Genomic DNA, 57,671 nt, shown 5'->3' on the forward strand with positions numbered 1-57,671 from the left:
ATTAATGATTAATCAAATAGTGATTGAATCCTTTAATGAAAAAATCTTTGTTCAAAGAATTTTAGGCAGTGTAGAAGGTGTAAAACAAACTCCTACTGTGATTGCAATTGGCGGGATTCATGGTAATGAACGAGCCGGATTAAATGCACTATTAAAAGTCTTTCAAACAATAGAAGAAGAAAATATTTGCTTGAATGGAAATTTTTATGGAATTGCAGGAAACATAAACGCTATTTCGGAAAATATTCGTTTTAAAAATGTAGATTTAAATAGAATTTGGACAAAAGAAGAAATTTTAAAATTATATTTAAAAGATGAGTTAGAAATTGAATCAGAAGAACAAAATGAAATATATTTTATTATAAAAGATATTCTAAATAAAGAAAAAGGACCTTTTTATTTTTTAGACCTGCATACTACATCTTCAGATACACAACCTTTTATTACTATTAGTGACTCTTTAAATAATAGAAGATATTCTTCAAATTTTTCTATTCCAACTATTTTAGGAATCGAAGAATATTTAAACGGGCCATTGTTAACCTTTATTAATGAGTTTGGTCATATTGCTGTAGGTTTTGAGGCAGGTCAGCATGATAAAGAGGTATCTGTAGATAATTGTGTAGCATTTCTATGGTTAGCTTTAGTGGCCGCAAAATGCATACATAAGAAAGAAGTAAAAAAGTATTCCTATTTTAAACATTCATTATCCCTTTTTAAAGAAGATCAAGATTTTTATAAAATTGACTATAAATACACGATTAAACCTTTTGAGAATTTCAAAATGATTGAAGGTTATAGAAATTTTGAAGAGATTACAAAAAATGAATTGCTAGCATATAGTAATCAAAGGGAAATCCACTCTAATATTAAAGGTAAAATTTTTATGCCGTTATATCAAGAAAAAGGAAATGATGGTTTTTTTATCATATCAAAAATTTCTAAATTTTGGTTAAAAGTTTCCTTAGTCGCCAGAAAACTTCATTTTCACCAATTACTAAGACTTTTACCTGGGGTAAAATTAGATAGAAGAAACGCCTACACTTTAATTGTAAACCCGAGAACAGCCAAGTTTTTGGCTATTGAAATTTTCCATTTATTTGGCTACAGAAAAAAAATGGTTAAAGGAGATAATTTTTATTTTATTAAAAGAGATAGAAAAATTAGTGAATTTATTTAATCGTCTTGACTTGCTCTTTCAATAATATTTTCTGGAATTGATTTTTTAGCTTTTGCACCCATTTTCTTCAATTTCTCTATACTAGTAATTAAATTCCCTCTACCATCTACTAATTTATTCATTGCATTAGAATATTCCTTTTTACTATCATCAATTCGTTTTCCAATGGTAATCAAATCACTTAAAAGACCCTGAAACTTGTCATATAGAGCGCCTGCTTGTCTTGCAATTTCTATCGCATTTTTTTGCTGCTTTTCGTTATTCCACATAGAATCTATAGTTCTTAATGTTGCCAATAATGTAGAAGGGGTAACGATAACAATATTTTTCTCAAAAGCTTTATTATATAAATGATTGTCAGAATTAATAGCTACAGCAAAAGCTGGCTCAATAGGGATAAATAACAAAACAAAATCTGGAGATTCTATTTGATAAATATCTTCATATTTTTTTTCTGATAATTGCTCTATATGTCGCTTTAAAGAGGCTATATGTTCTTTTAGAAATTGTGCTTTTGAAGTATCATCATCTTCATTTACAAATTGCTCATACGCAGTAAGTGACACTTTAGAATCGACAATCATTTTCTTATTATCTGGAAGATGAATTACTACATCAGGTAACACTCTTTTTCCATCATCATTCGTAAAGCTTTGCTGCACAAAATACTCTCTATCTTTCTCTAATCCAGACTTTTCTAAAACACGTTCTAAAACTAATTCCCCCCAGTTTCCTTGCATTTTATTGTCTCCTTTTAACGCTTTTGTTAAGTTTAGAGTTTCTTTACTCATTTGTTGGTTTAATTCTTTTAAACCTAAAATTTGCTGACGTAAAGCTGCATGATAATCAATACTTTCTTTGTGAGTTTTATCTACTTTATCTTCGAAGATTTTAATTTTTTCTTGTAATGGATTTAAAATTATTTTTAAGTTCTCTTTATTTTGTGCTGTAAATTTATTCGATTTTTCTTCTAAAATTTTATTTGCTAAATTTTCGAATTCTTTAGTAAATTTTTCTTGTAATTCTTCAACTTCGGTTTTATGCTCATCTAACTTTAGTTGTAAATTTATGTTTTCTGAATCTTGTCTCGTATTTATAGAAATTAAATGTTCTTTTTCTTGCTGATTATTCTTAAGCTCTTTTTGAAGTTCGATATAGTTATTTTCTACCATATCCTTTGATTGTTGTAGTAATGAAGCCCGTTCTTCCAAAGTAGATTTCTCTTTTTCTATTAAAGTTTTCTCTTTTTCAAAATTTAATTTGGATAAAAGTTTCCCAATAAAAAAGCTTATAATGCTAAAAATCAGTGCAATTAAGAAGTATGTAATCAATTCGTTCATCATATCAAATTAAGTCCTTAAATTTATCACTTTTAAAAGACACAATGAAAGGATTTGCAAGATTTATCTTATTTAGTATTTTGGGTTGGAAGTTAGAAGGAGATTTTTCTAAAGAAATAAAAAAATATGTAGTTATAGCAGCGCCACATACTAGTTGGATTGATTTTCCTATTGCCATCTTAGCTAGGATGGCTTCTGGTACTATGATTCATTTTATTGGTAAAAATTCTCTTTTTAATGGTCCCTTCGGGTTTTTCTTTAGAGCATTAGGAGGTACCCCCGTAGATAGAAGTAAAAGTAATAATTTAGTAGATGCTATTGTGCAAATATTTAATAGCAAGAGTAAGTTTATTCTTGGGTTATCGCCGGAGGGAACAAGAAAAAAAGTGGAAAAGTGGAAAACAGGCTTCTATTTCATAGCAAAAGGAGCAAAGGTTCCTATAGTTATGGCAACTTTGGATTTTGAAAATAAGAAGATTAAAATATCGGAACCTTATTATCCGACTGATGATCAAGAAAAAGACTTTAAATTCTTTTATTCTTTTTACGAAAACGTAAAAGGTAAAAAACCTGAATTGTCATAAATAATTTTCATATTTCATCTAAAATTAGTTTTATGCCGAAGAAAACCATTCTGTTTATTTTTAAAGAAGGAATTTAATTATAAAAAAGTTGGATTGAAATATTAACTTTAGATATTTAGTTTTATTTAAATTTTTCAGAAACTTTTTGAGCTATACCAATGATTACTTCGGTTGCCTTGATCATAGATTCTGCCGGAACATACTCGAATCGTCCATGAAAATTATGTCCTCCAGCAAAAATATTAGGACAAGGCAAACCTTTATAAGAAAGCTGAGAACCATCTGTACCACCTCTAATAGGTTTTATCAAGGGAGTAATATCAATATCCTTCATTACTTCTTCAACAATATCAACAATATGCATAACTGGGGTTATTTTCTCTTTCATATTAAAATATTGATTTTTGATTTCAACTTTAACCAAATCTTGGTGTAAACGTTTGTTGAAATCGGAGGCAATTTTTTGAAGTAACTCTTTTCTTTTTTCAAACAATGAAAAATCATGATCCCTAACTATATACTCTAAAACAGTTTTTTCTACATTTCCATTTAAATCATGTAAATGGAAAAAACCTTCATATCCCGCAGTTTTTTCTGGGACTTCATTTTCTGGAACTGCAGCAATATATTCATTAGCAATCAAAATTGAATTGATCATTTTTCCCTTTGCATAACCTGGATGTACAATTTTTCCTGTAATGGTAACTTTTGCGCTTGCAGCATTAAAATTTTCATATTCTAATTCTCCTATTTGACTGCCATCCATGGTATATGCCCATTTTGCACCAAATTTTTCTACATCAAATAAATGGGCTCCTTTACCAACTTCTTCATCAGGTGTAAAACAAATTCTAATTTTACCGTGTTTAATTTCTGGATGGTTAATTAAATATTCCATAGCTGTTACAATTTCTGTAACTCCGCCTTTATCATCTGCTCCGAGAAGAGTGGTTCCATCAGTGGTAATTATGGTTTGACCTTTGTATTGCAATAAATCCTCGAAATAATCTGGAGATAAAATAATGTTCTTTTCTTTGTTTAAAGTGATGTCTTTTCCATTATAATTTTCGATAATTTGGGGTTTTACATTTGCGCCTGTAAAATCTGGACTTGTATCTATATGTGCTACGAAACCGATTGTTGGCACTTTATAATTTAAGTTACTTGGCAAAGTTGCCATGATGTAACAATTTTTATCCAACTCAACTTCTTGCATACCAATTTGGTTGAGTTCTTTTTCTAAAACTTTTGCTAAATTCCATTGGTTTTCTGTACTAGGAAATTCAGGGTTATTAGGATCTGACTCTGTATCGATAGTTACGTATTTTATGAAGCGATCTATGATATGTTGTTTATCAATCATTTTTATTGATGTATTTTAAGGTTTTCGATTAATGAGAAAGCGTTGCAAAATCTTTGATTTACAATAGAATCTCCATAAACTTCTATTTTTGCAAAGATGAAATTTTGTTCATTTATTTTGATGAAAACATGACAAGTTTGATAATTAAATTGCCCTTTATTTCCTTTATAAATAATATAAATAGATGGTTTTTCTAAAAGTGTAATTTTTTTTGATTTTGTTTTCACCAAGCTTCTTGCTAAGTTGTCTTGTTCTTGTTGAAGCATAAAAGCGTCATCAAAATTTACATTATTATTGATATAAGTTATATCTAATAAAACAGTTTCTGTAAGCTGTTTAGTTGTATCTGCTGCAAAAATTGATGATTGTATTTCATCTTGATATAAATTGATTTTCCAATTTTCAGGAAGTTTTACAGAAAACATGTTTTTAAGACCTTCAACTTCTTCCAAATTTTTAAAGGTTGATGAATTACAATTAAAAGCTTCATCAACTTCTGATTGTTTCTTGCAAGAAAAATAGAGGAGTATAGTAAAAAGTATTAAAATTGATGTTCTCATTTATTTTAAAATCAGTTTTCCAATTTTTTGAGAACCACTTAACCAAGCAGTATCTTTATCTACAAATTTAATGGTATAATAAGATTCTTTAGAAACTTCTGTCCAAGTATTTCCTGAATCATTGGAAAACGAAATGCCTGTTTTACCAACAGCGAAAACTTCTTTTCCATTTGTGTTAGGCACATATTGCACACAACTTTTATAATTCGGGTTTTGATTATTGGCAACTAAAGTCCAAGTTTTTCCACCATCTTTTGTAATTGCTTTATTGCCCTTGTTTTCTTCGGGTTTAGAATAATCCCCACCAATTACAATTCCATTTTTTTCATCAGTAAAATCAATTGAATAGATTCCTTGAGGTCCATTTCCTTGAATAATTGGTGTTTCAAAAATGTCCCAAGTAACGCCATAATCTTCAGATTTTAAAACACGTGCTTTTGTTCCGCCAGAAGCAACCCAAACTGTACTTCCCATTGTTTTAATGTTCGTATTACTTGCTGCAAAAAAAGCTTCTCCTTCTGCAAATTTTGGCAAATTTGCACATGAGATTTTGCGCCAAGAGTTACCTCCGTCGGAAGTTAAAATAATGGACGCACATTCTTCTGTTGGATCTCCAACCGCAATTCCGTGTTTACCATCATCAAAAAATTGTAATGCATCATAGAATGCTTTTTTATGATTTTCAGTATAAACTAAGGCTGTTTTATTTTTAGAAATTTTATACAATAATGCGGGATTCGCAATTGAAAGCGCAAATAGGTTATCGCCATTTTTGGCTAAACTTCTAAAGTTTGGAATGATAGAATCTTGATAGGTAATGTGTTTTATTAACCAAGATTTCCCTCCATCTGCTGTAGAACCAAAATCGCCCTTAGAGCCTACATAATAAATTGTTTCTGAATTGGTTCCTTGTATTGCTCTGATATTTGTACTGTCTATTTTAAACTCTTGGATTTCAATATTTTCAATAATTCTTGGTATGTATTCACTCGAACAAGAAATGATTATTAGGAAAGTGAATATTAATATTGATATTCTTTTCATTTTTGATATTTTTATACGACTAAATTAAACAAATCATTTGTAGTTTATGAAAAAAGCATTGGTAATTTCTGGAGGAGGAAGTAAAGGAGCATTTGCAGGAGGAGTTGCACAATATTTAATGAAAAAAGAAAATAGAGATTATGATTTGTTTGTAGGTACATCTACGGGTAGTTTAATGGTGTCGCATCTAGCTTTGGGTATGCTAGATGAATTAAAAGAACTTTATACGAACGTAAATCAAAAAACTATTTTCAGTAATAATCCTTTTCATATTAAAAGGGTCGCTGGGGAAAAAGTAGTAAGTATTAACCATTTAAATACGCTTTGGAACTTTTTAAACGGAAGAAAAACATTTGGCGAAAGTAAAAACTTACGGAAGTTGATAAAAGAAAATGTTACAAGAAAGATGTTTGAAGAAATTCAGAAAACGGATAAAGAGGTTGTGGTAACAGTTTCCAATTTAACCGCCAATCAAATCGAATATAAATCTAGTAATGATTGTTCTTATGAAGATTTTTGTGACTGGATTTGGGGTTCTTGCAACTATGTGCCTTTCATGAGTTTATTGGAAAAAAATCATTGTCAATATGCAGATGGGGGGTTTGGTGCTTTAGTGCCAATAAGAGAAGCAATTTTAAGAGGTGCAACAGAAATTGATGCTATTATCTTGGAAACTGAAGTTACCCAGATTAACAAAATACCTTCTAAAAATCCTTTTTCATTGCTGTTTGACGTTTTCGATTTTATGCTTGCTCACGTCGAAAAACATAATATAACTATTGGAAAATTAGCAGCAAACCACAAGGGTGTAAAATTGAATATTTATTATACACCAACAGTTTTAACAACAAATTCTTTAGTTTTTGACCAAAAGTTGATGCGTAAATGGTGGAAATCTGGTTTTAAATATGCCAAATCTAAAAGAGAGGAATTAATGACTGAATTCAGGCCTGATGTATTATCATAACAAATTAAGAATGAAAGAGTAAGTATAGAAAGCTAAGTTTTATGCCAATAATAAATCCAGCTTTTTAGCTGAATTTATATTTTATTTGTAGAATTACTTCTTAAATTCGATAAACATATAATCTTTTGCAGGTGTTGCTAATTTTGAGTTGTAAACTTCATTAAAATCATGAGAAACAATTGTTTTTTGATTTCCTTTAGACCCTGTTGTAATATAAACTAGAGTTCTATCTAATAAAGGATCTGAACGTTCTCCAAGAACTCCTAAATTATTATAATCTTCCCCTAATTCTATCCCTGGTAAAGTATTTCCTGGGATAATTCCATCAGGATAATTTTTATTGTCTTTATTACTTATTTCTAAAACCAAAGGTTGCATTGCATATTTGTGCTTTGAATTGAGGTTGCTGCCACTTTTTTGTAAGTTGTCAGAATCATACAAGGTAATCGACCCCACTTGTTTTCCTCTCGTAGTTTTACCAACTAATTGCACGTCTATATGAGAGCTTAGAGAATTAATAACCAATTCTGAGGCAGAGGCAGAGCTATATGTTGTTATAAAATAAACATTATCTAAACCTAAACTATTAATAGTTTCTTGTAAAATTAAATTTCCTTGAGAATCGGTATTTCTAATTTCATCTGTAAAGTAATTTAAAAATCTTTCTTCAGGTAAAGCACTTTTAACTTTATCATTCCAGATTTCTTGAGAGTATAAAGCCCCATTAAACTGGCCAGTAACCATGCTTCCTAAATAGGTTGCAGTGCTTACAGAGCCTCCACCGTTATATCTTAAATCAATAACTAATTCGTTAATACCTTCTGATTTAAAATTAGAGAAGGCAGCATTTAATTGACTATCATAATTTTTAGCAAATTGATTGTATAACAGGTAACCTATTTTTTTAGTTCCTTCAGTAAAAACTTTAGTGATGGCAACAGGATTTTCTTGTATTTCTTCTTTTGTTAATAAAACAGCATTACTATTAGAGTTTGGAGAGCCATTATTATAAGCGGCAAACCCAACTGTATAACTATTATTATCATTAAATAATAAATTTTGGTAATTGGTTAATGTTAATTGAGTACCATCTATAGAGTTAAAAATATTACCTCTAGAAACGCCTTTAGACTCTGCATCAGAATTAGCAACGACATAACGCACATATCCAAAAACATTATCAGATTCATTCTTATATTTCACTAGTCCAAATTCCATTCCATTACTTAGATTAATTCCTTGAAAAGAATTTTCTAAAGCAACATAATCGTTCACGATCCAAGAAAAACGATCTATAGTTCCTGGCTCGTAGCGTAAATTTTCAAACACATCCTCAGGTGAAGAATATCCACGAAAATAGAGATATAAGTCAGCGAAATTTGCAAACCGCTTATCAGCTAAATCAGGTACATCTTGTTGCCATAAATAAAAGGTATTCAAACCTTTCCAAATAAAATAGTTAATTTCATCATTTACATTTACATCAACTCCGTAAGTTTTTGTTTTTTCACAAGAAGTAAATAAAAAAATGATAGTTAAAACACTGATTGTAAAAAATCTCTTCATTCTTAATTGGTATTTGGTAAATCTTGACGTATGAACACGCCATGATCAATTTCTCTTTGAGCACTAATAGTATTAAATAAATACTCAAAATTATTAGGATTACATATATTATTTGTGCCTGTATTTCTTGTAGAAACATATTCTATAACTTTATGCAAAATGGGGTCTGAGGTTTCGCCTAATACACCTAAATTTAAAACATCTTCATTTGCACAAAGTGCTAAATTTGGTGCAAATCCGTTTTCATAGCTTTCATCGTTTTTATTTAGAAAACTTAAAACAACTGGTTGCAAAGCGACTGTGTGAGCGTTGTTTTTTAAAGGAAAATTATAGTCATCTGAATTGTATAGTGTAATAGAGCCAGTACTATTACCGGCAGTTTGATTTCCAATAAGGTGTACATTTATGTGTGATTTTAAACTGTTAATTAACAATTCAATGGCTGATGACCCCGTAAAATTATCACCATTTAAAATGATATATACATCTGTCAAATTTAAGCTATTAATATTGGTTGTTGTATTTAACGATTCTGGAAATCTCGTCAATAAAGAGTCTGGTTGATTTGCTAAAAACCAAGGTTGTGCTTTTACATTCCATTTTTCTTTAATGAGAACTTCATTTATAAATTGACCTGAAATCATACTCGAAATTTGTGAAATATTTTTCGCAAAACTACCACCGCCAATATTATATCTTAAATCTAAAATTAGTTCACTTACTTGTTTATTTTTAAAATTTAAGAATGTATTATTTAAATTATTTATATAATTTTTTGAAAAATCATTATGATACATTAAGTACCCTATAGTATTACCATCAGATAAGAAAGTATTTTCTAACCTCATAGGGTTATGCGTATAATTTTTTTTCACTAATTCAGTCTTTTTACTCTTTAGTGCTACATCTTTTCCATCATAATCTACCATTACTAATTTTAAAGTGTCTTGATTATAATTTAATAATAAATCTTCATAATTTTCCTTTGTTAAATTTAGTGTGTCGTTATCTATATTTACAATAGCAGAAAAATAATCGCCTCTAGAAATTGCCTGAGTGGATGCGTAAGAAAATGGAAGGATATCCAAAACATAACCAACCACAGTATCTGAATCTTGCTCTTTAATTAAACCAAATTCTAAACCAGTTGTAAACGAAGTTCTCAATTCAGGATCAACAATAATATTATAGTCTTCTATTAAATTCGATTTTATATCCGAAGGAATTAATAAACTTGAAAACAACGTGTTATAATCAGTAAACGTAGTTAAGTAAGTATTTAGGTTTTTATCAGAATTAAAACGTGTATCAGCCAAATCGGTAATTTCATCTTGATGCAAATAATATGCATTTAAACCTTTCCAAACAAAATCATGAATAACTAAGTTTTGAGGAATTTCGTATTCTTTTGAGCAACTAGTAAAGGTGTATGTTAATATTAAAAGGCAAATAATTCTAAAAAAATCCCTCATTTAAGTATTTATGGTTATTGTGATAAATTTAACGCAATTTAAACATATTTAGTATTTTTTTATAATTTGCTTGTAACAAAATAAATTTTGTTTCGTCGTAATCAGGTAAATCTGATATAATAGATGAAAAAATATTAGAAAAGCAAACATAAATAATGAACCAATCAGACTTTTTAAAAGTAGTTTTACCATTTAAAGATAAGGTCTTTAGATTAGCAAAAAGGTTGCTAGTTTCTGCGGAGGAAGCTGAAGATGCTACTCAAGAATTGTATTTTAAATTGTGGAGAAGTAAAGAGAAAATTGCTGATTACAAAAATGTTGAGGCGTTTGCAATGACGATGACAAAAAATTATTGTTATGACAGATTAAAATCAAAACAAGCAAGTAATTTAACATTAATTCACAGTAATTATAAAGAGAAAGAAACATCTTTAGATAAAAAAATGGAATATCAAGACAGTGTAAACCAAGTGCACAAATTGATAGAGAAATTACCAGAACAACAAAAAATTATTATTCAATTAAGAGATGTTGAGCAATATGATTTTAAAGAAATCTGTGTAATGGTAGATATGAAACCAACAGCAGTTCGGGTGGCATTATCTAGAGCAAGAAAAACAATACGAGAAGAACTCATTAAAAAACACAACTATGGAGTTAGCTAACATAGAAAAATTAGTAGAAAAATACTTAGATGCAGAAACTACTTTGCAAGAAGAAACAACCTTAAAAAACTATTTTAAAGAAGGTTTTGTTGCACCTCATTTGCAAGAATATGCGTTTATGTTTAATTATTTTGCTTCTGCCAAAGATGAAACTTATACAAAAACCATTGAGTTAGAACCTAAGAGATCTAAAAAAAGAAACTTTAAATGGTTATCTGTAGCGGCATCAGTAATGCTTTTGTTTAGTGTATTTATTAGCAAACAAGAATATGAAAAGCACCAGGCAAAAAAACAGTTTGAACAAATAAGTAAAGGATTAAGATTGTTATCTTCAAACCTTAAAAAAGGAGAAAATGCAGTCGCGAGTTTATATACTTATGAAAACACTGTAAATAAAATATTAAAATAAAACCAAGTAAAAATTAATAGAACCAAGTAAACAAAGAAATCATGAAAAAAATATTAGTATTAATAGCATTCGTAGTTGCTCCAATGGTGACCAATGCGCAATCATTTTTTGAGGCCTTAGAAGATATGGATGGGGTAGATGTTGTTGTTGTAACCAAAGACGCTTTTGAGTTAATCTCTAAGTTCAAAAATATAAAGATTGATGATAATGAAGGAATGAAAGTCTTTCAAATGATTCAAGATTTAAAAGAATTTAAAATGTTTTCTACAGAAAACATAGCTGTAGCAAGTAAAATGGGTAACATGGTAAATACTGCCATTAAAAAACAGAATTTAACAGAGTTAATGCGCATTAAAGAAGATGACTCTCGTGTAAAAATTTATGTAAAAGCAAGTAAAAACAAAGATTATGTTAGCGAAGTTTTAATGTTTGTTAAAGGTATCAGTAAAAAAACAAATAAAATGTCTGAAGCTATGGTTATCTCTTTAACAGGTAATATAGACATTAACAAGATGTCCGAGTTAGCCGATACTTTTACGAAAAACAAATAGTAAAATCAATATTTAAAAGTCAGGTTTTTTAAATCTGACTTTTATCAATTAAAACATATATAATGAAAAAATTAACCACCATATTTTCTTTAGTCTTTTTGGTATTATTTGCTAGTGCTTGCAAAAATGAAAAATCGCTACAAAGTTATTTAGTAGAATCCAGCGGCAGGGATGGTTTTTTTACAGGAGATTTGCCTGTAAGCTCTATATTATCTGTAAAAGCAGATGTTTCTGATGAAATAAAAGAGACTATGAAAAGTATCAAAAAAATTAATGTAGCTTTCTTAAGAAAAACAGATGATAATTCTACTACGTATGAAGTTGAAATAGGAACATTAAAAAACATTTTCACTAGCGAAGATTATAAGAGTTTAGGCAGTATAAAAGCAAAAGGAATGAACATGAAAGTTTATTATACAGGAAATACAGACTCTTTAAATGAGGTTATTGTTTTTGGTTATAGTAAAGAAGCTGGAGTGGGAGTCGCAAGATTATTAGGCGAGAATATGAATCCTGTAAAAATAATAGAAATGATGAATAGTGTAAATATGGATGCCAATAATCTAGAAAGTTTTAGCACTATTTTTGCAGGAAAATAAAGGCCAATTGCAAATATTTTTAAAGTCTATAATTTTTTAAAAAATTATAGACTTTCTTTTTTAAGTTTCTTTTTCTTTTAATCATTTTAACTGCTCATTAACAAGTTCTTCCTTCATATTTCTTATTTTTGAAGCGATAGAAAATATTTTATGAAATATCAGAAAATAGTTGTGGTTTTTTTTATGTTGATTGGTTTCGTTAGTATTGCGCAAAATGCATCCTACAAACCAGAAAAAGAAAAAATCCATGATTTAGTGCACACGAAATTAAAAGTAGATTTTAATTTTGAAGATAAAACTATGAATGGTGAAGCTTGGTTAACTGCAAAACCACATTTTTACAGTAAGAACAAAATAACTCTAGATGCGAAAGCAATGCTAATTCATGAAGTTTCCATGGATGATAAAAAGCTAAACTATTTTTATGACAATTTAAAATTAAGTATTGATTTACCAAGAACATTCAACAGAGCTGAAGAATTTACTATTTATATAAAATATACAGCACAACCTGAAAAAGTATATCAAAAGGGAAGTACAGCAATTACAGGGGCAAAAGGACTTTATTTTATAAATGCAGATGGATCTGATAAAAATAAGCCAACACAAATCTGGACACAGGGTGAAACTGAAGCAAGTAGCTGTTGGTTTCCTACTTTAGATGCTCCGAATCAAAAAACATCTCAAGAAATTTATATTACGGTTCCAAATAAATATGTAACGCTTTCTAACGGCGAATTGGTAAGTCAAGTTAATAAGGGAAACAATAGAATAGATTATTGGAAGTTTGATAAAAAACATGCTCCTTATTTATTTTTTATGGGAATTGGTGTATATGAAATTGTGCAAGACTCATATAAAAATATTCCTGTAAATTATTATGTAGAAAAAGAATATGCGCCTTTTGCAAAAGATATTTTTGGTTTAACACCAGAAATGATTGGTTTCTTTTCCGATAAATTAGGCGTTGAATATCCTTGGAATAAATACAGTCAAATTGTTGGTAGAGACTATGTTTCTGGAGCTATGGAAAATACCACTGCTGTTATGCATGGCGAAAGAGCATATCAGAAACCCGGACAGTTAATTGATGAAAATGTGCAAGAAAACACGATAGCTCATGAACTTTTTCATCACTGGTTTGGGGATTTAGTTACTTCTGAAAGTTGGAGCAATTTAACATTAAATGAGTCTTTTGCGAATTATAGCGAGTATTTATGGAGAGAATATAAATACGGAAAAGTAAATTCTGAAATGCATTTTTATAAAAATATGCAAGCTTATTTAAAAGGACAAAGTGAAAACAAGCATTTAGTCCGTTTTGATTATAATGATAAAGAAGATATGTTCGATTTGGTTAGCTATAATAAAGGTGGATCAATTTTACATATGTTGCGATCGTATTTAGGCGATGAAGCTTTTTTCTTAGGCTTAAAGGAGTATTTGACTACCTATAAATATCAAACAGCAGAAGTGCATCAGCTGCGGTTAATTTTTGAAAAACTCACAGGGAAAGATTTGAACTGGTTCTTTAATCAATGGTATTTTGGAGGTGGTCATCCAAATATTGAAATTTCATATGATTATAATACCTTAAGAAAAACAGTGACTGTAAATGTGATTCAGTTACAAACAGAAAAGTTTAAATTCCCTTTTGCAATTGATGTTTTTGAAGCGTCAAAAAGAACGAGACATCATGTTTTTGTGGATGGTAATGATGCTTCTTTTACCTTTCCATACAGAAAACAGCCTAATTTAATTCAGGTGAATGCAGATGGAGCTTTACTTTGTGTTATCAATGAAAATAAAGTTTTAAGTGATTATATTTTCCAGCTTAAAAATGCGGATAATTATGGACATAGAAGAGAGGCTTTTTTGGAGGTAGCAAAGAAACAAGACGATAAAATTGCTTTTAGTGCGGTTGTCGGTGCTTTAGATGATGAAGCTTATGAAATTAGAATTTTAGCTCTACAAAAGATAGATTTAATTAATAAGTTTTCTAAAAAAAATGCCATTAAAAAAATTATGGAGATTGCGAATACTGATGTAAAAACGTTAGTTCAAGCAGAGGCAATTAATACTTTAGGTAAATTAACAGATCCTGAATTAAAATCTATTTTTGAAAAAGGATTACAGAGTAAATCGTATTCTGTGTTGGGTAAAGCCTTAGTTTCTATGTATTACATTGATAAACAAATTGCAATCGCAAAATCAAAAGAATTTCCAGATGAAATTAGAAAAATTTTAGCAACACCTTTAACAAGAATTTTCATTGAAGAAAAAGATGATTCTGAACTCCCTTTTATTGCAAAAAGTGTGGTTTCTGGGATGTTTTTATCTGGAGATGATGCGACTAAAGTATTGTTCCAGAAAGCATTTAAACAAATTTCAGAAAGCAATAATACGCTAGCGATACAGAATGTGGTCGATGATATGATTTTAAAAGGAAATCAATATAAAAGTTTTAATTTTGATAAAGTTGTTATTAATTTAATGAGGACAATGATACAAGAGCAAAAGAAAGCTAACAAATTAAATAGAGAAAAAAACATAGAAATTATTAAAATGGCAATGACGAAGTTACTCTAGTTTTATTGTTAAATCAGTCAATATTAAGGTTGTTTTTTTGAAATAAAAAAAAAAGAGACAAGAACTTTTTTCAGAAACAAGTAGATTTATTATAGTACATACTTTTCGAAAATATCTTGTAACTCTTTTTTAGGGTCATTGCAAAGTCCGGGGTGAGTTTTAGAGCTTTGTATTATTGTGCTTCTGCAAGAAGCTAACCATCTAAATCTATCAGAAATTTCTAGTTCACCAATTTTACCTCCAGAAGATTTTCCGTCGCAAATTAATTTCCAAGCATTTAAATAACCATTTAATAAATCCAATTCTATTTCAGGTGAAAAAGCTTTCAATTTATCTTTATTGATTTCATATTTAATACCTAAAAAATTTTTTCTTTTTGAAAAAAGGATAACGCCAACATTAAAGAATTCTTCGCGTTCCACTTTAGGTACAATTCTAATAATTGCATATTCAAATGTGTATTTATCTTGCATCTTCAGCCTCTTTTACTAGTACATCAATCATTAAAAGTTTTGCATTTAAAAATGCTATATAGGCAGCTCTCATTTCGTCAGAATTTAAAAAATCTCCTTCACTTAGTAACCAATCTTCAGGTATTTTAGATATAATTTCAGTGATTGTGTCAATATTTATCCTTTGTTTAATTTTTGCTGAAGCTTCTGATAATAAAGTTGCTTTAGTTAAGAGTACATGATCTTTTATCAAAGGAAAAGTCTTTTTGAGATGATTTTCCCAAGTTTGCCAGTTATGATGAAAGTATAAACTTGCTCCATGATCAATAATCCACAATTCGTTATTCCATTTGAGTAAATTTGTATTTTTAGCTGTTCTGTCTATATTACTAATTAAACTGTCTAAAAGTACCACTTTAGAAGCAGTTAATGAATCTACTTTAGATACCAAAGGATCGTACGTAATAGCACTTGATAAAAAATGCAATCCAAGGTTTAAGCCTACGCTAAATTTTAATAAATCTTGAATTTCCTCATCAGGTTCTGTTTTACTAAAAGAATCATCTAAGTTCATAAAAACTAATTCAGGAACTTTTAAACTAATAGCTCTTGCAAGTTCGCCACCTATAAATTCTGCTATTAAGGCTTTTTTCCCTTGTCCAGCTCCTCTGAATTTTAGTACATATAAAAAACCATCATCAGCTTTTACAATAGCAGGTAAAGAGCCACCTTCTCGCAAAGGAGAAATATATTGAACAACATTTACAGTTCTAATTTCAATTGTATTCATTATTGCTAAAATATAATATTTAGACAAATTCAAAACAAAAAAGGAAGCTTCAATTTGTGATTAATTTTCTTCAATTTTCAACTACTTTCTATACTCTTCAAAAGTGCCGTCATTATAAAAAACAACAATTCTTTGAATCTTTTTCTTATCATTAGAGCTGGTAGCGAATACCGTTGGAGTAGAAGCGGGGTTTGTAAGTTCTGCTTTTTTAGGAAAAGAACCATCTCCATGCAGCAGCCAATGTATGTCTACATCCTTAAATTCTGAAGTTGTTTTTAAAATAAAATCTAAACTTGGTTTGTTTCTTCCAGACAAAATATGCGATATACTTGAACGCTGAACACCAATTTTATCTGCGAATAAAGAAGCAGATAATTGATGAAAATCCATTACTTTTTTTATTCTACTTGTAAAGTCTAAGCTGTTTATCATTGTAAATACTTGTTGTATTACAAATGTAAATCAAACTTATGAAACAACAAAATAGAATGTTTTAAATGTTAATATGAATTTATTTTACATTAAACTAATACTTTATATTTTATGTGTAAAATGTTTATATAAAGTATTTTAATTAAAATTATAATCAATTATAAAAACATCTCATATTTTATAATTTAAGAACGTTAGGTAAAAAGATTTTTGGTTTACAAAAGTAACTATAGTTTGTGAAAATTCGATTTACATTTGTAACAATACTTTATTTTACATTTGTAACATTTATATAGGTTGCTTATTTTCAAAAATGTAAATTTGTTTTTCTAAATAGAATATCAAGTGCAAATTTTATCACCAGAGTTATTAAAGAATATTTTTAAAGCTCAAAAAGAATCATCTCTTTTTGGCAAGTGGATTACTCTTAAAAATATTGAAAACCTATTTTTAAAATATCAAGAAGCTTTTGAAATTAAACATTTAGGATTTTCTGAACAGGAAAGACCAATTTATAAATTAAAAATAGGTAAGGGAAAAAAGAAAATTTTATTATGGTCTCAAATGCATGGAAATGAAAGTACAGGTACAAAAGCATTGTTTGATATATTCAATTGCTTTTCTACTTGTTCTGACAATGAATTTAAAATTATTTTAAAAGAATGTACTTTAGTTTTTATACCCATGTTAAATCCTGATGGCTCTCAAGCGTATACAAGAGTTAATGCAAATAATGTAGATTTAAATAGAGATGCAGTAAATAGAGTTGCAAAAGAAAGTAATCTGTTAAGAGATACTTTAGAGGAATTCAATCCACAGTTTTGTTTTAATTTACATGATCAAAGAACTATTTTTGGCGTAGAAGGAACTAAAAACCCAGCAACTATTTCTTTTTTAGCTCCCTCAGAAGAGGAAACTAGAGCCTTAACAAAAGGTAGAATTCAAACCATGGATGTTATTGTTGCTATGAACAGATTGTTGCAAAAACTTATACCTGATTTTGTTGGTAGATATACAGATGAATTTTACCCCACTGCGACAGGAGATAACTTTCAAAAACTAGGATATAATACAATTTTAATTGAATCGGGTCATTTTCCTGATGACTATCAAAGAGAAATTGCGCGAGAGCATACTTTTTATGCAATTATACAAGGATTGTATCACATTGCAACTTCCGATAATTTTAACGATTATGAATCCTATTTTACAATTCCAAATAATACTAAAATTTTCTACGATGTTATCCATAGATATTCCATTTCAAAAGAAGATGTAGCTTATCAATATATAGATGAAATTATGAATGATCAATTAGTTTCAAAATTGAATAAAGTTGATGAAAAAGACCAAAAACTGAAATTTGGACATAACGAAATCGTTTTCGAAAGCAAAAAACATTAAACTTTTCTCACTTTTTATTGTTTTAAATTAAATTAAATTCATAAATTTGCCATATAAATTGAATAATATATAAAATTATGAAAAAGTTCATCTTAGACGAAATAGATCATCAAATATTAGATATCTTAATAGAGAATGCCAGAACACCATTTACGGATATTGCAAAACAATTATTAGTTTCTGCAGGAACAATTCATGTGCGTGTAAAAAAAATGGAAGATGAAGGTATTATTCAAGGTTCTACTTTAACCTTAAACTATGAAAAAATGGGTTATTCTTTCATAGCGCATGTTGGAGTGTTTTTAGAAAAAACTTCTATGACGCAAAATGTGATTGAAAACTTAAGGAAAATACCAAATGTAACAGTAGCGTACGTAACAGCGGGTAAGTATAATATTTTCTGTAAGGTGAGAGCAAAAGGAACGAATGACGCGAAAGACATCATTTATGAAATAGATGAAATTCCGGGAGTAAATAGAACGGAAACGATGATTGCTCTTGAGGAAAGTATTAATGATAAGAAAAGAATGATGCACGCAATTTTTAAAGAATTGTAATTTTAAAAATAAGATATTTTGAATATTTAAAATCCTCATCAATTGATGAGGATTTTTTTATGGAATAAACATCTTTATCTGTATGTTTGTTAAATTATGTAATTTATAATTTATGAGCCCAAAAATTGAATATAATTCAAATAACAACTTAGATAAAAGTGTATTATTGAATTTGTACAAAAGCATGTTAAAACCTCGTTTGATTGAGGAGAAAATGCTAATTTTATTACGTCAGGGTAAAATTTCTAAATGGTTTTCTGGTATTGGTCAAGAAGCAATTTCTATAGGAGTTACATGTGCTCTAGATAAAGACGAATATATTTTACCAATGCATAGAAATTTAGGAGTTTTTACAACTAGAAAAATTCCATTACATAGATTGTTTTCTCAGTGGCAAGGTAAAATGAATGGTTTTACAAAGGGTAGAGATAGAAGTTTTCATTTTGGGACCCAAGAATATAATATTATAGGAATGATTTCGCATTTAGGTCCGCAATTAGGGGTGGCAGATGGAATTGCTCTAGCTAATAAGCTGAAGAATAATAATAAGGTTTGTGCTGTTTTTACCGGAGAAGGAGGCACTAGCGAAGGTGATTTTCATGAAGCTTTAAATGTAGCTTCAGTTTGGAATTTACCTGTTTTATTTTGCGTAGAAAATAACGGTTATGGGTTATCTACGCCTACAGAAGAACAATTTAATTGTGAAAATATTTCGGATAAGGGAATTGGTTATGGCATGGAAAGTCATATTATTGACGGTAATAATATTCTTGAAGTATATACAAAAGTTCTTGCGTTAGCTAAAAGTGTCCGTAAAAATCCAAGACCCGTTTTATTAGAGTTTAAAACTTTTAGAATACGAGGACATGAAGAAGCAAGTGGTACAAAATATGTTCCTCAAGATGTATTAGATTTTTGGACAGCAAAAGATCCTATAGAAAATTATCAAGAGTATTTAATAAACAAAGGTATTCTTACTGAGGAGATTGAAGTTGCTTATAAAGAAGAAATAGTGCATGAAATAAATGAGCATCTTAATATGGCTTTTGATGAAGAAAAAATAATTCCAAATTTAAAAACTGAAATTAAGGATGTTTATAAAGAGTTTAATTATAAAGAAGTAAAACCATCATTAAAAAAAACAAAAATTCGTCTAGTAGATGCTATTTCTGATGGATTAAAACTGTCCATGGAAAAACATAATGATTTGGTCATTATGGGACAAGACGTTGCAGAATATGGGGGAGTATTTAAAATTACAAATGGTTTTGTAAAGGCTTTTGGTAAAGAAAGGGTAAGAAACACTCCGATTTGTGAATCAGCCATTGTTGCTGCAGCATATGGTTTATCGGTAAACGGAATAAAATCAGTAATGGAAATGCAATTTGCAGATTTTGCCTCCTCAGGATTTAATCCCATTGTGAACTTGTTGGCAAAATCACATTATAGGTGGTCTGAAAATGCAGATGTTGTAATCAGAATGCCTTGTGGAGCAGGAGTAGGAGCTGGCCCATTTCATAGTCAGACAAATGAGGCATGGTTTACAAAAACACCAGGCTTAAAAGTGATTTATCCTGCATTTCCACAAGATGCAAAAGGCTTATTAGCGTCTGCTATTAATGATCCAAACCCTGTGTTGTTTTTTGAACATAAGGAACTCTATAGGTCTATATATCAAGAAGTTTCTGACGGTTATTTTACAACTGAAATTGGTAAAGCTGCTGTTTTGAAAAAAGGAAATCATATAACAATTATTAGTTACGGAGCGGCCGTTCATTGGGTGCTGGAAGCTTTAGAAACTTTATTGGATATTTCTGCAGATGTAATTGATTTAAGAACCCTGCAACCTCTAGATGTAGAAACAATTTATCAATCTGTTAGAAAAACAGGAAAAGCACTTTTAGTGCAAGAAGATTCTATGTTTGGCGGAATTGCAAGTGATATTTCCGCTTTAATCAATGAAAATTGTTTTGAGTTTTTAGACGCACCAGTAAAACGTGTGGCGAGTATAGATACGCCAATTCCTTTTCAATCAGATTTAGAACAACAATATTTAGGGAAATCAACCTTATTAGAAGCAATTCAAGATTTACATAATTATTGATTATATTTAGCATTCGAAAAAAAAATCATTTATGAACAATAAACAAATTATTTTTAAACAACGTCCTTCTGGGGTTCCGAATGCAGATACATGGCAATTAGAATCAAATCCAATTCCTGAATTAGAAGAAGGAGAAATTTTAGTACAACATCACTATATTTCTTTAGATCCTGCAATGCGGGGTTGGATGAATGACACAAAATCATATATTCCACCAGTTGCTATAGATGATGTAATGAGAGCAGGTTCAGTAGGAAAAGTGATTAAAAATAATGGAAATCCTAAATTTGAAGTTGGAGATTGCGTTACAAGTTGGGGAGGTGTGCAACAATATGCAATTACCAATGGAGATGGTTGGTACAAAGTGGATGAGCGTTTAGCACCAATGCCAATGTATATTGGTACTTTAGGGATGCCAGGGATGACCGCTTACTTTGGAATTACAGAAGTTGGTAAAATTAAAGAAGGAGATATTGTATTAGTCTCTGGTGCTGCAGGTGCTGTTGGAAGTATTGTAGGACAAATTGCAAAAATTAAGGGATGTACAGTAATCGGTATTGCTGGCGGAAAAGAGAAATGTGATTATCTTATTAATGAATTAGGTTTTGATGAAGCTATAGACTATAAATCTGAAAATATTTATACAGCATTAAAGAAAAAGTGTCCAAAAGGAGTGGATGTATATTTTGATAATGTTGGTGGGGTTATTTTAGATGCTGCTTTAAGTAAACTAAGAATGCACGCAAAAGTTGTTATTTGTGGAGCAATTTCTCAATATAACAACAAATCTAAAATTGATGGACCTAGTAATTATTTATCTTTATTAGTAACCCGTTCTACAATGCAAGGAATGGTGGTTATGGATTATACTGAAAAATTTGGGGAAGCTGCGCAGCAAATGGGTATGTGGATGAAAGAAGGTAAACTAAAATCTAAAGAAGATATTTATGAAGGGATAGAAAATTTTCAGGAAACTTACAATAGATTATTTTCTGGGGATAAAAAAGGTAAACTTGTTTTAAAAGTAATTGAAGATTAGTGGAACATTTTTTTCAATGTCCATATTGTTGGGAAGAAATTTCAATGATTTTAGATGCAAGTGTTCAGGAACAAACGTATATAGAAGATTGTGAAGTTTGTTGCAATCCCATAGAATTAACAGCTGCTTTTGAAGAAAATGAATTGATTCGATTTGATTCTGAATCGATAGAGCAATAAAATAGTATTAGATAAAGATTCATAGAGAATTTGAAAATTTTTCTTTATGAATCTTTTTTTTTCGCGTGAAATAAGAGTCCTTATAATTTGTTGTTATTCACTAAAAGTTAGATGAATATCTATATCAAAGGATTTCTCCAAGAAAATTGTTCAAATAAAGCAATCCAATCTTTTGGAAAAGTAGCTTTTAAAATTGTTTTTTCTGAGGTAAAAGGGTTTATAAACTCGAGTTTTCCTGCATGTAAAAACAAGTTTTTACATCCAAAATTTTCATCAAACATTACATTGTGGTTTTTATCACCATATTTAGAATCTCCAATTAAAGGATGACTAATTTTATTAGTGTGTACTCTTAACTGATGCATTCTTCCTGTTTTTGGTGCTAATTCAACGAAGCTATACCGAGAAGAATCATAGGGTTTTACAGGGATATTTAAAAGGACCGTTTCTAACGTTTTTAACTCTGTTAATGCTTCTTTATGTATTTTTCCATCTCTTCCTTTTACAGGAGAATCTATGGTTCTAGTCTCCGGAGAAAATCCACGAACAATACCAAAATAGGTTTTCTGAATTTCTTTATTGGTAAACAATTCTTGAAATTTAGAAACAAAACGAGTTTCTTTTGCCAACATCATAATTCCTGAAGTTTTTCGATCTAACCTGTGCACTGGATATACCTTTAAACCTCTCTCTTTTTGTATAATTTGTAATAAAGAATCCTCATCTGCAACATTTCTAGAATGAAATGCATGATGGGTCAGAACATTATTGGGTTTTGTGACGCACAAAAGATATTCATCTTCAAAGATAATTTCTAAACTCATATTTTAAGTTGATTTTAAAACTAGGCCTTCCTTTTTTTTAAATTTTAAAGAGGCAATTAACAATAAAGACAAAAATCCACAAACAAAAAAACCAATAAAAAGAGGTAGCGCAGTCTCGTTAATATAACTTCCTATAAATGTGGCTATTGGTACTGCCATAATTGTAGAAACAAAACCATTTATTGCAGCTCCAATGCCAGCAATATGTCCAATATGTTCCATGGCCAGCGCTCTCGTATTTCCAAAAAGAAAACCAATAGAAAAGAATTGTAAGCCGAAAAATACAATTAAAACATAAATACTTGGATTCTTTTCTCCAGAAAACAGGACTATATAAAAAACTGGAATTATCGTAAATACCATGGTAAAGATTGACACCAATTTATGCATACCAATCTTTACAACTAGTTTTCCGTTTAAAAAAGTTGCCAAACCAATACTTATGGCTAGACCGGCAAAAATAAATGGAAACTCTTCTTTTAGGTGGTATTGTTCTTCAAATATTCGTTGACTTGCACTTAAATAGACCATGAAAGAACCCGTAATAAAACCGGAAAATAAGGTAAAAATAACAGCATATTTGTGTGTTATAAATTCTTTTGTGCCCTCTATAAAAAGGGAAAATTTAAATTTTTTACGATGTGCTATTTTTAATGTTTCTGGTTGCCGTTTCCATACCCAAATCATGGTAAAAAAACCAAATAACAGCTGACTATAAAAAATAGATTTCCATCCATATATATCTAACATTAGCTTTCCTATTGCAGGAGCAACTACCGGTACGAGAATAAAGATCACCACAATAAAAGACATTATTTTCGCCATGTAATTACCGCTAAAACGATCTCTAACCATTGCTATGCTAATAGTTCTTGGAGCAGAGAGCCCTATTCCTTGTAAAATTCTGCCTACAATCATGATTTCTAAACTAGATGCAAAAACACATATTAAACTAGCAAAAGCAAAAACGATAAAACCTCCATAAATAATTGGTTTTCTGCCAAAACTATCTGATAAAGGTCCTGAAATAAGTTGTCCAAAACCCAATCCCAAAAAAATCATTGTTATAAATAACTGATTGTTTTTTGGGTTTACAATATGTATTGCTTTACTGATATCTGCAATTGCTGGTAATAAGGCATCGATAGATAATGCCACTAATGACATTAAAGATGCCATTACAATTATAAATTCTAGTTCTGATTTCTGTTTTATTTCCACGGGTCAAAAATACCTTTATTTAAATTTAATAAGAGTTTAAAATTTAAAAAAATAAAGTAAGGATGAGGTCACTAAACTAGCAACTTTAACATTATTTAGTAAAGTATCTAATTTATTAAGTTCCGATTATAGGTGTTAGGCTATCTGTTTTAAAAGATTATAATTTTTATATACGGAATATGTAAATAATTTTAAAACCTAATAAAAATCATGTTTTTAATTTTATAAAGTTTTTAAATTTATGGGGCAAACTTATAAATATATCTTTATGAAAATATATGATGATAAACACATAAAAAACATTGTTTTTGTGGGTGCTCATAATAGTGGTAAGACCACTTTAGCTGAAACAATGTTGTATGAGGCAGGAATTATTAAAAGAAGAGGAACAATTGAGAATAAAAACACTGTTTCAGATTATCATGAGATAGAACATCAAAGAGAGGCCTCAGTTTTTGCAACACCCTTGCACACAGAATGGAGAAATTATAAGATTAATATTATAGATACACCTGGTTTAGATGACTTTATAGGAGAAATTATTTCTTCAATTAGAGTTTCTGATACAATAACAACCGTTATAAATGCCAAATATGGTGTTGAAATTGGGACAGAAATTATTTGGAATTATATTGACAAATACCACAAGCCAACACTTTTTGTGGTAAACCAAATAGACCATAAGCAAGCTGATTTTGAAAATAGTTTTAATAGTATAAAGCAACTAGTTGGTAGCAATGCTATAAAAATTCAATATCCTTTAATTATGGATGGTAACCAATGCATTATTGACGTTTTAAAGATGAAAATGTACAAATTTGATGCACAAGGAGGGAAGCCTGAAAAATTTTCAATTCCTAAAGAACAACTTGAAACTGCCAATCAACTGCATAATGAGTTAGTAGAAAAAGCAGCAGAAAATGATGAAGAATTAATGGAACTTTTTTTTGATAAAGGCACATTAAATGAAGATGAAATGCGAAAAGGAATTAAGAAAGGAATGTTAAATCATGATCTTTTTCCTGTTTTTTGTGTTTCTGCATTAAAAAATATGGGAATTGGTCGTTTAATGGGTTTTATAGATAATGTTGCACCAGCAGCTTCAGATCTTAAACCAGAACAAAGTTTAGAAGGAAATGAAATACAGCGCAACAAAGATGCAGATCCTGTTTTGTTTGTGTTCAAAACAACATATCAACCAAATCTTGGTCAAATTACCTTTTTTAAAGTAAAATCTGGTGAAGTACATGTAAATGACAAATTGATAAATAGCAGAAATGGTGAAACAGAAACGATCAATCAATTATATATTATGGATGGCAAAAATAAAGAACCCGTTGATAAATTATCTACAGGAGATATTGGTGCCACTACCAAATTAAAATTTACGGAAACAAATGATACTTTATCAACTAAAGAAAAAGGTTTTACGATTAAACCAATTCAGTATCCAGATGCAAGAATTACGAAAGCTGTTTTCGCGGAGAATACAAAAGACGAAGAAAAATTAAGTGAATCTTTAAGACGTTTACAAAGTCAGGATCCAACAATTGTGCTGAGTTATTCTAAAGAAACTAAAGAAACTTTATTAGGTTGTCAAGGAGAATTGCATCTAGCCACTATCACTTGGATTTTGGAACATGTTTACGGTATAAAAGTGGGATTTAAAAAACCAAAAATTCAATATAGAGAAACTATACAGCGCTCTGCGACGGCAAATTACAGACATAAAAAACAATCTGGAGGTTCTGGACAGTTCGCACAAGTTCATATGAAAATAGCACCTTGGTATGAAAATATGCCAGAGCCAGAAGGGTTTAATATAAGAGGTAAAGAAGTGGTAGATTTAACTTGGGGAGGCAAACTAGTATTTTATAATTGTATTGTTGGTGGGGCTATAGATACGCGTTATTTACCATCAGTACTTAAAGGGATTTTAGAAGTGATGGAATCTGGGCCGTTAACAAAATCATTTGCAAGAGATATTAGAGTAATGGTGTATGATGGAAAAATGCATTCAGTAGATTCGAATGATATTTCTTTTAAAATAGCCGCTGCAAATGCATTTAAAGAAGCATTTTTAAATGCAAATCCCAGATTGTTAGAACCTACAAAAGAAATTTCTATAAAAGTACCGGAGCAAATGATGGGGAATGTAATGACAGAGTTACAGTCGAGAAGGTCTATGATTCTAGGAATTGAAACTCAAGATAATTATCAAATTTTAAAATGCATAACTCCGGCGGTAGAATTGTTTGGGTTTTCTACTGTTTTGAGATCTATAACGCAAGGAAAAGCGACCTTTAGTGCTGTCTTTTCGTCCTATCAAACAGTTCCTGCAAATGTTCAAAAAGAGTTATTTGTTCAATCAGTTTAATTTAAATAATTTATAAAATGCAAACCAAAATATCACTTGTAAGTGATTTTAAATTTAATTTAGAAACTTGGCGAAAAGAGTTGAGTTTTCATTTTGATGAAATGTGCACGTTTGAAGAAAAACTAGAAGAAGTTGCTGAAAGAGAATATAACAAAAACGCTTTAATTCCTTTAGAGCAATTTCAAAATAGAATTTTAATTGAAAAAGATGTAATTTCAAAATTAAAGCACAGATGTAAAAATGAATTGACTATTCTCAATAGTCATAAACTTAATGAAAATTATTTTGGAGAACACAAACCTATAGTTGAAGATATGAGAACTTATATTAAAATGCACTATGAATTGAAAGAAGAAATTACGGCTTATTTTTTAAAGTGGTTGGATTAATACAAGTTGTTGGTTAATTTGTATTCTCAAATAGGAGGCATTTTTCAAATTGAACGTTAGAGGTATTATAGAGTAGGTTTATATATTATCAAAAAACCTATTTAACATAATATAAATTATAGTACATTTATGTAGTAATTTCTGTATAGCCGTATTTCAGGCTATTTACATATAATATCAGATATAATGTCTTTAGACTTATATCGATAGATATTATGTTAAAAGCAATTACGGCTAATTAACTTTTAGCTTTTAAATGATAGCTATAATTCTATATTATGTAAAATAGCCTAGAAAGACTTGTAAGCAACATAAATATTCGTTTGGTGGTGCTTTACAATTCGTCAACAAGTATTCATTAAACTTGTTTATAAATCTCATATTTTAGAAAAACTAAAGATAATTCTTCAAATACGTTATTATAAGAAAATTTAGAATTATAAATCTGTAGCTATAATTCGACATTATGTAAAATTGCCGCTCGCAAACGCTCGATTGCTTTTTAAAAATAATTATGCTACACAGTAATTTTTTTAAACACAATTATCCATCGCTTGCCACCGCCAAAATAAAAGCTAACCTTTTTGCTCTTATTAAAAATCGCGTATTCGATAAAATGTACGTCATAAAAAATTTCACGCGATTCTCGTGGATTGCCACAAGAGCATAAATTTTAAGAAAACAACTTTTTAGGAGATTCACGAACACATTTGAAGTTTCTGCAAATAATTAAATATGTGAGTGAAAAAAAATTCTATGCACTTGTTATATTTAATCTTTCAATTAATCTTTTTTTTCTTCTTTCATTATCTTTTGTCTTGAAACAAAAGAAACAAAAATTCAAGGCTGCATATAATTTTGGAAACAATTACGGTTCGTTTCTCTATGTTTTAGGATAGATTAGAACTTTTTAAGACTATTTTTAGAAGTATTTATAATTGTAAAACTTTACAATATGTATTACTAGCTCCCTAAAATATTACGTTCCTCTCTCCTATTGTTTTGCCAAAATTTTATGAGGTCGTTTTAAAACAAAATGACTTAGTCATTATAACTGAGTCAAAAACAAAGTAGTTGTCAGGTTTAATACAAAATACCAGTTGTAAATTAATGAAAATTAGCTACTTTCAATTTGTTTTAAAAAGTTCATTTTCTCAATTAAATCACCTTGAATAGCAACAACAGTTGGTTTTGGTATGCCATCAGCATCAAAGGGAAATTTACTGGTTGGGTTTTTAATATCTTTTGTTTCGTCTCCAGGATGCTGAACGCTTAAAAATAGGGTTTTACCATCTGGTGAAAACCAAGGTCCTGTTAATTCTGCATCGGTTGGTGCTGATGCTACTCGAATTACTTTCCCTGCATCTTTTCCGTATCTTGGTATTACAAACAAACTGTTGTTTTTGAAAGGCATATATGGTTTATCAGGTTTATTCATTGAACTACCAGATATATCTGACGTCATCCAAAGGTTGCCAGCCATATCAAATGCTAAATTATCAGGGCAAGAAAACCCGTTTTCTTCGCCTCCAGCTTTGTAGATTGATACTTTAAAAGTGAGGGCGTCAAATGCACCGTTAGTCTCTTCAATTTTTAAAATAGAACCGTGGTAATCGTTTTTAGGTTTGTTATTTGTTAATGTGATAAAAATATGTCCAGTAATAGGATCTATTTCAATATCTTCTGGACGATTTAATGGTGTAGCTCCTAATAATTTAGAAGCTTCTCGTGCTCTAATTAATACTTCGGTTTGGTCTTTAAATTTATCTTTTAAAACTGGTTGCGTTTCCCAATCTAATGGAAGCCATTTTCCGTTTATTGTATCAGCAACATAAAGGGTACCCTCTTTTAATGAATTGGGTTTTGATGAAACGAATTTATACAAATGCTCATCATTGCTATCATCACCTGAATAGGCAACTACGCGTTTGTCTGCTAATTCATATAACGTACAACACTCGTGCGAAAATCTACCCAAAGCGACGTGTTTTTGAGCTGTACCGTCTTTTGGATTTATTTCTACCACCCATCCATAATGTTCTGGCGGTGCATTATAAAAATGTTCCCATCCGTGGTCGCTTGGTATATAAGTTGCTGTATTATTTTCATCGTATCTGGTTTCTCCCCAAAATCCGTCATAGTTTTCTTCACATGATATAAATGTATTCCATGGTGTAATTCCGCCCGAACAATTACTATTAGTACCCATTACGGTAGATACTCCTTTTATGGATGTATCCCAATTTAGTTTTATAGGTGTTTTTCCTGTAATTCTCCTGTTATGAGGGTCGTTATGTACAACTTTCCATTGTCCGTTTACTTCTCTTATACGCACAATACTTCCGCCAACGTTATACATTTCTTTGTCAACCTGTTTTTTTGTACGCTGTTTTTGTGGGTTTTCATAGTTGTTCTCATCAAAATCACACACAAAAAGTGAATTTACCGATTCGTGATTTACCCATAATAAACCGTCTTTTGGGTTGTTTTTATCTAACGGAATAAAACAAGTGAAATCATTATTAAAGCCAAAAGTATCATTGTCGCTTATGCTATCGCCCCATTTTATAATGGTGTGATAATTGAGTCCCTTTGTTAAAACCAAATCGTCTTTAGTTGTTGGGGCTAAATTTTCTACCGCAATGTTTTTTAAGCGTTTAAACGTTTCATTTGCTATTTGCTTATTTTTAATTGGCGTTGTTGTATTACCACAGCTAACCAAAAAAGGAGGTATTATTAAAGTACCTAAACTTGCTTTACCTAAAAACTCAATAAATTTTCTTCTATCGTATTTCATATTTTTTAGTTGATTAAAATAATAAAACCCTACCCGATTTCAAATCAAGTAGAGTTTTAAAAAAAAGAATTCTTTTAGTTATCTACTCGATAATTTTTTTAAAATCATAAAAATAAAACTCCTTATTGTCATTCATCGCAACGAATAATCCGTTAGGGAATTTAGCTCCTAAAGGCACTGTTACAACATCACATCCGTCTGTTTCAGTAGTAGTTAAATTTACGGCTTTAATAAATTCATTTGTTTGACGGTCAAAGATATTAAACTCCCCTAATTGCTGATTTGAAACAATAATATATCCATTATTATCATCGGTTTTTGCAATCGCAATTCCTTCAATATCTTCTAAAAATTTATCGCCACCAAAGCAAGCAATTTCTTCGCTAGAAGCAGAAGGTTCTGCATGGTACTTTCTGATGCAATGTTGTTCATCTGAATAATACACATAGCCTAACTCGTTATCAACAGCTATAGCTTCAATTTCTTTTTTCCCACTGAACTTACCAAACTTTCTAACCAATTTAGAGTGGGTTCCTGTTGAATCAGCATATATTTCATATTGATATAAATAGTTTTCTAACGGACCTGTTTTACGGCTTACAATTACATATAACTTTTCTGTTTTTGGCGATTTGTAAAGTGCAATACCCATTGGTAAATTAAATTCTGGCTCTGTTGTATCTGTAAATACTTTAAATCCACCATTGTCTAGTGGCACCATATCTGGAACAGAAAACAAACGAATTTGTTGCTTTTCACGTTCGGTAAAAGCGATTACATCAACTTTTGTGCTATCGTTTAGGTTAAAACCATATGCTAAATCTACATTGTTTGGTCGCTTAATATTTCTAATGGTTTTCTCTTCAATAATCTTTCCATCTAAATCGAATGCGTAAATAGCCCCGTTTGTTTTTTTATCTGTACCAAAAACAATACTTTTTGATGCGTCTTTAGGATTTACCCAAATAGCAGGGTCATCTGTATCATTAATGGTTTGTTCTGTAATTATATCGGGGTTTATTGGTGGTAATTTACTTCCATTTTTACAAGAAATAATTACTATTGATGCAATAGTTAATATGATTTGTTTTTTCATTTTTATTTGCTTTTTGATTCTTTTGATTTTTTGAATAAGTCATATTTTAAACCAAAAGTTAATCTTTTACTATAATACTCAGCTTGCATAGTAAGATTTTTTGCTCCTTGGTAGTAGCGTAATGGTTGGTCTGTTAAATTGGTTAAGTCTGCATAAACTCTCAATTGCTTAGTAATTGCATACCCAACATTTATATCTAAAAAGAATTGCTTACCGTAGTATCTATCTGTAAATTCATTTGAACCTATTTCATCTATATACGCATCAGCGAAATTACCAGAAATACGTGCTGTGAATTTTCCGTCGTCATAGCCTAACGAACCGTTAAACATATTTGGTGAAGTGTTTGGCAATGTCATATCGGTTCTTTCATCTCCATCTTCGTTATTAATACCATTAGCATGAGATGTTAAGTAGGTATAATTTAAGTAAATGTTCAGGTTTTTAGCAAAACTTGGTAAGAAATCTAGTTTACGTTGAAAAGCTAATTCAATACCAAAAACTGAAGCATCCTCACCATTTTTAGGTCTAAATACATCAAATCCGTTTGTATCTGCACCTAAACTATTATCAGTTGCTTCTGTAACGGATACGTAAGCAAAATCTTTAATGTCTTTATAGAATAAACCACCGGACACTATACCTAAGTTTGAGAAATAATGTTCTGCCATTAAATCAAAGTTCAATGATTTTGCAGGGTCTAAATTTGAATTACCAATACTTATTTCTTCATCTTCTCTAACTATATTTCTAAATGGAACTAAATCTACATAATTAGGTCTTGCAATAGTGTTGGTGTATGCAAAACGCAAAATGGTATTTCTATTAAAATTATATTTTAAATGAAGCCCTGGTAAAACATTTGTATATGTATTTTCTTCTGTAGTAGGTGTATGAGAATCGTAATCGCCATCTTCGTTATACTCTATAATATTTCCTGTTGTTTTGTTGTTGGTGTTTTCAATACGAACACCTACCAAAGCTGTTAACTTATCTGACAGTTTTTGTTCTGTCATTATATAAGCTGCGTATACATTTTCTTTGGCTTTAAAGTTTTCACCTAAAAACTCATCATACACAATTTCTCCGTCTGCGGTATTTAATGTTACATTACCCAACCATTCTGGGGTTGCAAATATTCCTGCTTGATATTGACTTCCTGCCAAGAAATTGTTTTGTGAATAATCTCTTGTATTAACTATGCTCATATTAGAATACGTATCTTCAAATGCATCTTTAAATTCATAGAAATTATTATTACGTTGCTTGTCTTTTAAACGAGCTCTAAATCCGAATTTTAAGAATCCGTTTTCACTATTAAACACCTGTAAAGGCAGTTTAAAGTTCGTGAAAATATTAAAATCTTTTTCGTCTGTGTATTGGTTTTGTTCCGAAAGTTCATCTAAAACAAAATCACTTAAATTATTTGCTAATTGTTGGTTTACAGGTGTGTAATTTGGAAATTTTAAATTAGAAATATCGTTATTGACAATAATTGGATCATCTCCGTCATATTCAAAAGTAGTATAACGTTCGTTTAAACGCTCTTCTGATGCTTTAGCAAAAGATGCCATCCAATCTATTTCTACATTGCCAAATAAATGATCTCCACCAAGCGTATAATTTTGCATACGCTGATCTTCTAAACGGCGATTTTCATTTCTACTGTTGTTAATTCCTCCTTTTGTTTCTCTTTTAACATCTACAGGAAAACTTACAACGTTATTATTTGTAATTGTAAACTCATCGGTAGCAATATCTTCGCCGTCTTTAATTTCTTGCTTTAAGCGGAAACGATTTTCACGGTCATCACGCCAATTGTACATTGACTTAAAGTACAAGTGGTTGTTACTGTTTAACTGATAATCCAAGTTTGCAGAAAAACTACGACGAGTACGTTGCACCAAGTAATTTCTAATTTGAAATTCTTTTGCATACGGATTAACATCTACTTCCTCTAAAATATCTTCTCCATCTGTATCTTGAACTCCAGTATTGTATTCGAACTTATTATCCCAATCTGCTTCGAAGTTATCTGAACCGAAATCTGAATCGTTTACCGATGCAGAAATCATCCAACCAAATTTACCGTTTTTACTTCTGTCACCTAATAATAAAGATCCGTTTAAAATTCTTTTGTCATTAATAAAGTTTAAACCAGAACCAGCAGTTGCCGATAGTCTAAAGTTTTGAGGTGCTGTACGAGTTATTAAATTTATCGAACCACCAATCGCATCTGCATCCATATCTGTCGTTACGGCTTTGTTTACCTCGATGGACTGTATCATATCAGACGGAATTAAATCCATTTGTATATTTCTATTATCTCCTTCGGCAGATGGAATACGACTACCATTTAGCGTTACCGAGTTTAATTGTGGCGATAAACCACGAACAATTACGTTACGAGCTTCACCTTGGTCTAGTTGCATCGTAATACCTGGTATACGTTTTATTGCATCACCTATATTAGCATCAGGAAATTTACCAATTTGATCGGTAGAAATTACATTCGTAATATTTAAATTTGATTTTTGTTTGTTCAAAGCTTTTGCTTCTCCACCGATACTTGTTGAAATAATTACTTCATCTAAAAAATTATCACCTGGTTTCATTACAAATTTTAATGCTGTAGTTTTACCTTTAATTACTTCAACTGTTTCCGCTACATCTGCATAACCAAGGTATGTAATTTTCAAGTCTTGATTTCCAATAGGTACTTGCACTAAAGTAAATCGTCCATTAAAGTCAGAAACTGTTCCTTTTTTAATACTTTCAATATAAACGTTTGCTCCTGGCACATACAAGCCGTAATCATCAGTAATAACACCACTAATAGTTCCTGTCTGAGCAGTCGACTTCACATAACATAAGGTAAAGAATACCGTTACAATGATTAATTTCAGGTAGTTTTTTTGTTTCATTTTAATTTGATTTTTTTGTTACATTTTAATTTGACTAAATTTCTATCCAAAATTACATCAGTATTGAGTTTATTTGTTTTTTGTGACATTAACAAAAGGAAAATTTTTTATATTGTCTAGGGTAACAATAAGGCGGTAAATAATCTTTACCTAACATTAAATTAAAATGAATGCAATATTTCAAGGAGAATATTATTTTAATGTTAAAAAGGTATAATAAGACCGCTGCAGATGGAGTTCAAATTTGGACTTGAAATAAAAAAATGGATATGTAGTTAATTTTTTATTATCTGGTAAAATGCTAAATAATGTAAATGTGTAATATAATTTTTAATTTCAATAATTATTAGTCAATGGTTACTCCCTAGAAACTTCATGGATACTCCATAGAAAAGCCATAGATAGTTCACCTAAATTCACAAGAGTTAAACAAAATATTCCACACACATTATGCTTCCCTCCTAAGTCATCGCATAAAAAGTGTTCCATTAACATTGTAGAAGAAACTTTTGAAAATAAATTTTTTTAAGAAACAGTAGTAACAACTTTCGCTTTTTACCAAAGCAAAGTAACATAACGCAGAACATTATAATACAAATACACAGTAATTTCTGTATAGCCGTTTTTCAGGCTATTTACACATAATTGTAGATATAGTGCCTTTAGGTCTATATCGTCAACAATTATGTTAAAAGAAATTACGGCTTATGAACTTGTAGTTTTATTTATAGCTATAATTCGTCATTATGTAAAATATCCCAGAATATCTAGTATTCAAAAGAAACCTTATTACTTGGGTCATTAAACTATTAAGCGGTTTGCTTCGCAGCGTTTATAAAACATTTGTATCTATAATTAGCCGTTATGTAAAATAGCCGCTACCAAGCGCTCGATTGTTTTATAACTCAAATGCGCAGCATTCACGAGCTCCAAAATATTAAATAGAAATAACGCGAGTAATTATCCATCGCTTGCCAACGCCAAAATAAAAGCTAACCTTTTTACTCTTATTAAAAATCGCGTATTCGATAAAATGTACACAATAAAAAAATTTAGACGATTCTCGTGAGCTTGCCACAAGAGCATAAATTTTAAGAAAAATAAAATTCTATGCACTTGTTATATTTAGAACTTCAAATAATCCTTTTTTTAATGTTTCATTATTAAGTATTTTAAAAATTGATTCTCAATCAATTCTTCAAAATAATGTCTTGAAACAAAAGAAACAAAAATTCATGGCTGCATATAATTTTGGAAACAATTAACGGTTCATTCGCTATATTTTAGACTATTTAGCGTTAAGAAAATGTACCCAAAGTACATTTTTAGTTAAATACGATTTGAAACAAGGTTTTAGTAAAGTATTGTATCCTAATACAATCATCCACAGGATAATTGCATTTGTATAGCCTAAAATATGTACGCTCCACTCACCTATTGTTTTACCAAAATTTTATGAGGCCAAGTTAAATATCGAGATTCTATTTTACATAATATTATAAAACTAAACTTTTGGTTTATCAATCATAATTATTTTAATTTTGTATTATTACACTTTTACAATATAATAAATAATAAAAATATCAAAAATATGGATACTATTCGAAAAAACAACTCTACTAACGAATTAGATAAAATTGACAAACAAATAATTAAACTCTTACAGAAGAATGCTAGATTATCTAATAAGCAAATTGCTGCAGAAGTTGGTATTGCAGAATCTACCTGTTCTGAAAGGATGCGGAAATTACAGAGAAAAAAAATATTCTTCGGGTTTCATGCTATTGTAGATTCTTCTAAACTTGGTACGAATATAGAAGCAATGGTTGCTATAAAATTAACTAAAAACACAAAAGATCAAGTTGATCATTTTAAAAACGCAATGTCTTTGTTACCTGAAGTTGTGAATATTTATCATTTAGCAGGGCAAATAGATTTTCTGCTTTACATTGCAGTAAGAGATAAAAATCATTTAAGAGATTTTGTAATGGATCATGTCACAAAAGATTATGTAAAAAGTTTAGAAACCTCTTTGATTTACGATTTTTCACAAAACCCATTGTTTCCAATTTATTTAAAAGATGAATAGAGATGAAAATCTAATTAAATTAATGATTAGATCTTCTCCTCTATAATTACTAATTGAAAAAATAAATTTTGTTTATATTTTTAATTTGAAACAAACAACTTTGGTTTCAGACATCGCTTCAATAGCGGACTTTACTCCTTCTCTACCTATTCCGCTACTTTTAACGCCACCAAAAGGCATTGCATCTATTCTATAATCTGTAGAATCGTTAATCATTACACCAGCACACTCTAGTTCATTAATTGCTTTATGTGCATTACTGATATCATTCGTAAAAATTGCCGTATGTAATCCAAAAGGAGACTTATTACAGTTCTCTATAGCTTGATCTAAGTTTTTTACTTTTGAAATAGTTACCACAGGCCCAAAAACTTCTTTGTAATTGGCAATATCATTATTGCAGGCAGCCTCCAATATGGTTGGTGTATAGCAATTTCCAATTGTTTTTCCACCACTAATTATCTTAGCTCCATGCTCAATACTTTCGTTAATAAATTTATCAATTTGATTAATCGATTCTTTACTTATAATTGGTCCAATATCTATATCTTCAGATAATGGTGAACCAATCTTTAAAGTAGAAGTTAATTGAGAAAAATTATTTAAAAATGAATCGTAAATATCCTCTTCAACAAAAATTCGTTTTACACCAACACAATTTTGACCACTTGCAAAAAATGCGCCTGAAACACAAGATTGAACAGCGTCTTCTAAATCAGCATCAGATAAAACGATTACAGGAGAATTAGAACCAAGTTCCATCAATATTTTCTTTAAACCTGCTTTTTTCTGGATAATTTTTGCTGCTTCCACTCCACCCGTAAAACTTATCAATCTTATTCTATCATCGCTAATGAGCGCATCTCCAAAATATTCTGGAGAACCTGTAATTATGCTTAACATTTCTTTTGGTAAACCAGCTTCAGAAAGAATTTCTCCAAACTTAATGGCTACTAAAGGTGTATAATCACTCGGTTTTAATATCACCGGGTTTCCTGCAGCAATTGCGGGTCCCAATTTGTGGCAAATCAAGTTTAAAGGGTCATTAAAAGGTGTAATGGCAACAACAATACCAATAGGGACTTTGGTTTCGTTTCCAATTCTATCCTCTGAACCTGGAACAGCATTAAAAGGAATGGTGGCTCCAATTATTCTTCCTGCTTCTTCTGCAGAAAGTTGCATAGTATTTAGAGCTCTACTGACTTCTTTTCTTGCCTGAACTATTGTTTTTATTCCTTCTGTTGCAATAAGATTCGATAATACATCAAATTCTCGCTCCATTATGGTTAAGGCTTTTCTAAGAATTGCTATTCTTTTTGAAGGAGACATTTTTTTACCAATAGCCTCTCCTATTTTTGCTAAATTAAGTGCATTCATTACATCTTGCTTAGTCGACTGAGGAACTGTTCCGATTTTATCTCCTGTGTAACTATTATAAACAGGTACAGTAATTGTGTTTTTTTTATCTATCACCATGTTTTGAGTTTTAACCGTTAACTATTGATATGATATCATTATACAAAGCAAAACCTGTTTCAATTTTTCCTGCTCCTGCTCCAACTATCGTAGTATCTCCTAAAATACTAGAGGTGATTTTTAAGGCATTAGTAGCATCTGAAATACCATATAATGAATCATTCATTGGTATCAATTTAGGGCAAACTGAACCATGAACATTACCTTTATCATCCTTCCAAACGCTTCCAATTAGTTTCCATCTCTTATTATTTGCTGATGCTTCTTTTACATCCGAAAGTGTAATTTTAGATATTCCCTTCACTTCAATATCTTCTTGAATTAATTGCACATTAAAAACAACATTTGCCAAAATCATTACTTTAGCCAACGTGTCTAAACCTTCAACATCACTTGTAGGATCTGCCTCTGCATATCCTAGTTTTTGTGCCTGTGAAAGTGCATCATTATAAGACATTCCTAATTCCATTTTAGACAGAATATAATTAGATGTTCCGTTCATAATACCACTTACAATAGTAATATCTGAACCTAAAAGACCATTGTTTAAAACATTTATAATAGGTGTACCACTCATTACTGTTCCTTCAATTGCTAACGTCTTTCCTTTTAGTTTAGCCAAATTAAAGATGTGTTTATACCCTACAGCAAAAGGACCTTTATTACTAGTAACAACATGTTTATCAGAATCTAATGCAGTTTCTATATGGGATAGTGCTGGTTGTCCTGTATTAATATCTGTGAAACTAGCCTCAATAATGATATCTGCATTAATTTCTTGTATTGCTTTAGGAATGTCAAGTATATTTTCTGTTAATAAACTATAATCACCATTATTAGCATTTGCAAGTATATTCTGCATATTTATACCATTAGCATCGATCTTACTACCTTTCATTGTATCCAAAATTCCTACTGTTTGTATTTCTAGATTTTTAGCTAGCGGTACTATCGAATTATTTCTTAAAATAATTTCAGCTAATCCTTGTGATACAATTCCAAATCCTACATATACTATTTTTATCATTTATAATTATTTAAATTCATTGTTATATGACAAAACTATATATATATTCATATATAATTATTATTACAGTAAACTATTCTTTTATTATGTGTTTTAAATGAATTATATTCGTTTGTTGATACAAAACTTATTTAAAACAAAATTTAAATCGTTCGTAAAATATTTTAGTAAGTAGATAAATTTTTAGTGAAGAATTTTTAGATCTAACTTTAATGTGTTTTTGAATATAATCTAATATTCAAATTGAATACTATAAAAGAATGTAATAAGTTTTATTTTTTCATTTCACACACAATATGCTTCCCTCCTATGTCGTCGCATAAAAAGTGTTCCATTAACATTGTAGAAGAAACTTTTGAGAATAATTTTTTTTAAGAAACTGTAGATAAACTTTCGCTTTTAAGCAAAGCTGAAGTTACATAACGCAGAACATTATAGTACAGTTTTATTGAAATAATAAATGATAGCCATAATTCACTATTATGAATATATCGCAGAAAGTTATGCAGGCTAAATAAGCATTGTATTTAAAATGTTTTTACACTCATTTTTGGTAATCCGAAACTTAAATTACAAATAATTGCATTGAATTCGTAATTAAAAATCTTGTTTTGAAGAAAAATATTATTTAATTTTATTTTTCTAAGCATATTTACTTCCTTCTAAAAAGTTAATTTAGATTTTTAAAAAAAAACAAGAAAAATTAAAAAGCTAATTAAAATGAAATTAAAGAAAAACACATGTTTTGTAATAATGGGTTTTGGAAAAAAAAACCATACTGATTTTGGCATAACATTTGACTTAGACAAAGCGTATCAAAAAATTATAAGACCCGCGGCTGAAAAATTAGGATATGAATGTATTAGAGCTAATGAAATTGACGATTCAGGGTTAATCGAAAAAAGTATGTATGCAATACTAATGCAAGCTGACTTGGTAATTGCATACGTAACTACAGATAATGCAAACGCAATGTATGAAGTTGACCCGTCCTGAAATAAGGCTACATAATTTTAAACATTATGTATAGAAATGACAAAGTAATTAGACGTTACAGTGAACCTTTTAAATTAAAAATTTTAGCCGAACTTACAATCGGAAAACACACAAAGAGTGAGCTTTGTAAACTCTACTCTATTGCACCCACAACAGTAAATGTGTGGATTAAAAAGTACAATCGTAAAGACTTAATGAACACCAGAGTAAAAGTGGAAACAAAAGACGAAATATCTAGAATTAAGGCACTTCAAAAAGAGATTGAACAGCTAAAAAAACTACTACTTAAAAAAGATCTCGACGCTATGGTACAGGATTGTTATCTTGAAGTAGTAGCTGAAGATCTTGGCTATAAATCAGTTAATGAACTAAAAAAAAAGCTACCTATAAAGCCTTAAGCAAGGCCAAAAAAATATCTAAGGGATTTGCTTCTTTGACAACTATAACCCATTGTTTTGGACTTAAACGTGATGCTTATTACAAGCATAAAAATAGAGCTGATATACGTTTAAACCGAGAACAACAGATTATTAATATCGTTAGAAAAAGACGCAAATCCCTTCCTAGAGAAGGCGTGAGAAAACTTGTGAAATCATTAAATGCAGATTTTAATAAAGCCAATATTAAAGTCGGTCGAGATACTCTATTTAGTGTCCTTAGAAAACATCAAATGCTGACACTTAGAAGGAAAACCAGTGCTAGAACTACGAACTCTTATCATCGTTTTTATAAATATAATAACATCATAAAAGACTTAGAAATCACTAGAGCTAACCAAGTTTGGGTATCTGATATTACATACATTAGAACCATAAAGGGCTTTTGCTACCTGGCTTTAATAACAGATATGCATTCCAGAAAAATAGTGGGTTATGATATTAGTGATAGCTTGGAACTTAAAGGATGTGTGAGGGCACTTAATAAGGCCATTTATCAAGCTAAAAACATTAAAGGACTCATACACCACTCTGATAGAGGTATACAATATTGCAGTAATGTGTACACACAAATACTCAAAAGAAAAAAGATAGATATTAGTATGACAGAAGAAAATCATTGTTACGAAAATGCAATGGCAGAGAGAGTAAATGGAATTTTAAAAGATGAATTTTATTTAGACCAAACCTTTGATAACGTGAGTCACGCAAAGAGAGCTGCAAAAAATGCAATTAATTTATACAATGAATTAAGATTACATTTATCTTTAGATTATAAAACACCTAATATGGTATATAAATTATCAGCTTAATTCAATTTTAACCTGTAGCCATATTTCAGGACAAGACAAGTAGGAATTAGAGAGGCAGTTCACCCTAATTCAACCATAATTTTAAACAAGAAACAAGGAGAAAAAAGATTTGATGTAGGTCAAAATAAAATGTGTATTTATACTCCTTTAGGGCAAGTTATTGGAGATCGTGAAGCTGAAGAATGTCAAGAAAAAATAATAGAATTGATACAGAATGTAAATAAAGAGAGAGTTATTGATAGTCCTTTATTTGAATTTATAAAGGATATAATTCCGGATTTACCCGATGATTAATAAAAACACATGATGTATTTAAAAAATTGTATTCTCTTAAAAAGGTTCAATATTATTGATTATAATAATTAAAAGAAACAACCAAAAATAAAATTTCAATTAAATCAAACTGAGAAAATTTTTGAAATTTTATTTTTGGTTGTTTTTATTAGATATTATTTAATTAATTTGATTTACCTAAAATAATTACAAAGCAGTTTTGCAGTAAAACGAGATTTTTAATCGTAAAAAAAGGGTTATCAACCCTTTCCTTTTATATGGCGCTAAATATCAAGTCTGAAATTTCTCAATTTCTTGTCAAAATATCAATCCTTATCATTCCAAACATCTAATATTTTATGTAATGCACTAACAAAATATGAAACACCTACTATAATAAGTCCATAATGTGTTCATACCCCTTGATGGCCGTCAGTAAAATCTACGTAGATAGAGGGTTTATATATTTTTCATTTAAAAATGACAGACATATTGTATTAAACTTCTTTCCTTAAAACTTCTAATGGAGGGCTTTTTAAAACAGCTCTAATATTTGTTAATCCAATGATTACAACCAATATTGTAATTCCGGGAAGAAATACTAAAAAAGGAATTGCAGAGGGTATAAAAGGTTCTTTAAATAAAAGTGCTGCTAATAGCTGGCTGCTAATTAAAGAGAGTAAAATGCCAATTAGACTCCCTAACATTCCTAAATAGACATATTCTAGCGCCGTAATTTGTAAAATTTGTTTGCTCTTAGCTCCTAATGTTCTTAGTAATACACTTTCTTTTATTCGCTGATATTTACTATTTCTAACTGAACCTATTAAAACAATAATACCCGTAAGAATACTAAAGAAGGCCATAAAATTAATAATCCAAGAGACTTTATCTAAAATGTCTTCAACAATCGTGTAAATCTGTCTTAAATCTAAAATTGTAATATTAGGAAAGTTCTGGACCAAATCTCGCTGCAAAGCAGCAGAGCTCACATTATCTGATACATAGGTTGTCATCACATTAAATTGAGGTGCATTTTCTAAAACACCAGCAGGAAATACAATTGAAAAATTAAGTTGCATATTTCCCCAATTTACTTTTCGTATACTTCCAATGGTGGTTTTCATTAAAACCCCTTGAATATTAAAAACGACAAAATCTCCGACTTTTAAATCTGCATCTCTTGCAATATTATCGGCAATAGAAATTAAAATAGGTTCACCCGCTGCCACTTCTTTGGTCCAACTTCCTTCCAATAGTTCTTCCGAATCAAGCAATGAATCGCGATAGGTTGTTCTAAATTCTCGATTTAAAATCCATCTATTCATTTTCGAAACCGTGTCTTTGCGGATATCATTTACCAATTTTCCTTTGATGCGATGCATCCTCATAGTGATAATCGGAATGTTATCTATTACCTCTAAACCTTTTGGTTGCATGGTATTCAGAACCGCTTCTTTTTGTTGGGTTTGAACATCCATTAAAATAATATTTGCACTATTTTTTTTGTTATCAATAGCCGTTTTAGCTAGCAAAATATCTTTCGTAAAATAAAGTGTACTAATTAAGAAAGTACCCAAACCTATTGCTAATATCAATACCATTGTTTGATTATTTGGGCGGTATAGGTTTAGTAAACTTTGGCGTTTTGTAAAATCCCAGTTCGTGGGAAAATATTTTTTAATCACTTTCATAAACAGACTTGCAATACCTGCCATAATAGAGAATGTAATTAAAATGCCAATCGTAAATATAAATCCGTTAAGGGCGTTTTTTAACATCCAAAACGAAAATAAAAAGATAAAAAGCAGGATAGTTGCTAATATAAGAAGTCGTGCCTTTCTTGGTTTTATCGAATTTTCTTCTGATCCTCTTAATACCTCTAACGGTGAAACATACCAAGTACCTAACAATGGCAGTAAAGCGAATAATACTGACATTAAAACACCCAATGTTACGCCAATCATCAATGGTTGGGCAGTGATTGATATTTGAACATCAAATGGTAAAAAATCTTTTAAAATATATGGAAATACGTATTGTAAACCGATACCAATTATAGAACCGATGATCCCTCCTATAAGTCCAATTCCAATAATTTGCAACAAATAAATGAAAAACGTCTGTTTTCTTGAAGCTCCTAAACATTTTAAGACGGCTACATTTTTCAATTTTTCTTTGATATAAATATGAACTGAACTTGCAATACCTATACATCCCAATAAAAGGGCAATAAATGCAGCTAAATTTAAAAATTTAAAAACGTTTTCATAACTTCTACCCAAGCGTCTACTAGTGCTTGTATGTGTATCTAAATCAGCATTTTCATCATCTAAAATAGGATCTATTTTTTTATCTAAAAGTTCCAGATCCATTGCCGGTGGTACAATAAAAAAGTATTGGTATTCTTTTCTGCTTCCCAATTGTAACAATTCTGTTTTGTCTAAAAGTCGAAAAGGAATGAGCACAGTTGGCGCTACTGAAGAAGAAATCGCTGTACTACCCGGAATGGATTTTAAAGCGCCTAGTATAGGTAACATGAGCTTCCCTAATTTGATAGAATCTCCTGTCTTTAAATTGAATTGTAATAAAAGTGTGGCATCTACAATTGCACCGCCCAATTCTTGATATTCCGAACCAGCATTTGCTGGCATTGTAACTAAGTTTCCGTAAAAAGGAAAATTACCCTCTATGGCACGAACTTTTACAAGCTTTGTTTCTTTATTTTTAGGGAAAGCAGCCATCGAGATGAAATTAACCTCTGAACCAGACGCATTCAAAGAATCTATAATAAATTGAACTTTTTTTGTAGGAGGTTGTTTGCTATCGATAATAAAGTCAGCACCCATTAAAGCTTTCGACTGATTTTTAATATTGTCTTTTAAATTTTCGCTAAATAATTGTATTGAAACAACCGCCGCAATACCCAAAATAATAGAGGCCATAAAAAGTAGTAATCTAGAGATACTTGCCTTTCCGTCTCTCCAGGCCATTTTAAAAAGCCATTGCATCAAAACTTTTGAAAATATTTTGTTCATTAAAGAACTGTTGTTTTTTCGTTAGACATTACCTTCCCTCCTTTTAATCTCAATATTTGTTCCGTTCTATTAGCTAAATCTAAATCATGTGTAATAATCACTAAAGTTGTTCCGGCTTCTTGATTCAATTGAAAAAGTAATTGAATAACCTTTTCACCAGTCTCCTCATCTAAATTGCCTGTAGGTTCATCAGCAAATAAAATTGAAGGCTTGTTAGAAAATGCCCTTGCTAGTGCAACACGCTGCTGTTCTCCTCCGGATAATTGAGAGGGATAGTGATGAGAACGATCTAATAATCCTACTTTTTCTAACAATTCCATACCAACCTTAACAGCATTCTTTTCGCCTTGTAATTCTAGTGGTACTATTACATTTTCTAAAGCAGTTAGTGTAGGCAATAATTGAAAGTTCTGAAATATAAAGCCAACCTCTTTATTCCGCAATTGTGCGCGTTGATCCTCGTCTAAATCCTTTAAATTTACTCCGCATAATTCAATGTCGCCAGCACTTGGGTGATCTAAACCAGCACACAAACCAAGCAGTGTAGTTTTACCACTTCCTGAAGGACCAACAATAGAAAATATACTACCCTGCTCTATTTCAAAAGAAATATGGGTTAATACCGTTAAATTTTTTGAACCACTGGTATAAGTTTTCTCTAGTTCATGTATCTTTAATATCTTTGACATAGTATTCATTTAATATATATTACCAAGAAATGGGAAAATTTAAAAATAAACAATTGATCCTTAATTTTAAGGATAGGGTTCTGAAGATTTTCTTAAAGTTTTGTTATTTTTCAGGAGTATTATTGTTAATGTCTTGTGGGTCAGATAACTCTAAAAAAGAAAAAAATATTGAAAAAGATAAAATTGAAACTAACAATAATTTAAAAGAAAATAGCACATCAAAAAGGATTGTATTTTTTGGAGATAGCTTAACAGCTGGATACGGTTTGGAGGATGTAAATGATGCGTTTCCGGGAATTATTCAACAAAAAATTGACTCACTACAATTAGATTATATGGTGATAAATTCTGGTATAAGTGGCGAAACAAGTGCTGGAGGTAAAAGTAGAATTAATTGGGTACTAAATCAAAAAGTAGATATTTTTATTTTAGAGTTAGGAGCAAATGACGGTTTACGTGGGGTTTCTTTAAAAGAAACTAAAGAAAATTTACAAGTAATTATTAATGCTGTTGTATCCAAAAACTCAGCAACTAAAATTGTTTTGGCAGGTATGCAAATCCCTCCAAATATGGGACAAGAATATACAGCTGAGTTTAAAACAATTTTTCCGGTTTTAGCTGAAAAGAACAAATTATCATTAATTCCATTTTTATTAAAAGATGTAGGGGGCGTTGTCGAATTAAATCAATCTGATGGAATTCATCCAACAAAGGAAGGCCATCAAATATTAGCTAAAAATGTTTGGAAAATTTTAGAGCCAATACTTAAAGAAGTGGATTAATATAATTTAAATTTCGCCTCTTTTTTTTAAAAGAACTAATTCTTGCTATAAGCTCTAAAAAACCTTTCTGAAATTAAACTTAAAAGACTGGTCATTTAATCTATATTTCTCTTTTACAGACGTTTTGTTTAATCTGTATGGCAAATGTATTGTCGTTTATTTTGTTCAATGAGGAAAGATAGATTAATTTCGTACATCATTTATTTTCGAAATTTTATTTATGAAAAATTTATTTACACTATTCTTTATATCAATTACTATATTCTCTTATGGCCAAACAATAAGAATAAATGAAGTAGTTTCCTCTAATTCTGAATATACAGATGAAGATGGAGATTCTCCAGACTGGTTAGAAATTCATAATTTTGGAGATAAAGATGTTTCAATTAATGGCTGGTCTTTATCGGATGATGTAAATGATCTTATAAAATGGACATTTCCAAATATTACATTAAGTCCCAATCAATACATGCTTTTATGGGCTTCATCAAAAGATCGTCGAACCAATAATTATTATAGAACACTTATCAATCAAGGAGATGAATTTAAGTACTTAATTCCTAACTCCGAGCCTCCTTCTAACTGGAATACTTTAGATTTTGATGATGCAAATTGGTCCTCAGGTTCTTCAGGGTTTGGATATGCCGATGGAGATGATACTACGCTCATTCCGAATGGCACACAGTCTGTATTTCTGAGAAAAAAATTTAATATAAGTAACTTATCAACTGTTTCCTCATTAATCTTAGATTTAGATTATGATGATGCCTTCGTTGCTTACATAAATGGTGTTGAAGTTGCAAGAGATAATATTAATGGCAATCCACCCGCTTATGATTCAGGTACTATTACTGATCATGAAGCTCGAATCTATTCTGGGGGTAATCCAGAAAGATTTTTTATAACAAATGTCAATTCAATTTTAAATGAAGGTGATAATATTTTAACAATTCAAGCACACAATATCAGTTCAAACTCCTCGGATTTCACAATAATACCTTTTTTATCTGCAGTTTTTTCAGTTCCTAACAATTCTGGTATTGATCCACCTGCTATTTTGGCCTTAACAGGAAATAATCTTCATACAAATTTTAAAATATCATCGAGTTCAGAAACATTAAGCTTAACAGATGCTTCTGGCACTCTTGTATACCAAATAATTGCAGAAAATCTTCCTCCAAATACTTCTATTGGCACATCTATAACTTCTGGAGAGATTGTAAGTTATTTGGAGACTACGCCAGGTTATGAAAATTCTAACGAAGAATATTTAGGAAGTATTCAGAGTGAAGTTGTTTTTTCTCAACCAGGTGGTCTTTTTGATGTACCACTTAGTTTAATTTTATCAGGAAATACTTCAGAGGAAATAATACGATATACAATTGATGGAAATAATCCTACAGATACCTCGCCAATATATACAAGTCCTATTCAAATTAATGAGAGTACTACTGTGCGCGCACAGATATTTTCTGAAAATTATTTGCCATCTCAAGTATATACTAAATCATATATTTTAAACAATAGTTCATTTACGAGTAGTAATTTACCTATCGTTATTATCAACACAGAAAATGGTGCTACAATTCCTGATGAACCAAAAATACTTGGGACTATGAAAATAATTCAAAGGCCTGATGGTGATAGGAATTTTCTAGCCGATGCCAATACTGAAGAATTTTTAAATTACTCTGGAACAATTGGAATCGAAACCAGAGGTTCTTCTTCTCAAACCTTACCAAAAAAACCCTATGGAATTGATACTTTAGAGGATGATGGTATAGAAGATAAAGGTGTGGAATTATTAGGCATGGCAAAGGAAGATGACTGGATTTTAAATTCATTTGCTTTTGATGACAGTATGATGCGTGACTATATTAGTTACGAAATGGCCAGAAAAATGGGACAATATGCAGCTAATTTAAAATATTGTGAAGTCGTACTTAATGGAGATTACATAGGCTTGTATGCACTTTCAGAAAAAATAAAACGTGATGGAGACCGAGTAGATATCGCAAAATTATCTGATGATGAAAATTCATTTCCAGAGGTAACTGGTGGATATTTGATGCAGACCGATAGACCAGATGCAGAAGACCCTGAGGCTTGGTATAACAATGGCGCTGGGTACATTCATGAAAAACCAAATTCAGATGATATCACAGAAATACAGTCTTCTTATATAGAATCAGTTTTCAGAGATTTAGACGATAATGCTACGAATTCAAATGTTACAAGTGGCTACCCATCTATTATCGATGTGCCTTCATTTGTAGATTATATGCTTATGGCAGAAATAGCATCGAATGTGGATGCCTATGCACTGAGCACGTATTACCATAAAGATCGAGGTGGTAAATTAAGAGCGGGTCCTATTTGGGATTATAATTTAACCTTTGGTAATGACTTGTTTAATGCATTTGGAACTTATTATGACCGAAGCTTTACGGATGTTTGGCAGTTTAACTATAGTAATACAGGAGCAGGTTTTTGGGGAGATTTATTTCAAAACGCAACGTTTAAATGTTATTTATCTAAACGATTTGATGAAGTTACAAATCCCGGAGGAGCCTTAAATTATAGCTACATATCAGATTTAATAGACAACACCGTTGCATTAATTTCTGAAGCTGTAGTTCGTGAAAATCAACGATGGAATACAATTCCTGATTTTTCAGGCGAAGTGAGTAATATGAAAACTTGGATACAAGAACGAATTACATGGATGGGGAATAACCTTGGTGGATTTTCTAATTGTACAGCGATAAACACGCCTTCTTTAGTAATTACTAAAATTGATTACAATCCGCAAGAAACAAATGAGTTTCCTGAGAGTGATGACCTAGAGTTTATAGAAATTAAAAATACAGGAACTACAAACGTAGATTTAACCGGAATCTATTTGATTAAACTAGGTGTTTCATATCAATTCGAAAATAATGCAACCATTGAAGCTGGTCAATCTATTCAATTAGCAGGAGATAGAGATACTTTCATAGCGCGATATGGTGTTGTACCTTTTGATACATTTCAAAGAGATTTATCAAATAGCAGCCATAATTTAGTTTTAGTAGATGCTTTTGGAAATCTCATTGATCAAGTTGAATATTCGGATAAGGCACCTTGGCCAGAATCTGCAGATGGTGCTGGATTTTATTTAGAGCTTATAGATATTAATTCTGATAATTCGCTGGCGAGTAGTTGGAAAGCTAGTTCAAATTTAGTTTTAGACACGAATGCTTATAATCACAGTGCATTCGTTTTTAATGTCTATCCAAATCCAGCCGAAGATAAGTTGAAAATAAACTCGGAACAAACCATACAAAAAATCACAATTTTCAATCTTTTAGGGCAGGAATTAAGAGCAACGAAAGTCAATTTTAAGTCAGGAGAAATTGATATAAGTGCACTTCACAAGGGAGCCTATTTTTTAAATTTGAAGTTTATCAATGGTGCAAGTGTTTCGGCTACGATTTTTAAACAATAAGTTACTCATGCTACAGACAAATTAATAATATTTATCATTTGATATTTAACTCTATATAAACTTTATAAATAAGCGAGATAAAAAGTAGTAAAAGGATCTGAATTTATCTAGTAAATTGTTACCAACAAAAAGCATAACATAAAAATACTTACGTCAATTTAGTTGTACATTTGTCCACTTTATAGTCAATAGTTTACGAAACAATTATCTATTTAATTCTTATGCCTTTTAATAAATTACATTCTCATATAAAAGAGGAGCTCGAATCTTTAGAAATCACAACACCAACCCCTTTTCAGAAGACTAGCATACCAGTAATAAAAAGTGGTGCTAATATATTTTGTACAGGCTCTAAAAATACAGGAAAAACTACTACCCTTATACTTACCACCTTACATAAATTAAAATGTGAAGAAGTTGGAGCTGCACCGAGAGCGATGGTTTTAGTAGAAGATAGAGATTGTGTATTAGCTTTACATGAAGCTTTTATGCCATACACGAGACATAGTTCGTTGCGTGTTTATGCATGTGATGATAAACATCACATTGAATTGCTAACTTCAGAGATTTTTGAAGGTGTAGATATTCTTATTGCTACGCCCAAAACAGTCTGTAAGTTGCTATTATTAGAAGGTATAAATTTAACGCAATTAAAAATATTTAATATAGACGATGCCGATTTTTTGAGCTCTAAATCTGCTTATACAGATCTTTTGGCGATTACACAAGGCATTCAAAAATGTCAATATGTGTTATATTCAGAAAAAATAAATTCTATGTTAAAACGCTTAGAAACTAATTTTATGCAGTATTCTAGGACGGTAGCTGGATAAAAACGTTTTTTAATTATCTAAGTTATTTTTTTATTAAAATGAAGACATTATGATTCCTAAACTACACTACATCTCTCAGGGGAACTCTCCTAAAGAGCATCTAGATAATATCCAAAAAGCATGTTCAAGTGGCTCAGAATTAGTACAATTGCGTTTAAAAAATATCTCAGAAAAAAAATGCTTAAAATTAGCTACCGAAGCTAGAGAAATTACTTCTCATTTTCAAACTAGACTGATAATAAACGATTACTATAAAATAGCAAAAGCCATAAAAGCAGATGGTGTTCATCTAGGTGAAACAGATTGCTGCCCTTTAGAGGCAAGAAAGCATTTATACACTTGGCAAATTATTGGAGGAACCGCAAATACCTTACAAGATTGCGAAACATTAATCAGTAAACAAGTTGATTATATTAGTTTAAGTCCTTTTAGGCATGCAGTAACTAAAGGCAATATATTTAAAGTTTTAGGTTTAAACGGATATAACGAAATTATTGAAGCTTTAAAAACTGAGACACCAATTATTGGTTTTGGAGGCATCAATACAAAAGACGTTACAGCGATTTTAGAAACGGGTATTTCTGGAATTGCTGTATCGGATGTAATCACTAAGAATTTTGATGTTATAAGAACATTTAATCAATTATTAAAAGCTTCTTCAACAAAAGAGTTGCGCCATACATTCAAATAGAATGCGCAGATGTGATGCAAATTATTACAGTTTAATTCTGAGTCTAGATATGTTGTTTTGCACTAAAAATTAATTTTCTTTCAATTTCTTTATTTCTTATTCTATATTCATTTTGTTTATTGAGAAATCCATTGAAATAAAACTTACGAAACTAAATGATATATATACAGGAATACTTATTTTTATGACAAATTAGAAGTTTAAGGGATATTACTCTTTTACTTTTTATAAAACTGCATACTTATGAATATTGGTCACTTTTTATATGACTATTTAGTAATGAAGGGAATGTCTGAGACATCAGCAAAATATTTAAATATGCTCGTTTTACTAGCATCATTATTAGTGATTTCGTTCTTAGTACATTTTATCATTAGAAAAATTATAATGGAGTTATTCACGAAGTTTGCAGCAAAAACTAGGAGTAATTTTGATGATTTACTTGTAAAAAATAAAGCTCCTAGAAATATCGCTCAAATTATTCCATTAATTGTAGTTTTAGAACTTGTGCCGATTGTTTTTATTGATTTTACTTTTTTTGCAGGGATTGTTAAAAAAGGATTGCAAGTATTTGCAATTGTCCTTATACTCTGGATTGTTCGGAGCCTTCTAAATACTCTCAAAGATTACTTCAAAACATTATCTAGTTTAAAAGATAAACCCATTGATAGCTATATTCAGGTTATTATGATATTGGCTTGGGTATTTGGTATATTATCAGCTTTTGCCATTATTACGGGAATAGAGTTCATTAAATTTATTACTACTATTGGTGCAGCTTCGGCGGTTATTATTCTTGTGTTTAGAGATACCATTCTAGGCTTTGTCGCCAGTATTCAGGTTTCTATAAATGACATGGTAAGAATTGGTGATTGGATAACCTTTGAAAAATATGGAGCAGACGGTGATGTTATTGAGATCAACCTATCTACGGTAAAAGTGCAAAACTTTGATAAAACCATTACTACGATCCCTACCTATGCTTTAATTTCTGACTCCTTTAAGAACTGGAGAGGAATGGAAAATTCAGACGGAAGACGTATAAAAAGGTCTTTAAATATTAAGTTAAATAGTATTAGTTATTTAACTAAAGAAGAGGTTTTTAAGTTAAAAAAAATTCATTCTATTGCTTCTTATTTAGAAACCCGTCAATCTGATATTGAAGACTATAATACGAATCATAATATCAACAAAGAGTTACTATTAAATGGTAAAAACTTGACAAATATCGGGGTGTTTAGAAAGTATATTGAGACCTACATTGAAAACCATTCTGGCACTAATAAAGAGATGATGATTATGGTACGTCAACTAGCTCCAGGCACGCAAGGAATTCCTTTAGAAATTTATGCTTTTAGCAATGATAAACGCTGGAAAAATTATGAATATATTATGGCAGACATATTCGATCATATCATAGCTGCGGTACCCTATTTTAGTTTAGAAATTTTTGAATTTCCTAGTAACGCAAGTTTTATGAATACAAATTAGAATATATATATTAATTTCAACCTATCCGTGTTGAATCAGAAATGTTAAATTACTTTTTAAATTATATATAAAACTTTGTTGTTAGCTTAAATATTAACTGTTTTATCGTAAACTTGTACAAAACTAGAACTCTTTAACTTTAAATAAAAATAAATTGGATTTACTTTCAGTATTAACTTGGTTTTCGAGTTTGGCGTTTATTTATTTCGGAATTAATTGTTTTTATTCAGAATTTATTATTTCAGAATTTAAACGTTATGGTTTACCACAGTATAGAAAAATGACTGGATTTCTGCAATTAATAGGTGCAATGGGTTCGTTAAGTGGTCTATACCTTATTCCAATATTACTACTAGCAGCATCCATAGGGTTATCTTTATTAATGTTTGCTGGTTTTGTAGTGAGAATAAAAATTAAAGATAATTTTATAAAATCTTCTCCTTCTTTTATTTTTGCAGTTTTAAATTTATGTATCGCTTTTAAGACTTTTAATCAATACTTTTAAAGAGATGCATAGGCAATAATCAGGTTCATTACAATAAATAAAAAGGCAGGAAATGATTTATACCACTCGTCTTTTACTTTAATATGCATTATTATTGATCCTATCAATAAAATGGTTAAACCTAAACTTCCTATTAAAACTAAGTTATCAAATCGAATCGAAGCTATTAATACTAAAGCCAAACTTACTTTTAAAAAGCCAATTACATAACAAAACTCTTTTGATAAACCATATACTTTAAATTCTTCAATAATATTTTTGGAAGCACCACCTCTCCATTTTGTAGGTTTTCTTGATTGAATTAACCAAACATTTAACATACTGATTGAGATAATAATTTTTAATACAATAATTACATAGTCGATTAGATCCATTAATTTATATTTTTAATTAGTATGAATTGAAACGAATTTATAAAAAATAATCTGATTGTAGTGTTCTATTAAGCCTCAAATTTGTAAAATTTTATTTCATTCTGAAAAAAGAAAAGAAATTTACTTTGAAGTTATTTTCAATCAATTAAAAATAGATGTCAGGAATGGAATCATATTCAAGTAAGGTTTAATGAAAAAAAATATTTTTTATTACCAAAAATAAACTTAAATTAAATTTTTCAAAACAAATTACATTAAGCTCTAGAAAAAGCCAAAAGAGTTATTCTTAAAAAAAATATTTTGGTAGATATTACAAAAAGTTTTTGTTTTTTTTATTATTGGCATAGTAGTTGGTATTTTAATTATTAAATAAAGAAAAAATGAAAATTAAGAATTTTACAATAATCCTATGTACTTTATTAAGTTTTATGGGAATAGCTCAAAACTCCATTGAATTAGGAACTGATCAGAATCCGAACTATAAAATTAGTTTAGATAAATATGTTGCAGCAAGTAAAGATATTAGTCAAACCTTAACTCAAGGCACTACTTCTCAAGAAACCTATGTAGCGATAGATCCTATGGAAGAAAAAAGAAAACGGAAAGAGTTAAGAAAATATTTTAGATCTCAGCGCCCTTTATGGAGACATCAAGAACGTCTTGAGCGTGCTAAAAGCCCATCTTTCTTTAGAGGTAGAAATAGAAGTTTTAATACTAGATATGGTAATAATTTCTTTAATAGAAGTTGGTTTAATAACCATTCTTTATTAAACTAAAGAGTCCTACTTTATTAAATTTTTGACTAAATTTGATTATCACAAAAACGAATATATATATATTAGAAAAATTATGAGAAAACAACTTATTATTGTAACGTTAATTATTGCTGGTTCATTAGCTTTAGCATCTTGTGCTAGGCAAGTAACGCGTGTAAATTCGAATACTCAAATAGATATTAGTGGACGATGGAATGACACAGATTCTAGGTTAGCGGCCGAAGAACTAACTGATGAAATTTTAAATGGCGATTGGCTTACTGATTTTATGCAAGCAAATGAAGGAAAAAAGCCTGTATTAATTGTGGGCTTAGTTAGAAATAAATCTCATGAACATATTGAATCAGAAACTTTTATTAAAGATATTGAAAAAGTTTTGATTAAAAAACAAAGTGCTCGAATTGTTTCTGGTGGAAAAATGAGGGAAGAATTAAGAGCAGAACGTGCTGATCAGCAAACAAATTCAGCAAGTTCTACTGTAAAAAAATTCGGATTAGAAACAGGTGCTGATTTTATGTTACAGGGAAGTATTAATTCTATTGTAGATGCTCATAAAAGAGAGAAAATTACATATTACCAAATAGATTTAGAGCTAACAAACCTTCAGACAAGTGAAAAAGTTTGGATAGGTGATAAAAAAATTAAAAAGTTTGTTAAAAATTAATATTACTTAATTAGATATTAAAAAAGCTTTTCTCATTTATAGAAAAGCTTTTTTAATAAAAATAACTTCTTTTTTTAATATGAAGAAAACTGCTTTATATACAACCTTATTGTTGTTTTTTCTATTTTTTAATAGTTGCGCTACTTACAATTTAAAAAGTCAAGAATTTCAAACAGCTCTTCAACAGGGTGAAACTGAGAAAGCACTTAAGTTCATCGATGCGAATTCTTTTTTAAAAAAGAAAAGAAATTTACTACTTTATTATTTCGAAAAAGGAAAAATAGCATACCTCAATGGAGATTATGAATTAAGTAATTCTTTATTGAATAAAGCAGATCTGTTTATTGAAGAAAATAAAAAATATTTGGGAGGAAAAGTTTTGGGTATGCTCTTAAATTCGGAAATGGAGACTTATACAGGTGAAGATTTTGAAAAAGTTACTATTCATTACTACAAAGCCTTAAACTATATTTTTCTAAACAAATTAGATGAAGCTCTAGTAGAAGCAAAAAGAATTAACCTTCAACTGCAGCAGCTTAATGACAAATATCCTGCAGGGCAAAAAAATAGATATACCTCCGACGGATTCTCCTTAAATATACAAGGTTTTTTGTATGAAGCTTCTGGAGATTTGAATAATGCTTTTATTTCTTACAGAAATGCAGTAAATTTATATTTAGCTAATAGTGGTTCTTTTTTTGGAACTACTTTACCCGAGCAATTGAAAAAAGATGTTTTAAGGACAGCTGCAGCACTGGGTTTTACAGATGAACTTGATCGGTATCAAAAACTACTTGCAACTACTTATTCTCCAAAAGAAGAAAATATAGAAGGAGAGTTAATTCTTTTTTGGGAAAACGGTTTAATTCCCTTTAAAGATCAAACTTTTTATAGTTTTACAGTTTTACCAGGAAATACAGATGGTGTTGTTTCTATCTATAATGAGGAACTGAACCTTACACTTCCAGTTCCAATAAGTAAAGGAAAAGGAAAAAATAATAAATTTTCTGATATTGAGATTTTTAACATAGCTTTTCCTAAATACGTTAAAAGAAATCCTTATTTTTTTAAAGCTAGCATTATAAAAGATTCTATTACAACTGCTGATTTTCAATTAGCTCAAAACTATGAGGATGTTGCTTTTAAAACATTAAAAGATCGCGCCGTGCGTGAAGTAAGTAAAGCAGCTATTAGATTAGGCACTAAAAAAATATCAGAACACCTTTTAAAAGAAGAAAATAAAGATTTAGGAGCTGCTTTAGGAATCTTTAACGCCTTAACTGAAAGAGCAGATACAAGAAACTGGCAAAGTTTACCGAATAGTATTTATTATGCTCGAATTCCTTTAAAAAAAGGAAAGAATACTATTTCTATATTACTAACAGCTGCTAACGGAATTTCTAAAGAAGAAAAAGTTTATGTGGATAGTAGAAAAGGAATTCAATTTAAAAAGATAACAAGCATTAAATCTTACTAAAGATATAGCATAACCTTTCTAAAAAGGCTTCAAAATTCTTGAGGAGTAAACGCGCTGTGAAGTTTTTTTAAAAACTAAAAGGCAACAAATGAAAACCTCATGTAAACCCCTAATTCTTTATTAAAATATTTCTAATAAATTTAGAATTTAAACTTTGTAATTAATCCAATATTAATTATTATAACTTAATTTAATCAAAGAGTATTGATATAATTTGATTTTTCACTTTAAAATAATCAAAATAGAGTATTTTATTAATTTTTAATTTTATAAAGCTTTCAAAGAACACCACTAATAATTATATATTGATATGTAAATAAAAATAAGGAAAAAAAAAGCCCATCAATTATTGATGGGCTTTTGTAAAACTTGAAGTATATTTTTTAGATAACTTTTAAGTTTACTGCATTTAATCCTTTCTTTCCTTCTTGTAAGTCAAATTCAACATTGTCACCTTCATTGATTTCGTCTATTAAACCTGAAATGTGTACAAAATGATCTTTCTCTACTCCTTCTTCAGTGATAAAACCAAATCCTTTGGCATCATTAAAAAATTTTACTGTTCCTTTGCTCATTATATATATTATTAATTAATCTTCAAATATCCTACCATTTTTTTGATATTCAACATATTAATTAATTTTTTTTTATATTGTTCACCAATTTTGTAGATAAAGTTGGTGTTTTCTAAATTCATAAATATTAAGAATTTATCATTTTAATTTTGGCTTATCTCCACTAGTTATTATAGAAATCTACCAATCAATAGGAAAGTAATCTTTCAAGAATTTACCACACCAATGTTTACCAGTATTAATTCCGTCAATTAAAGGATCCATCACTCTGGCAGCGCCATCTACAATATCTAAAGGAGGTTGAAAATCATGCACTGCCACTTTTCTTTTAGATAATTCAGCTGGATCCTCATCTGTAACCCAGCCTGTATCCACTGCATTCATATAAATTCCTGATTTAGCCAATGTAGATGCAGATGTGTGTGTTAACATGTTTAATGCCGCTTTTGCCATATTAGTATGTGGATGTCTGTCAACTTTTTTAAATCTGTGAAACTTACCTTCCATGGCTGTGACATTAATAATATGTTTTTTGCCGGTATTTTCTTTCATCATTAAAGGAGATAAACGATTGCATAAAACAAAGGGAGCTACCGAATTTACTAGCTGTACTTCCACCATTTCTGTGGTTTCAATTTCGCCTAATTTTAAACGCCAACTATTGGTTTTTCTTAAATCCACTTGTTGTAAATCAGCATCTAATTCGCCTTCGGGAAACACTTCTGCAGTTTGCAAGGAGTTGTCAAAACTATACGGAATTTGGGATAATTCTGCCGAATTACGTAATCCAATTCCTGGTTCTGGACCATGCCAAGTAACTGGCAGAACATTGTTTTTACTTGTTTTAGAAGTGGATACACTTAAATTTGCTAACTCTTCTAAACAACTAGTGTGATCTTTTAACAACGTTCTCGCAAGTTTTGGTAGTTGATCTAAAGGTAACTTTTCATTTTCCATTAAATGGAAATAAAAACCGGAAGGCCGTCTTACTGTTTGGGCTGCGTTATTAATTAAAATATCTAATCGATCGTACTTTTGTTCAATATAATTACAAAAAATTTCTACACTTGGTATGTGTCTTAAATCGAGTCCGTGGATATGTAAACGATCACTCCATTGTTTATAATCGTCTTCTTTAGAAAAACGAATCGCAGAATCTGCAGGAAAACGTGTGGTAGCAACAACTGTAGCTCCAGAACGCAACAACATTAAAGTTATATGATATCCGATTTTTAATCGAGAGCCTGTAATTACGGCAACTTGATCTTTTAAATCTGTGGTTTGAAAACGTTTGGCATAATTTAAATCACCGCACTCTTTGCACATGGTATCATAAAAATGATGCAATTTTGTATATACTGTTTTGCATACATAACAGTTTCTTGGTGATTCTAGTTCTAAAGTATCTTCATTAATTGCTGCCGTCCCAAGTAATTTGGGTGCTACAAATAGTGCCGCTTCACGTGCAGAACGAATACCAGTTGTTTTTCTAGCATGCGTATCTTTCGCAATCATTTTACGTTTCGCTGCTTTTTTGGCATCTTTTCTTCTACGCTCAAATTCAGCACGATTCGGTCTCGTTAATTCACCAGCTGCTTTAAAAAGTGCAACTCTTTGTGCTTCAGGTAAATCAAAAAGTTGATTGGTGTCTTCTAATAATTGCTGTAATGTGTTTATGCACCTTGCAATGTCTTGATTATGATCT

51 protein-coding genes (2 of these 51 only partly in view) are annotated in these 57,671 nt (G+C 30.2%); 30 read left to right on the top strand and 21 right to left on the bottom strand.

Annotation, left to right across the window (positions count from 1 at the left end):
• Positions 1-5: the 3' portion of a CBS domain-containing protein gene (locus tag ATE90_RS05385; protein ID WP_036786501.1), read on the top strand. 1,882 nt of this gene lie to the left of the window's left edge; only the last 5 of its 1,887 coding nucleotides appear in the window; the start codon falls outside the window, past its left edge; the stop codon is at positions 3-5.
• Positions 5-1,180: a succinylglutamate desuccinylase/aspartoacylase domain-containing protein gene (locus ATE90_RS05390; RefSeq protein ID WP_052107549.1), complete on the top strand. Its 1,176-nt coding sequence runs from the start codon at positions 5-7 to the stop codon at positions 1,178-1,180. Before ATE90_RS05385 ends, ATE90_RS05390 begins: the two co-directional genes overlap by 1 nt.
• Here ATE90_RS05390 and rmuC read toward each other — a convergent pair.
• Positions 1,177-2,520: a DNA recombination protein RmuC gene (gene rmuC / locus ATE90_RS05395; protein ID WP_036786498.1), complete on the bottom strand. Its 1,344-nt coding sequence runs from the start codon at positions 2,518-2,520 to the stop codon at positions 1,177-1,179. The genes ATE90_RS05390 and rmuC overlap by 4 nt on opposite strands.
• A gap of 44 nt (positions 2,521-2,564) precedes the next feature.
• Between rmuC and ATE90_RS05400 the strand changes: the two genes are divergently transcribed.
• Complete coding sequence (locus ATE90_RS05400) at positions 2,565-3,104, top strand: 1-acyl-sn-glycerol-3-phosphate acyltransferase (RefSeq protein ID WP_036786497.1); 540 nt, start codon at positions 2,565-2,567, stop codon at positions 3,102-3,104.
• 121 nt (positions 3,105-3,225) lie between these two features.
• On the opposite strand, the gene pepT is transcribed toward ATE90_RS05400, so the two are convergent.
• Genes pepT through ATE90_RS05415 form a run of 3 tightly spaced genes read right to left on the bottom strand, consistent with a single transcriptional unit; the run spans position 3,226 to position 6,071 of the window.
• Positions 3,226-4,467 carry a peptidase T gene (pepT, locus tag ATE90_RS05405; RefSeq protein WP_036786495.1) on the bottom strand — a complete coding sequence of 414 codons (1,242 nt, stop codon included), beginning with the start codon at positions 4,465-4,467 and terminating at the stop codon, positions 3,226-3,228.
• 2 nt (positions 4,468-4,469) lie between these two features.
• The gene (locus tag ATE90_RS05410; protein WP_036786493.1) at positions 4,470-5,027 is read right to left on the bottom strand and encodes a hypothetical protein; all 558 of its coding nucleotides are present in this window, start codon (positions 5,025-5,027) and stop codon (positions 4,470-4,472) included.
• Positions 5,028-6,071, bottom strand: coding sequence for a WD40/YVTN/BNR-like repeat-containing protein (locus ATE90_RS05415; protein ID WP_036786491.1), 1,044 nt, complete (start codon positions 6,069-6,071; stop codon positions 5,028-5,030).
• Between the two features lie 46 nt (positions 6,072-6,117).
• Between ATE90_RS05415 and ATE90_RS05420 the strand changes: the two genes are divergently transcribed.
• Positions 6,118-7,038 (top strand): patatin-like phospholipase family protein, encoded by a 921-nt coding sequence (locus ATE90_RS05420; RefSeq protein WP_036786489.1) that lies wholly within the window; start codon positions 6,118-6,120, stop codon positions 7,036-7,038.
• A 93-nt stretch (positions 7,039-7,131) separates the two neighbouring features.
• Here ATE90_RS05420 and ATE90_RS05425 read toward each other — a convergent pair whose 3' ends face one another.
• Both ATE90_RS05425 and ATE90_RS05430 read right to left on the bottom strand, forming a co-directional pair.
• Positions 7,132-8,604 carry a S41 family peptidase gene (locus tag ATE90_RS05425; protein WP_036786487.1) on the bottom strand — a complete coding sequence of 491 codons (1,473 nt, stop codon included), beginning with the start codon at positions 8,602-8,604 and terminating at the stop codon, positions 7,132-7,134.
• Between the two features lie 2 nt (positions 8,605-8,606).
• The gene (locus tag ATE90_RS05430) at positions 8,607-10,076 is read right to left on the bottom strand and encodes a S41 family peptidase (RefSeq protein WP_036786486.1); all 1,470 of its coding nucleotides are present in this window, start codon (positions 10,074-10,076) and stop codon (positions 8,607-8,609) included.
• Positions 10,077-10,231: 155 nt separating this feature from the next.
• On the opposite strand from ATE90_RS05430, the gene ATE90_RS05435 reads away from it, so the two are divergent.
• From ATE90_RS05435 to ATE90_RS05455, 5 genes are all read left to right on the top strand, one after another.
• Complete coding sequence (locus ATE90_RS05435; protein WP_036786484.1) at positions 10,232-10,741, top strand: RNA polymerase sigma factor; 510 nt, start codon at positions 10,232-10,234, stop codon at positions 10,739-10,741.
• Positions 10,728-11,150, top strand: a complete 423-nt coding sequence (locus ATE90_RS05440; protein WP_036786482.1) for a hypothetical protein — start codon at positions 10,728-10,730, stop codon at positions 11,148-11,150. The genes ATE90_RS05435 and ATE90_RS05440 overlap by 14 nt, the downstream gene beginning before the upstream one ends.
• Positions 11,151-11,191: 41 nt before the next feature.
• Positions 11,192-11,701 (top strand): DUF4252 domain-containing protein, encoded by a 510-nt coding sequence (locus ATE90_RS05445; RefSeq protein WP_036786481.1) that lies wholly within the window; start codon positions 11,192-11,194, stop codon positions 11,699-11,701.
• Between the two features lie 62 nt (positions 11,702-11,763).
• A complete protein-coding gene (locus ATE90_RS05450) occupies positions 11,764-12,300 on the top strand; it encodes a DUF4252 domain-containing protein (protein ID WP_036786479.1) in 537 nt (178 codons plus the stop codon).
• Positions 12,301-12,450: 150 nt separating this feature from the next.
• A complete protein-coding gene (locus ATE90_RS05455) occupies positions 12,451-14,889 on the top strand; it encodes a M1 family metallopeptidase (protein WP_036786477.1) in 2,439 nt (812 codons plus the stop codon).
• 89 nt (positions 14,890-14,978) lie between these two features.
• Here the strand turns inward: ATE90_RS05455 and ATE90_RS05460 are convergent, their stop codons facing one another.
• From ATE90_RS05460 to ATE90_RS05470, 3 genes are all read right to left on the bottom strand, one after another.
• Positions 14,979-15,362: a DUF3037 domain-containing protein gene (locus ATE90_RS05460; protein ID WP_036786475.1), complete on the bottom strand. Its 384-nt coding sequence runs from the start codon at positions 15,360-15,362 to the stop codon at positions 14,979-14,981.
• On the bottom strand, positions 15,352-16,131 hold the full coding sequence (locus ATE90_RS05465; protein WP_036786473.1) for a HipA family kinase: 780 nt from the start codon (positions 16,129-16,131) through the stop codon (positions 15,352-15,354). The genes ATE90_RS05460 and ATE90_RS05465 overlap by 11 nt, the downstream gene beginning before the upstream one ends.
• An 81-nt stretch (positions 16,132-16,212) precedes the next feature.
• Positions 16,213-16,563, bottom strand: coding sequence for a helix-turn-helix domain-containing protein (locus ATE90_RS05470; RefSeq protein WP_036786471.1), 351 nt, complete (start codon positions 16,561-16,563; stop codon positions 16,213-16,215).
• Positions 16,564-16,908: 345 nt separating this feature from the next.
• Between ATE90_RS05470 and ATE90_RS05475 the strand changes: the two genes are divergently transcribed.
• The 5 genes from ATE90_RS05475 (at position 16,909) to ATE90_RS05495 (ending at position 21,846) form a co-directional block, all read left to right on the top strand.
• Positions 16,909-17,967, top strand: a complete 1,059-nt coding sequence (locus ATE90_RS05475; RefSeq protein ID WP_036786469.1) for a M14 family zinc carboxypeptidase — start codon at positions 16,909-16,911, stop codon at positions 17,965-17,967.
• Positions 17,968-18,044: 77 nt separating this feature from the next.
• A complete protein-coding gene (locus ATE90_RS05480; protein ID WP_036786467.1) occupies positions 18,045-18,524 on the top strand; it encodes an Lrp/AsnC family transcriptional regulator in 480 nt (159 codons plus the stop codon).
• Between the two features lie 112 nt (positions 18,525-18,636).
• On the top strand, positions 18,637-20,628 hold the full coding sequence (locus ATE90_RS05485) for an alpha-ketoacid dehydrogenase subunit alpha/beta (protein WP_036786465.1): 1,992 nt from the start codon (positions 18,637-18,639) through the stop codon (positions 20,626-20,628).
• Between the two features lie 31 nt (positions 20,629-20,659).
• A complete protein-coding gene (locus tag ATE90_RS05490) occupies positions 20,660-21,667 on the top strand; it encodes an NADP-dependent oxidoreductase (protein WP_036786463.1) in 1,008 nt (335 codons plus the stop codon).
• On the top strand, positions 21,667-21,846 hold the full coding sequence (locus ATE90_RS05495; RefSeq protein WP_036786460.1) for a CPXCG motif-containing cysteine-rich protein: 180 nt from the start codon (positions 21,667-21,669) through the stop codon (positions 21,844-21,846). The genes ATE90_RS05490 and ATE90_RS05495 overlap by 1 nt, the downstream gene beginning before the upstream one ends.
• A gap of 119 nt (positions 21,847-21,965) precedes the next feature.
• Here ATE90_RS05495 and ATE90_RS05500 read toward each other — a convergent pair whose 3' ends face one another.
• Together ATE90_RS05500 and ATE90_RS05505 are read right to left on the bottom strand one after the other, a co-directional pair.
• Positions 21,966-22,670 carry a pseudouridine synthase gene (locus ATE90_RS05500; protein ID WP_036786458.1) on the bottom strand — a complete coding sequence of 235 codons (705 nt, stop codon included), beginning with the start codon at positions 22,668-22,670 and terminating at the stop codon, positions 21,966-21,968.
• A gap of 3 nt (positions 22,671-22,673) precedes the next feature.
• Entirely contained in the window at positions 22,674-23,891 is a 1,218-nt protein-coding gene (locus ATE90_RS05505) for a multidrug effflux MFS transporter (RefSeq protein ID WP_036786456.1), read from the bottom strand.
• Positions 23,892-24,159: 268 nt separating this feature from the next.
• Here ATE90_RS05505 and ATE90_RS05510 point away from each other — a divergent pair, with 268 nt between their 5' ends.
• Together ATE90_RS05510 and ATE90_RS05515 are read left to right on the top strand one after the other, a co-directional pair.
• The gene (locus tag ATE90_RS05510; protein WP_101451513.1) at positions 24,160-26,268 is read left to right on the top strand and encodes an elongation factor G; all 2,109 of its coding nucleotides are present in this window, start codon (positions 24,160-24,162) and stop codon (positions 26,266-26,268) included.
• A 17-nt stretch (positions 26,269-26,285) separates the two neighbouring features.
• Positions 26,286-26,657 (top strand): hypothetical protein, encoded by a 372-nt coding sequence (locus ATE90_RS05515; RefSeq protein ID WP_036786454.1) that lies wholly within the window; start codon positions 26,286-26,288, stop codon positions 26,655-26,657.
• Between the two features lie 1,117 nt (positions 26,658-27,774).
• Here ATE90_RS05515 and ATE90_RS05525 read toward each other — a convergent pair.
• The 3 genes from ATE90_RS05525 to ATE90_RS05535 all read right to left on the bottom strand — a co-directional run bounded on the left by ATE90_RS05525 (position 27,775) and on the right by ATE90_RS05535 (position 33,474).
• A complete protein-coding gene (locus tag ATE90_RS05525) occupies positions 27,775-29,454 on the bottom strand; it encodes a PhoX family protein (RefSeq protein ID WP_036786449.1) in 1,680 nt (559 codons plus the stop codon).
• 82 nt (positions 29,455-29,536) lie between these two features.
• Positions 29,537-30,550, bottom strand: coding sequence for a phytase (locus ATE90_RS05530; protein ID WP_036786448.1), 1,014 nt, complete (start codon positions 30,548-30,550; stop codon positions 29,537-29,539).
• 2 nt (positions 30,551-30,552) lie between these two features.
• On the bottom strand, positions 30,553-33,474 hold the full coding sequence (locus tag ATE90_RS05535) for a TonB-dependent receptor (RefSeq protein WP_180335177.1): 2,922 nt from the start codon (positions 33,472-33,474) through the stop codon (positions 30,553-30,555).
• Between the two features lie 1,591 nt (positions 33,475-35,065).
• Here ATE90_RS05535 and ATE90_RS05540 point away from each other — a divergent pair.
• Positions 35,066-35,563 (top strand): Lrp/AsnC family transcriptional regulator, encoded by a 498-nt coding sequence (locus tag ATE90_RS05540; protein WP_036786447.1) that lies wholly within the window; start codon positions 35,066-35,068, stop codon positions 35,561-35,563.
• A gap of 72 nt (positions 35,564-35,635) precedes the next feature.
• Here ATE90_RS05540 and ATE90_RS05545 read toward each other — a convergent pair whose 3' ends face one another.
• Positions 35,636-37,039, bottom strand: coding sequence for an aldehyde dehydrogenase family protein (locus ATE90_RS05545; protein WP_101451001.1), 1,404 nt, complete (start codon positions 37,037-37,039; stop codon positions 35,636-35,638).
• A gap of 10 nt (positions 37,040-37,049) precedes the next feature.
• A complete protein-coding gene (locus ATE90_RS05550) occupies positions 37,050-38,066 on the bottom strand; it encodes a homoserine dehydrogenase (RefSeq protein ID WP_036786445.1) in 1,017 nt (338 codons plus the stop codon).
• Positions 38,067-38,786: 720 nt separating this feature from the next.
• Here ATE90_RS05550 and ATE90_RS05555 point away from each other — a divergent pair.
• The 4 genes from ATE90_RS05555 (at position 38,787) to ATE90_RS13520 (ending at position 40,605) form a co-directional block, all read left to right on the top strand.
• Positions 38,787-39,062 (top strand): hypothetical protein, encoded by a 276-nt coding sequence (locus tag ATE90_RS05555; protein ID WP_143741105.1) that lies wholly within the window; start codon positions 38,787-38,789, stop codon positions 39,060-39,062.
• A gap of 26 nt (positions 39,063-39,088) precedes the next feature.
• Complete coding sequence (locus tag ATE90_RS05560; protein ID WP_101451005.1) at positions 39,089-39,460, top strand: transposase; 372 nt, start codon at positions 39,089-39,091, stop codon at positions 39,458-39,460.
• A 35-nt stretch (positions 39,461-39,495) separates the two neighbouring features.
• A complete protein-coding gene (locus ATE90_RS05565; protein ID WP_101450871.1) occupies positions 39,496-40,311 on the top strand; it encodes an IS3 family transposase in 816 nt (271 codons plus the stop codon).
• 129 nt (positions 40,312-40,440) lie between these two features.
• Positions 40,441-40,605 (top strand): hypothetical protein, encoded by a 165-nt coding sequence (locus tag ATE90_RS13520; protein WP_180335178.1) that lies wholly within the window; start codon positions 40,441-40,443, stop codon positions 40,603-40,605.
• 476 nt (positions 40,606-41,081) lie between these two features.
• Here ATE90_RS13520 and ATE90_RS05570 read toward each other — a convergent pair whose 3' ends face one another.
• A complete protein-coding gene (locus ATE90_RS05570) occupies positions 41,082-43,577 on the bottom strand; it encodes an ABC transporter permease (protein ID WP_101451514.1) in 2,496 nt (831 codons plus the stop codon).
• 44 nt (positions 43,578-43,621) lie between these two features.
• Positions 43,622-44,311, bottom strand: coding sequence for an ABC transporter ATP-binding protein (locus ATE90_RS05575; RefSeq protein WP_036786442.1), 690 nt, complete (start codon positions 44,309-44,311; stop codon positions 43,622-43,624).
• 29 nt (positions 44,312-44,340) lie between these two features.
• Between ATE90_RS05575 and ATE90_RS05580 the strand changes: the two genes are divergently transcribed.
• From ATE90_RS05580 to ATE90_RS05605, 6 genes are all read left to right on the top strand, one after another.
• Positions 44,341-45,093, top strand: a complete 753-nt coding sequence (locus ATE90_RS05580; protein WP_036786440.1) for an arylesterase — start codon at positions 44,341-44,343, stop codon at positions 45,091-45,093.
• A gap of 220 nt (positions 45,094-45,313) precedes the next feature.
• Positions 45,314-48,580, top strand: coding sequence for a CotH kinase family protein (locus tag ATE90_RS05585; protein ID WP_101451007.1), 3,267 nt, complete (start codon positions 45,314-45,316; stop codon positions 48,578-48,580).
• A 221-nt stretch (positions 48,581-48,801) separates the two neighbouring features.
• Positions 48,802-49,413 (top strand): DEAD/DEAH box helicase, encoded by a 612-nt coding sequence (locus ATE90_RS05590; protein WP_036786438.1) that lies wholly within the window; start codon positions 48,802-48,804, stop codon positions 49,411-49,413.
• 49 nt (positions 49,414-49,462) lie between these two features.
• Positions 49,463-50,104 (top strand): thiamine phosphate synthase, encoded by a 642-nt coding sequence (locus tag ATE90_RS05595; protein ID WP_036786436.1) that lies wholly within the window; start codon positions 49,463-49,465, stop codon positions 50,102-50,104.
• A 243-nt stretch (positions 50,105-50,347) separates the two neighbouring features.
• Complete coding sequence (locus ATE90_RS05600) at positions 50,348-51,595, top strand: mechanosensitive ion channel family protein (protein WP_036786434.1); 1,248 nt, start codon at positions 50,348-50,350, stop codon at positions 51,593-51,595.
• 154 nt (positions 51,596-51,749) lie between these two features.
• Positions 51,750-52,100 carry a DoxX family protein gene (locus ATE90_RS05605; protein WP_036786431.1) on the top strand — a complete coding sequence of 117 codons (351 nt, stop codon included), beginning with the start codon at positions 51,750-51,752 and terminating at the stop codon, positions 52,098-52,100.
• Here ATE90_RS05605 and ATE90_RS05610 read toward each other — a convergent pair.
• Positions 52,097-52,474, bottom strand: coding sequence for a DoxX family protein (locus ATE90_RS05610; RefSeq protein WP_036786429.1), 378 nt, complete (start codon positions 52,472-52,474; stop codon positions 52,097-52,099). The genes ATE90_RS05605 and ATE90_RS05610 overlap by 4 nt on opposite strands.
• 380 nt (positions 52,475-52,854) lie before the next feature.
• Here ATE90_RS05610 and ATE90_RS05615 point away from each other — a divergent pair, with 380 nt between their 5' ends.
• The 3 genes from ATE90_RS05615 to ATE90_RS05625 all read left to right on the top strand — a co-directional run bounded on the left by ATE90_RS05615 (position 52,855) and on the right by ATE90_RS05625 (position 55,391).
• A complete protein-coding gene (locus ATE90_RS05615; protein ID WP_081958169.1) occupies positions 52,855-53,250 on the top strand; it encodes a hypothetical protein in 396 nt (131 codons plus the stop codon).
• 73 nt (positions 53,251-53,323) lie between these two features.
• Complete coding sequence (locus ATE90_RS05620) at positions 53,324-53,914, top strand: penicillin-binding protein activator LpoB (RefSeq protein ID WP_091955722.1); 591 nt, start codon at positions 53,324-53,326, stop codon at positions 53,912-53,914.
• A gap of 79 nt (positions 53,915-53,993) precedes the next feature.
• The gene (locus tag ATE90_RS05625) at positions 53,994-55,391 is read left to right on the top strand and encodes a COG3014 family protein (protein WP_101451009.1); all 1,398 of its coding nucleotides are present in this window, start codon (positions 53,994-53,996) and stop codon (positions 55,389-55,391) included.
• A 383-nt stretch (positions 55,392-55,774) separates the two neighbouring features.
• Here the strand turns inward: ATE90_RS05625 and ATE90_RS05630 are convergent, their stop codons facing one another.
• Together ATE90_RS05630 and ATE90_RS05635 are read right to left on the bottom strand one after the other, a co-directional pair.
• Positions 55,775-55,966 (bottom strand): cold-shock protein, encoded by a 192-nt coding sequence (locus tag ATE90_RS05630; protein ID WP_101451011.1) that lies wholly within the window; start codon positions 55,964-55,966, stop codon positions 55,775-55,777.
• A gap of 180 nt (positions 55,967-56,146) precedes the next feature.
• Positions 56,147-57,671 carry the 3' portion of an SDR family NAD(P)-dependent oxidoreductase gene (locus ATE90_RS05635; protein WP_036786423.1) on the bottom strand. The gene runs 11 nt beyond the window's last position, so the window shows 1,525 of its 1,536 coding nt (coding positions 12-1,536); its start codon lies off the right edge, out of view; the stop codon is at positions 56,147-56,149.

It is taken from the genome of Polaribacter sp. Hel1_33_96 (genome assembly GCF_002846595.1).
GTDB lineage: Bacteria > Bacteroidota > Bacteroidia > Flavobacteriales > Flavobacteriaceae > Polaribacter.

Excerpts from the sequence above, each read along its gene's own strand:
- ATE90_RS05410 (WP_036786493.1), bottom strand. The coding sequence starts at position 5,027 with ATGAGAACATCAATTTTAATACTTTTTACTATACTCCTCTATTTTTCT.
- ATE90_RS05555 (WP_143741105.1), top strand. The coding sequence starts at position 38,787 with ATGAAATTAAAGAAAAACACATGTTTTGTAATAATGGGTTTTGGAAAA.
- ATE90_RS05390 (WP_052107549.1), top strand. The coding sequence starts at position 5 with ATGATTAATCAAATAGTGATTGAATCCTTTAATGAAAAAATCTTTGTT.
- ATE90_RS05535 (WP_180335177.1), bottom strand. The coding sequence starts at position 33,474 with ATGAAACAAAAAAACTACCTGAAATTAATCATTGTAACGGTATTCTTT.
- ATE90_RS05515 (WP_036786454.1), top strand. The coding sequence starts at position 26,286 with ATGCAAACCAAAATATCACTTGTAAGTGATTTTAAATTTAATTTAGAA.
- ATE90_RS05500 (WP_036786458.1), bottom strand. The coding sequence starts at position 22,670 with ATGAGTTTAGAAATTATCTTTGAAGATGAATATCTTTTGTGCGTCACA.
- ATE90_RS05560 (WP_101451005.1), top strand. The coding sequence starts at position 39,089 with ATGTATAGAAATGACAAAGTAATTAGACGTTACAGTGAACCTTTTAAA.
- ATE90_RS05570 (WP_101451514.1), bottom strand. The coding sequence starts at position 43,577 with ATGGCCTGGAGAGACGGAAAGGCAAGTATCTCTAGATTACTACTTTTT.
- ATE90_RS05485 (WP_036786465.1), top strand. The coding sequence starts at position 18,637 with ATGAGCCCAAAAATTGAATATAATTCAAATAACAACTTAGATAAAAGT.
- ATE90_RS05480 (WP_036786467.1), top strand. The coding sequence starts at position 18,045 with ATGAAAAAGTTCATCTTAGACGAAATAGATCATCAAATATTAGATATC.
- ATE90_RS05550 (WP_036786445.1), bottom strand. The coding sequence starts at position 38,066 with ATGATAAAAATAGTATATGTAGGATTTGGAATTGTATCACAAGGATTA.
- ATE90_RS05600 (WP_036786434.1), top strand. The coding sequence starts at position 50,348 with ATGAATATTGGTCACTTTTTATATGACTATTTAGTAATGAAGGGAATG.
- ATE90_RS05455 (WP_036786477.1), top strand. The coding sequence starts at position 12,451 with ATGAAATATCAGAAAATAGTTGTGGTTTTTTTTATGTTGATTGGTTTC.
- ATE90_RS05525 (WP_036786449.1), bottom strand. The coding sequence starts at position 29,454 with ATGAAATACGATAGAAGAAAATTTATTGAGTTTTTAGGTAAAGCAAGT.
- pepT (WP_036786495.1), bottom strand. The coding sequence starts at position 4,467 with ATGATTGATAAACAACATATCATAGATCGCTTCATAAAATACGTAACT.
- ATE90_RS05435 (WP_036786484.1), top strand. The coding sequence starts at position 10,232 with ATGAACCAATCAGACTTTTTAAAAGTAGTTTTACCATTTAAAGATAAG.
- ATE90_RS05470 (WP_036786471.1), bottom strand. The coding sequence starts at position 16,563 with ATGATAAACAGCTTAGACTTTACAAGTAGAATAAAAAAAGTAATGGAT.
- ATE90_RS13520 (WP_180335178.1), top strand. The coding sequence starts at position 40,441 with ATGTGTATTTATACTCCTTTAGGGCAAGTTATTGGAGATCGTGAAGCT.
- rmuC (WP_036786498.1), bottom strand. The coding sequence starts at position 2,520 with ATGAACGAATTGATTACATACTTCTTAATTGCACTGATTTTTAGCATT.
- ATE90_RS05510 (WP_101451513.1), top strand. The coding sequence starts at position 24,160 with ATGAAAATATATGATGATAAACACATAAAAAACATTGTTTTTGTGGGT.
- ATE90_RS05445 (WP_036786481.1), top strand. The coding sequence starts at position 11,192 with ATGAAAAAAATATTAGTATTAATAGCATTCGTAGTTGCTCCAATGGTG.
- ATE90_RS05545 (WP_101451001.1), bottom strand. The coding sequence starts at position 37,039 with ATGGTGATAGATAAAAAAAACACAATTACTGTACCTGTTTATAATAGT.
- ATE90_RS05610 (WP_036786429.1), bottom strand. The coding sequence starts at position 52,474 with ATGGATCTAATCGACTATGTAATTATTGTATTAAAAATTATTATCTCA.
- ATE90_RS05450 (WP_036786479.1), top strand. The coding sequence starts at position 11,764 with ATGAAAAAATTAACCACCATATTTTCTTTAGTCTTTTTGGTATTATTT.
- ATE90_RS05615 (WP_081958169.1), top strand. The coding sequence starts at position 52,855 with ATGAAAATTAAGAATTTTACAATAATCCTATGTACTTTATTAAGTTTT.
- ATE90_RS05590 (WP_036786438.1), top strand. The coding sequence starts at position 48,802 with ATGCCTTTTAATAAATTACATTCTCATATAAAAGAGGAGCTCGAATCT.
- ATE90_RS05440 (WP_036786482.1), top strand. The coding sequence starts at position 10,728 with ATGGAGTTAGCTAACATAGAAAAATTAGTAGAAAAATACTTAGATGCA.
- ATE90_RS05420 (WP_036786489.1), top strand. The coding sequence starts at position 6,118 with ATGAAAAAAGCATTGGTAATTTCTGGAGGAGGAAGTAAAGGAGCATTT.
- ATE90_RS05490 (WP_036786463.1), top strand. The coding sequence starts at position 20,660 with ATGAACAATAAACAAATTATTTTTAAACAACGTCCTTCTGGGGTTCCG.
- ATE90_RS05575 (WP_036786442.1), bottom strand. The coding sequence starts at position 44,311 with ATGTCAAAGATATTAAAGATACATGAACTAGAGAAAACTTATACCAGT.
- ATE90_RS05425 (WP_036786487.1), bottom strand. The coding sequence starts at position 8,604 with ATGAAGAGATTTTTTACAATCAGTGTTTTAACTATCATTTTTTTATTT.
- ATE90_RS05430 (WP_036786486.1), bottom strand. The coding sequence starts at position 10,076 with ATGAGGGATTTTTTTAGAATTATTTGCCTTTTAATATTAACATACACC.
- ATE90_RS05465 (WP_036786473.1), bottom strand. The coding sequence starts at position 16,131 with ATGAATACAATTGAAATTAGAACTGTAAATGTTGTTCAATATATTTCT.
- ATE90_RS05415 (WP_036786491.1), bottom strand. The coding sequence starts at position 6,071 with ATGAAAAGAATATCAATATTAATATTCACTTTCCTAATAATCATTTCT.
- ATE90_RS05400 (WP_036786497.1), top strand. The coding sequence starts at position 2,565 with ATGAAAGGATTTGCAAGATTTATCTTATTTAGTATTTTGGGTTGGAAG.
- ATE90_RS05585 (WP_101451007.1), top strand. The coding sequence starts at position 45,314 with ATGAAAAATTTATTTACACTATTCTTTATATCAATTACTATATTCTCT.
- ATE90_RS05620 (WP_091955722.1), top strand. The coding sequence starts at position 53,324 with ATGAGAAAACAACTTATTATTGTAACGTTAATTATTGCTGGTTCATTA.
- ATE90_RS05630 (WP_101451011.1), bottom strand. The coding sequence starts at position 55,966 with ATGAGCAAAGGAACAGTAAAATTTTTTAATGATGCCAAAGGATTTGGT.
- ATE90_RS05625 (WP_101451009.1), top strand. The coding sequence starts at position 53,994 with ATGAAGAAAACTGCTTTATATACAACCTTATTGTTGTTTTTTCTATTT.
- ATE90_RS05595 (WP_036786436.1), top strand. The coding sequence starts at position 49,463 with ATGATTCCTAAACTACACTACATCTCTCAGGGGAACTCTCCTAAAGAG.
- ATE90_RS05460 (WP_036786475.1), bottom strand. The coding sequence starts at position 15,362 with ATGCAAGATAAATACACATTTGAATATGCAATTATTAGAATTGTACCT.
- ATE90_RS05580 (WP_036786440.1), top strand. The coding sequence starts at position 44,341 with ATGGGAAAATTTAAAAATAAACAATTGATCCTTAATTTTAAGGATAGG.
- ATE90_RS05530 (WP_036786448.1), bottom strand. The coding sequence starts at position 30,550 with ATGAAAAAACAAATCATATTAACTATTGCATCAATAGTAATTATTTCT.
- ATE90_RS05540 (WP_036786447.1), top strand. The coding sequence starts at position 35,066 with ATGGATACTATTCGAAAAAACAACTCTACTAACGAATTAGATAAAATT.